The 56,739-nt window shown below is 61.6% G+C and carries 51 protein-coding genes, 2 tRNA genes and 1 pseudogene (2 of these 54 cut by a window edge); 28 read left to right on the top strand and 26 right to left on the bottom strand.

Features of this window, described 5'->3' with window-relative positions:
• Both WF331_RS09550 and WF331_RS09545 read right to left on the bottom strand, forming a co-directional pair.
• Nucleotides 1-13: the 5' end (the start) of a sarcosine oxidase subunit beta family protein gene (locus WF331_RS09550; RefSeq protein ID WP_016484536.1), read on the bottom strand. 1,238 nt of this gene lie to the left of the window's left edge; the window shows 13 of its 1,251 coding nt (coding positions 1-13); its start codon is at nt 11-13; the stop codon falls past the left edge of the window.
• A 15-nt stretch (nt 14-28) separates the two neighbouring features.
• Entirely contained in the window at nt 29-1,282 is a 1,254-nt protein-coding gene (locus tag WF331_RS09545) for a serine hydroxymethyltransferase (protein ID WP_016497629.1), read from the bottom strand.
• Nucleotides 1,283-1,605: 323 nt separating this feature from the next.
• On the opposite strand from WF331_RS09545, the gene WF331_RS09540 reads away from it, so the two are divergent.
• Nucleotides 1,606-2,646 (top strand): threonine aldolase family protein, encoded by a 1,041-nt coding sequence (locus WF331_RS09540; RefSeq protein ID WP_016497628.1) that lies wholly within the window; start codon nt 1,606-1,608, stop codon nt 2,644-2,646.
• A 105-nt stretch (nt 2,647-2,751) separates the two neighbouring features.
• Here WF331_RS09540 and mcpH read toward each other — a convergent pair whose 3' ends face one another.
• The 3 genes from mcpH to WF331_RS09525 form a co-directional block, all read right to left on the bottom strand.
• Nucleotides 2,752-4,689, bottom strand: a complete 1,938-nt coding sequence (gene mcpH / locus WF331_RS09535) for a methyl-accepting chemotaxis protein McpH (protein ID WP_016497627.1) — start codon at nt 4,687-4,689, stop codon at nt 2,752-2,754.
• Nucleotides 4,690-4,884: 195 nt separating this feature from the next.
• Nucleotides 4,885-5,187 carry a cell division protein ZapA gene (locus WF331_RS09530; RefSeq protein ID WP_286112029.1) on the bottom strand — a complete coding sequence of 101 codons (303 nt, stop codon included), beginning with the start codon at nt 5,185-5,187 and terminating at the stop codon, nt 4,885-4,887.
• On the bottom strand, nt 5,184-5,414 hold the full coding sequence (locus WF331_RS09525; protein WP_016497626.1) for a hypothetical protein: 231 nt from the start codon (nt 5,412-5,414) through the stop codon (nt 5,184-5,186). Before WF331_RS09525 ends, WF331_RS09530 begins: the two co-directional genes overlap by 4 nt.
• Before the next feature lie 276 nt (nt 5,415-5,690).
• Here WF331_RS09525 and WF331_RS29300 point away from each other — a divergent pair.
• Together WF331_RS29300 and WF331_RS29295 are read left to right on the top strand one after the other, a co-directional pair.
• Nucleotides 5,691-6,461, top strand: a pseudogene (locus WF331_RS29300) (MCP four helix bundle domain-containing protein); the annotation flags it as partial.
• Entirely contained in the window at nt 6,444-7,316 is an 873-nt protein-coding gene (locus WF331_RS29295; RefSeq protein WP_408002852.1) for a methyl-accepting chemotaxis protein, read from the top strand. The pseudogene WF331_RS29300 and the gene WF331_RS29295, both read left to right, overlap by 18 nt.
• 132 nt (nt 7,317-7,448) lie before the next feature.
• Here the strand turns inward: WF331_RS29295 and gbcB are convergent, their stop codons facing one another.
• Nucleotides 7,449-8,549 carry a glycine-betaine demethylase subunit GbcB gene (gene gbcB / locus WF331_RS09515; protein WP_340622843.1) on the bottom strand — a complete coding sequence of 367 codons (1,101 nt, stop codon included), beginning with the start codon at nt 8,547-8,549 and terminating at the stop codon, nt 7,449-7,451.
• A 308-nt stretch (nt 8,550-8,857) separates the two neighbouring features.
• On the opposite strand from gbcB, the gene gbcA reads away from it, so the two are divergent.
• Entirely contained in the window at nt 8,858-10,150 is a 1,293-nt protein-coding gene (gbcA, locus tag WF331_RS09510; protein ID WP_340622842.1) for a glycine-betaine demethylase subunit GbcA, read from the top strand.
• A gap of 82 nt (nt 10,151-10,232) precedes the next feature.
• Here gbcA and WF331_RS09505 read toward each other — a convergent pair whose 3' ends face one another.
• The 7 genes from WF331_RS09505 to WF331_RS09475 form a co-directional block, all read right to left on the bottom strand.
• Nucleotides 10,233-11,069: an RHS repeat-associated core domain-containing protein gene (locus WF331_RS09505; RefSeq protein ID WP_284361995.1), complete on the bottom strand. Its 837-nt coding sequence runs from the start codon at nt 11,067-11,069 to the stop codon at nt 10,233-10,235.
• 816 nt (nt 11,070-11,885) lie between these two features.
• Nucleotides 11,886-12,656, bottom strand: a complete 771-nt coding sequence (etfB, locus tag WF331_RS09500; RefSeq protein ID WP_284361997.1) for an electron transfer flavoprotein subunit beta — start codon at nt 12,654-12,656, stop codon at nt 11,886-11,888.
• A gap of 10 nt (nt 12,657-12,666) precedes the next feature.
• The gene (gene etfA, locus WF331_RS09495; RefSeq protein ID WP_016497622.1) at nt 12,667-13,899 is read right to left on the bottom strand and encodes an electron transfer flavoprotein subunit alpha; all 1,233 of its coding nucleotides are present in this window, start codon (nt 13,897-13,899) and stop codon (nt 12,667-12,669) included.
• On the bottom strand, nt 13,899-15,851 hold the full coding sequence (gene dgcB / locus WF331_RS09490) for a dimethylglycine demethylation protein DgcB (RefSeq protein ID WP_340622841.1): 1,953 nt from the start codon (nt 15,849-15,851) through the stop codon (nt 13,899-13,901). The genes etfA and dgcB overlap by 1 nt, the downstream gene beginning before the upstream one ends.
• A 176-nt stretch (nt 15,852-16,027) precedes the next feature.
• On the bottom strand, nt 16,028-18,088 hold the full coding sequence (gene dgcA, locus WF331_RS09485) for a dimethylglycine demethylation protein DgcA (protein ID WP_016497620.1): 2,061 nt from the start codon (nt 18,086-18,088) through the stop codon (nt 16,028-16,030).
• A gap of 15 nt (nt 18,089-18,103) precedes the next feature.
• Nucleotides 18,104-18,634 (bottom strand): DUF5943 domain-containing protein, encoded by a 531-nt coding sequence (locus tag WF331_RS09480; protein WP_340622840.1) that lies wholly within the window; start codon nt 18,632-18,634, stop codon nt 18,104-18,106.
• A 77-nt stretch (nt 18,635-18,711) separates the two neighbouring features.
• Nucleotides 18,712-19,689, bottom strand: coding sequence for a dipeptidase (locus tag WF331_RS09475; protein ID WP_016497618.1), 978 nt, complete (start codon nt 19,687-19,689; stop codon nt 18,712-18,714).
• 284 nt (nt 19,690-19,973) lie between these two features.
• Between WF331_RS09475 and WF331_RS09470 the strand changes: the two genes are divergently transcribed.
• Complete coding sequence (locus WF331_RS09470) at nt 19,974-20,375, top strand: lysozyme inhibitor LprI family protein (RefSeq protein ID WP_016497617.1); 402 nt, start codon at nt 19,974-19,976, stop codon at nt 20,373-20,375.
• Between the two features lie 127 nt (nt 20,376-20,502).
• Here WF331_RS09470 and WF331_RS09465 read toward each other — a convergent pair whose 3' ends face one another.
• The gene (locus WF331_RS09465) at nt 20,503-21,447 is read right to left on the bottom strand and encodes a GlxA family transcriptional regulator (RefSeq protein ID WP_016497616.1); all 945 of its coding nucleotides are present in this window, start codon (nt 21,445-21,447) and stop codon (nt 20,503-20,505) included.
• Between the two features lie 146 nt (nt 21,448-21,593).
• Between WF331_RS09465 and choX the strand changes: the two genes are divergently transcribed.
• The 4 genes from choX (at nt 21,594) to WF331_RS09445 (ending at nt 25,011) form a co-directional block, all read left to right on the top strand.
• Complete coding sequence (choX, locus tag WF331_RS09460; RefSeq protein ID WP_284362005.1) at nt 21,594-22,538, top strand: choline ABC transporter substrate-binding protein; 945 nt, start codon at nt 21,594-21,596, stop codon at nt 22,536-22,538.
• A gap of 123 nt (nt 22,539-22,661) precedes the next feature.
• Nucleotides 22,662-23,546, top strand: coding sequence for a BKACE family enzyme (locus WF331_RS09455; RefSeq protein ID WP_284362007.1), 885 nt, complete (start codon nt 22,662-22,664; stop codon nt 23,544-23,546).
• Between the two features lie 18 nt (nt 23,547-23,564).
• Entirely contained in the window at nt 23,565-24,530 is a 966-nt protein-coding gene (locus WF331_RS09450; RefSeq protein ID WP_340622839.1) for an L-carnitine dehydrogenase, read from the top strand.
• Nucleotides 24,531-24,540: 10 nt separating this feature from the next.
• A complete protein-coding gene (locus WF331_RS09445) occupies nt 24,541-25,011 on the top strand; it encodes a thioesterase family protein (RefSeq protein WP_016497612.1) in 471 nt (156 codons plus the stop codon).
• Between the two features lie 99 nt (nt 25,012-25,110).
• On the opposite strand, the gene WF331_RS09440 is transcribed toward WF331_RS09445, so the two are convergent.
• Nucleotides 25,111-26,691, bottom strand: coding sequence for a zinc-dependent metalloprotease family protein (locus tag WF331_RS09440; RefSeq protein ID WP_284362012.1), 1,581 nt, complete (start codon nt 26,689-26,691; stop codon nt 25,111-25,113).
• 339 nt (nt 26,692-27,030) lie between these two features.
• Here WF331_RS09440 and WF331_RS09435 point away from each other — a divergent pair, with 339 nt between their 5' ends.
• Nucleotides 27,031-27,288 carry a hypothetical protein gene (locus WF331_RS09435; protein WP_016497608.1) on the top strand — a complete coding sequence of 86 codons (258 nt, stop codon included), beginning with the start codon at nt 27,031-27,033 and terminating at the stop codon, nt 27,286-27,288.
• 119 nt (nt 27,289-27,407) lie between these two features.
• Here the strand turns inward: WF331_RS09435 and WF331_RS09430 are convergent, their stop codons facing one another.
• Nucleotides 27,408-28,514 (bottom strand): choline metabolism transcriptional regulator GbdR, encoded by a 1,107-nt coding sequence (locus tag WF331_RS09430; RefSeq protein ID WP_016497607.1) that lies wholly within the window; start codon nt 28,512-28,514, stop codon nt 27,408-27,410.
• 492 nt (nt 28,515-29,006) lie between these two features.
• Nucleotides 29,007-30,383, bottom strand: a complete 1,377-nt coding sequence (locus tag WF331_RS09425; protein ID WP_016497606.1) for an L-serine ammonia-lyase — start codon at nt 30,381-30,383, stop codon at nt 29,007-29,009.
• Between the two features lie 453 nt (nt 30,384-30,836).
• Here WF331_RS09425 and WF331_RS09420 point away from each other — a divergent pair, with 453 nt between their 5' ends.
• The 3 genes from WF331_RS09420 (at nt 30,837) to choV (ending at nt 33,889) form a co-directional block, all read left to right on the top strand.
• Nucleotides 30,837-31,784: a choline ABC transporter substrate-binding protein gene (locus WF331_RS09420; protein ID WP_016497605.1), complete on the top strand. Its 948-nt coding sequence runs from the start codon at nt 30,837-30,839 to the stop codon at nt 31,782-31,784.
• A gap of 81 nt (nt 31,785-31,865) precedes the next feature.
• Nucleotides 31,866-32,714 carry a choline ABC transporter permease subunit gene (choW, locus tag WF331_RS09415; RefSeq protein ID WP_169725175.1) on the top strand — a complete coding sequence of 283 codons (849 nt, stop codon included), beginning with the start codon at nt 31,866-31,868 and terminating at the stop codon, nt 32,712-32,714.
• Nucleotides 32,711-33,889 (top strand): choline ABC transporter ATP-binding protein, encoded by a 1,179-nt coding sequence (choV, locus tag WF331_RS09410; protein WP_012270095.1) that lies wholly within the window; start codon nt 32,711-32,713, stop codon nt 33,887-33,889. The genes choW and choV overlap by 4 nt, the downstream gene beginning before the upstream one ends.
• A 36-nt stretch (nt 33,890-33,925) precedes the next feature.
• On the opposite strand, the gene hisF is transcribed toward choV, so the two are convergent.
• From hisF to WF331_RS09380, 6 genes are all read right to left on the bottom strand, one after another.
• A complete protein-coding gene (hisF, locus tag WF331_RS09405; RefSeq protein WP_008091498.1) occupies nt 33,926-34,696 on the bottom strand; it encodes an imidazole glycerol phosphate synthase subunit HisF in 771 nt (256 codons plus the stop codon).
• 10 nt (nt 34,697-34,706) lie between these two features.
• A complete protein-coding gene (gene hisA, locus WF331_RS09400) occupies nt 34,707-35,444 on the bottom strand; it encodes a 1-(5-phosphoribosyl)-5-[(5-phosphoribosylamino)methylideneamino]imidazole-4-carboxamide isomerase (protein WP_016484508.1) in 738 nt (245 codons plus the stop codon).
• Between the two features lie 27 nt (nt 35,445-35,471).
• Nucleotides 35,472-35,732, bottom strand: a complete 261-nt coding sequence (locus WF331_RS09395) for a DUF2164 domain-containing protein (RefSeq protein WP_016497604.1) — start codon at nt 35,730-35,732, stop codon at nt 35,472-35,474.
• Entirely contained in the window at nt 35,733-36,371 is a 639-nt protein-coding gene (hisH, locus tag WF331_RS09390) for an imidazole glycerol phosphate synthase subunit HisH (protein WP_016497603.1), read from the bottom strand. It lies immediately after the preceding gene.
• Nucleotides 36,372-36,965, bottom strand: a complete 594-nt coding sequence (gene hisB, locus WF331_RS09385; protein ID WP_009682881.1) for an imidazoleglycerol-phosphate dehydratase HisB — start codon at nt 36,963-36,965, stop codon at nt 36,372-36,374. It abuts the gene before it with no gap.
• 271 nt (nt 36,966-37,236) lie between these two features.
• A complete protein-coding gene (locus WF331_RS09380) occupies nt 37,237-38,898 on the bottom strand; it encodes an OFA family MFS transporter (protein WP_016497601.1) in 1,662 nt (553 codons plus the stop codon).
• Nucleotides 38,899-39,266: 368 nt separating this feature from the next.
• Between WF331_RS09380 and WF331_RS09375 the strand changes: the two genes are divergently transcribed.
• The 6 genes from WF331_RS09375 (at nt 39,267) to WF331_RS09350 (ending at nt 44,818) form a co-directional block, all read left to right on the top strand.
• Nucleotides 39,267-41,525: an AsmA family protein gene (locus WF331_RS09375; RefSeq protein WP_241800391.1), complete on the top strand. Its 2,259-nt coding sequence runs from the start codon at nt 39,267-39,269 to the stop codon at nt 41,523-41,525.
• On the top strand, nt 41,522-42,589 hold the full coding sequence (gene mutY, locus WF331_RS09370) for an A/G-specific adenine glycosylase (RefSeq protein ID WP_016497599.1): 1,068 nt from the start codon (nt 41,522-41,524) through the stop codon (nt 42,587-42,589). The genes WF331_RS09375 and mutY overlap by 4 nt, the downstream gene beginning before the upstream one ends.
• Entirely contained in the window at nt 42,586-42,858 is a 273-nt protein-coding gene (locus WF331_RS09365; protein WP_016497598.1) for an oxidative damage protection protein, read from the top strand. Before mutY ends, WF331_RS09365 begins: the two co-directional genes overlap by 4 nt.
• Before the next feature lie 90 nt (nt 42,859-42,948).
• Nucleotides 42,949-43,024, top strand: a tRNA-Phe gene (locus WF331_RS09360).
• Nucleotides 43,025-43,193: 169 nt separating this feature from the next.
• The gene (ppk2, locus tag WF331_RS09355; protein ID WP_340622838.1) at nt 43,194-44,174 is read left to right on the top strand and encodes a polyphosphate kinase 2; all 981 of its coding nucleotides are present in this window, start codon (nt 43,194-43,196) and stop codon (nt 44,172-44,174) included.
• 200 nt (nt 44,175-44,374) lie between these two features.
• A complete protein-coding gene (locus tag WF331_RS09350; protein ID WP_016497596.1) occupies nt 44,375-44,818 on the top strand; it encodes a hypothetical protein in 444 nt (147 codons plus the stop codon).
• A gap of 181 nt (nt 44,819-44,999) precedes the next feature.
• On the opposite strand, the gene gabP is transcribed toward WF331_RS09350, so the two are convergent.
• Entirely contained in the window at nt 45,000-46,385 is a 1,386-nt protein-coding gene (gabP, locus tag WF331_RS09345) for a GABA permease (protein ID WP_016497595.1), read from the bottom strand.
• 641 nt (nt 46,386-47,026) lie between these two features.
• Here gabP and WF331_RS09340 point away from each other — a divergent pair.
• The 5 genes from WF331_RS09340 (at nt 47,027) to WF331_RS09320 (ending at nt 51,333) form a co-directional block, all read left to right on the top strand.
• Nucleotides 47,027-47,800: an ABC transporter ATP-binding protein gene (locus WF331_RS09340; protein ID WP_016484496.1), complete on the top strand. Its 774-nt coding sequence runs from the start codon at nt 47,027-47,029 to the stop codon at nt 47,798-47,800.
• An 11-nt stretch (nt 47,801-47,811) separates the two neighbouring features.
• Nucleotides 47,812-48,564 carry an ABC transporter substrate-binding protein gene (locus WF331_RS09335; RefSeq protein WP_016497594.1) on the top strand — a complete coding sequence of 251 codons (753 nt, stop codon included), beginning with the start codon at nt 47,812-47,814 and terminating at the stop codon, nt 48,562-48,564.
• A 54-nt stretch (nt 48,565-48,618) separates the two neighbouring features.
• Nucleotides 48,619-49,311 carry an ABC transporter permease gene (locus tag WF331_RS09330; RefSeq protein ID WP_016497593.1) on the top strand — a complete coding sequence of 231 codons (693 nt, stop codon included), beginning with the start codon at nt 48,619-48,621 and terminating at the stop codon, nt 49,309-49,311.
• A complete protein-coding gene (locus tag WF331_RS09325) occupies nt 49,311-50,000 on the top strand; it encodes an ABC transporter permease (RefSeq protein ID WP_016497592.1) in 690 nt (229 codons plus the stop codon). The genes WF331_RS09330 and WF331_RS09325 overlap by 1 nt, the downstream gene beginning before the upstream one ends.
• A 127-nt stretch (nt 50,001-50,127) precedes the next feature.
• A complete protein-coding gene (locus tag WF331_RS09320; protein ID WP_340622837.1) occupies nt 50,128-51,333 on the top strand; it encodes a methyltransferase in 1,206 nt (401 codons plus the stop codon).
• A gap of 237 nt (nt 51,334-51,570) precedes the next feature.
• Here the strand turns inward: WF331_RS09320 and WF331_RS09315 are convergent, their stop codons facing one another.
• Entirely contained in the window at nt 51,571-51,858 is a 288-nt protein-coding gene (locus WF331_RS09315; RefSeq protein ID WP_061204161.1) for a DUF3077 domain-containing protein, read from the bottom strand.
• Nucleotides 51,859-52,387: 529 nt separating this feature from the next.
• Here WF331_RS09315 and WF331_RS09310 point away from each other — a divergent pair.
• From WF331_RS09310 to WF331_RS09295, 4 genes are all read left to right on the top strand, one after another.
• Nucleotides 52,388-52,636 (top strand): hypothetical protein, encoded by a 249-nt coding sequence (locus WF331_RS09310; protein ID WP_016497589.1) that lies wholly within the window; start codon nt 52,388-52,390, stop codon nt 52,634-52,636.
• A 98-nt stretch (nt 52,637-52,734) separates the two neighbouring features.
• Nucleotides 52,735-52,810: transfer RNA gene (locus tag WF331_RS09305), tRNA-Thr, on the top strand.
• Between the two features lie 162 nt (nt 52,811-52,972).
• Nucleotides 52,973-54,292, top strand: a complete 1,320-nt coding sequence (locus tag WF331_RS09300) for a tyrosine-type recombinase/integrase (protein ID WP_340622836.1) — start codon at nt 52,973-52,975, stop codon at nt 54,290-54,292.
• A gap of 928 nt (nt 54,293-55,220) precedes the next feature.
• A complete protein-coding gene (locus tag WF331_RS09295; protein ID WP_340622835.1) occupies nt 55,221-56,201 on the top strand; it encodes an integrase domain-containing protein in 981 nt (326 codons plus the stop codon).
• Between the two features lie 376 nt (nt 56,202-56,577).
• Here WF331_RS09295 and WF331_RS09290 read toward each other — a convergent pair whose 3' ends face one another.
• Nucleotides 56,578-56,739, bottom strand: the 3' end of a protein-coding gene (locus WF331_RS09290; protein WP_340622834.1) for an ATP-binding protein. It continues 2,181 nt past the right edge of the window; the window shows 162 of its 2,343 coding nt (coding positions 2,182-2,343); its start codon lies off the right edge, out of view — the gene reads right to left on this strand; it ends in the stop codon at nt 56,578-56,580.

Genomic DNA, 56,739 nt, shown 5'->3' with positions numbered 1-56,739 from the left:
AGTAGCGTTGCATGGTCGTTTACTCCACTCAGCGGTAAACAGGGAAGTCTGCGCACAGCGCCGCGACGTTCTTCGCCACATCGGCTTCGACGTCTGCGTCACCGAGGTTGTCGAGGATGTCGCAGATCCAGCCGGCCAGGGCCACGCACTGCGCAACCTTGAAGCCGCGGGTGGTGACGGCCGGGGTGCCGATGCGCAGGCCCGAGGTGACGAACGGCGACTGCGGGTCGTTCGGCACGGCGTTCTTGTTGACGGTGATGTGCGCGCGGCCCAGGGCGGCGTCGGCATCTTTGCCGGTGAGGCCCTGGCGGATCAGGCTGACCAGGAACAGGTGGTTGTCGGTGCCACCGGACACCACGTCGTAGCCGCGGTCGATGAACACCTGGGCCATGGCCTGGGCGTTTTCGATCACTTGCTGCTGGTAGGCCTTGAAGCCAGGCTCCAGCGCTTCCTTGAAGCACACGGCCTTGGCGGCAATCACGTGCATCAGCGGGCCGCCTTGGGCGCCCGGGAATACAGCGGCGTTCAGCTTCTTCTCGATCTCTTCGTTCGACTTGGCCAGGATCAGGCCGCCACGAGGGCCGCGCAGGGTCTTGTGGGTGGTGGTGGTCACCACATCGGCGAACGGGATCGGGTTCGGGTACAGGCCAGCGGCAACCAGGCCGGCTACGTGGGCCATGTCGACGAACAGCAGCGCACCGACCTTGTCGGCAATGGCGCGGAAGCGTGGGAAGTCGAGGGTCTTGGAGTAGGCCGAGAAACCGGCAACGATCATTTTCGGCTTGTGCTCGACCGCCAGGCGCTCGACTTCGTCGTAGTCGATCAGGCCGGTGTCGGTGTTGATGCCGTACTGCACGGCGTTGTACAGCTTGCCCGAGGACGACACTTTTGCGCCGTGGGTCAGGTGACCGCCGTGGGCCAGGCTCATGCCGAGGATGGTGTCACCGGCTTGCAGCAGGGCCAGGTAGACGGCGCCATTGGCCGACGAGCCGGAGTGCGGCTGGACGTTGGCGTAGTCGGCACCGAACAGCTGCTTGGCGCGCTCGATGGCCAGGGCCTCTACTTTGTCCACGTGTTCGCAGCCACCGTAGTAGCGCTTGCCCGGGTAGCCTTCGGCGTATTTGTTGGTGAGGCCGCTGCCTTGGGCCTGCATGACGCGCTGGCTGGTGTAGTTCTCCGAGGCGATCAGCTCGATGTGATCTTCCTGGCGCTGTTCTTCGGCATTCATCGCCGCCAGCAGTGCGTCGTCGTAACCCTGGATCTGGTCTTGCTTGCTGAACATCGTGTATCTCCCGGCAGCGATCGTTTTTTGTCGTGGGGCACTGTGGCCCTTTGTGGCGATGGTATGACTGGCGGGGGCGGGTCAGATGCCTGCGCACGCCTTGCAATGGCGCGTTTACGACATTCTCTTTGTGCCGCCCATGCTGGCCCCTTCGCGGGCGCGCCCGCTCCCACAGTGATTGGGGTGTGCAGGACCATTGTGGGAGCGGGCGTGCCCGCGAATAGGCCGGCCCAGAATGAACAGAAATCGCTGTACCGGTTGTATAGGCAAGTGCTGAATCGATGGTTTAGAGTGCTGTTCTGCGTCGTTCACAGGACCGTGTCATGACAGATAAGAGCCAACAATTCGCCAGCGACAACTATTCCGGTATCTGCCCCGAAGCCTGGGCGGCGATGGAGAAGGCCAACCACGGCCACGACCGCGCCTATGGCGACGATCAGTGGACCGAGCGCGCCTCGGAATACTTCCGCAACCTGTTCGAAACCGACTGCGAGGTGTTTTTCGCCTTCAACGGTACCGCAGCCAACTCCCTGGCCCTGGCCTCGCTGTGCCAGAGCTACCACAGCGTGATCTGTTCCGAGACTGCCCACGTCGAAACCGACGAATGCGGCGCGCCGGAGTTTTTCTCCAACGGCTCCAAGCTGCTGACGGCGGCCAGCGTCAACGGCAAGCTGACCCCGCAGTCGATCCGCGAAGTGGCACTGAAGCGCCAGGACATCCACTACCCCAAGCCACGCGTGGTGACCATCACCCAGGCCACCGAAGTGGGCACCGTGTATCGCCCCGATGAGCTCAAGGCCATCAGCGCCACCTGCAAGGAGCTGGGCCTGAACCTGCACATGGACGGCGCGCGCTTTACCAATGCCTGCGCGTTCCTGGGCTGCAGCCCGGCTGAGCTGACCTGGAAGGCCGGCGTCGATGTGCTGTGCTTTGGCGGCACCAAGAACGGCATGGCGGTGGGCGAGGCGATCCTGTTCTTCAATCGCCAACTGGCCGAGGACTTCGACTACCGCTGCAAGCAGGCCGGGCAACTGGCGTCGAAAATGCGCTTCCTGTCCGCGCCGTGGGTGGGCCTGCTGGAAGATGGCGCGTGGTTGCGCCATGGCAACCACGCCAACCATTGCGCGCAGCTGCTGGCGTTGCTGGTGAGTGACTTGCCGGGGGTGGAACTGATGTTCCCGGTGGAGGCCAACGGGGTGTTCCTGCAAATGCCGGAGCACGCGATTGAAGCGCTGCGCGCCAAGGGCTGGCGGTTCTATACCTTTATCGGCAGCGGCGGGGCGCGGTTCATGTGTTCCTGGGATACCGAGGAAGAGCGGGTGCGCGAGCTGGCGGCGGATATCCGCAGCATCATCACCGCCTGACAGGCCCCAATCGCCGGCAAGCCAGCTCCCACATGGACCACACAAGGCTCAGGCCTGTGGTGATCCTGTAGGAGCTGGCTTGCCGGCGATGAAGCCCACACCGATCTAAAGCCTGAACCCGCCCATCTGCCGAGCCAGGTCATCAGCCAAGCCACGCAACGCCTGGCACTCCTCACGGCAGCCCTGCACCTCTGCCGCCGTCTCCCGCGCCAGGTCGGAAATGCCCTGCACCGTGCGGTTGATTTCCTCAGTCACCGCCGACTGCTCTTCGGTCGCCGTGGCCACCTGATGGTTCATGTCGCTGATGTGTTCCACCTGGTCGGTAATCGCCCCCAGCGACGCCCCGGTACGCTGGCTCGATTCCACCCCACTGCCGGTCGCCTGCTGCCCCGCCTGCATCGAGCTCACCGCCGAACCCGCGCCCTGCTTCAGGCGCTGGATCATCTGTTGCACTTCGTCGGTGGATAGCTGCGTGCGCCGCGCCAGCGTGCGCACTTCGTCGGCCACCACAGCAAATCCGCGGCCCATTTCCCCTGCCCGCGCAGCCTCGATAGCGGCGTTCAGCGCCAGCAAATTGGTTTGCTCGGAAATACTGCGGATAACCGCCAGCACTTCATCGATAGAGGCGACTTCGTTGGCCAACTGGCTGACTGCATCGGCTGCCTTGCCGATGTCGCCCGACATGCCCTCGATGCCCTGAATTGAACGCCGTACCACCTCGCGCGCCTGCAAGGCCTCATCCCGTGCCGACTGCGAGGCCTGCGCTGCATCACCGGCATTGCGGGCAATGTCCTGCACGGTCAGGCCCATTTCATGTACGGCAGTGGCAACCATTTCGGTCATTTCCTGCTGTCGCCCGGAGCGCTCGGCCGTGTTTTCCACCACCTGGGTCACCTGCTCAACCGCCCGATGCAGCCGTTCGGAAGTCTGCAACACCTCGCCAATCAGGCTGCGCTGGCTGTCGAGAAAGCGGTTGAAGCCCCGGGCCAGGTCACCCAGTTCGTCCTGGCGCGAATCATCCAGGCGGTGGCTAAGGTCGCCTGCGCCACTGCCAATCTGCACCAGCGCAGCGGTAACGCGGCGCACAGGGCGCACCAGGCCCCGCGCCAGCAGCACCACCAGCAGCAGCGACACAAGCGCCACGGCGCCACCGATCAGGCTGGTCAGCCATACCGCCTGATGCATTTGTGCGTAGATTTCCGACTCCGGCACCTCGGCCACCAGCGTCCAGTTGAGGTCACGCAGGGGCAGGCCCAGCGCCAGGTAGCGCTCGCCGTCACGGCTGAAACGGCTGTTGCGCAGGCCTTCGCCGCCGGTCATCACGGCCTTGGCAGCGTCCGTGCCGAGCTGCTCGGCGAGCTGGCGCTTGCCGCTGAAAGCAGCGTCCGGGTGCACCTGGATCAGGCCGTCGTTACGTACCAGGAAGACCTTGCCATGCTCGCCAAAGCTGAAGTCGTGAATCAGCTGCGACAGCTCGGTCATGCGCAGGCCCATGCCGGCCACGCCCACCAGCTTGCCAGCCTTTTCCACGCGATAGTCGATAAACAGCGCCAGCTCGCCAGTGGCACCGTCAATGTCGATATTGATAAACCGTTCGGCGCCGCTGTCGATGTAGCCGTAGAACCATTTGTCCTTGGGGTTGCTGCGGCTGAGGGTGCGGTCCAGGCCATTCTCGTTGTAGTAGTGGCCGGTTTCGGTCGAGGCAAACAAGGTGGTGAAGGCCCGGTTACGCTGTTTGGCGGCGCCCAGGTATTCGATGAATGCCGCAGCCTGGGCGGGGTCTTCGCCGGCCGCCAGCCAGTCGCGCAGCAGGGTGTTGCCGGCAATGTCCGCCGCAGCCACCAGTGGCTGGCCGAGCATGCGTTCGATGTCGTTGCGGATCGCCTCGACACTGGCGGGCAGGGCAGTGTCGACCAGGTAGCGGTCGGTGAGGCGGTTGAGCGCCACGGTGAAGATGATGACCACCACCAGGATGCTGGCCAGCAGGGCGGCGCCCATGCTGGTGATCAACTGCCACTGGATGCTTTTACGCCAGATACGCATGCCCCTACTCCCCCGCACATTATTGTTTTGCGAGAAGTGTATACACTTGCGTATCCAGTTAATCCAGTGACCTGGAACAATGAGTTGGGCTTTGGGGCTTTGGGGCTGCTGCGCAGCCCATTCGCAGCACAAGGCTGCTCCTACAGGGGAAGGCATAACCCATGGAGGAGCGGCCTTGGGCCTTTCAGCTATCGATCAGGACTCTGCAATAGTCCGCACGATGGCGTCCACCGTGGCGTCGATCTGCGCCTGGGTACGCGCAAGGGTCTGCTGGTGTTCTTTCTGCAGTTCAACCTGTTTGGAGCACAGGTTAAGGGCAGCCAGCACCAGCAATTTGTCACCGATCAGGGTCGGGTACTGACGCTTGGTTTCGTTCAGGGCGGTGTTGAGCATCCGCACCGCCTGGGCCAGGGTTTCTTCCTGGCCTTCGGGCGCCTTGATCGAATAGTCGATGCCGAGAATCGACACGACATTGACCGGCTGCTCATGCAATCTCATGCGCCAACAACGCCAGCGCTGGCGCGATCAACCAGGGCCTGCAGGCGAGCGGCGGTGCTGCCGTTCTTCTCTTCCTGCTCCATCAGCGACAGCTGCAGGGTTTCGTTCTCTTCCTTGGCCTGGGCCAGTTGCGTGCCCAGGGTGGTGTTCTGCTCGGTGAGTTGAGCGTTTTTCTGCATCAGGTCGCTGACCAGTTGCTCGATTTGATTCAGGGAAGCTTCCAGCATGGGTCTATCTCAGGTTGTTGCGAGGGGCGCACACGATAAAGAAAAGCGCGGCCCATCGCCATTAAAAATCGGATTCACAAGGTGTCTGGCCCGCAGATTGACAGGGTAATCACCCCCTTGTTCCGACCTGGGTCAACCGCCGGTCAGGAAAAGGTTAGCTACCTCACAATTTTTGCGGGTTGCACTCAAGACTGGCCAGTCACGACCGATAGCCCGGCAAGTCATGTTTTGTCGCACTTTGCGCACTCTTTATCCCTTGCCTGGATCCTCCTCTCCATGTCTCTACGTAACATGAATATCGCCCCGCGCGCGCTGCTCGGCTTTGCGCTTATCGGCCTGCTGATGCTTGGCCTCGGTGTCTTCTCGCTGGTGCAGATGGGCAACATCCGTCAGGCGGGCGTGGCCATCGAGCAAGTCAGTGTGCCCAGCATCAAGATCCTCGACGAAATCACCGCGCTTAACCTGCGCATGCGCACCCTCTCCTACCGCCTGCTGACCAACCGCGAGCCTGCAATCCAAAGCGATACCCTCAACCTGCTGGCCCAGCGCAACAGCCAGATCGACCGCGCACGCCAGGCCTACTTGCCAATGATCGGCGCCGCCGACGAACAGGCCGCGTTCGACCAGTACGGCCAGTTGCTTGAACAGTACCGCCAACTGGAATCGCGCATGCGCAGCCTGAGCCAGGCCGACCGCGTCGACGAACTGCGCGACCTGCTCAACCGCGACCTGTTGGCCAACTCCGAACAGATCAACAAGGTCATGGACACGCTGGTGCGCATCAACACCGACCAGACCCGCGCCACTAACGAGAAAGCCGCCAGCCAATACGCTGCGGCCTTTGCCTTGGTTATCGGCCTGCTGGTTGCCGCCACCGTGCTGACCTTCGCCTGCGCCTTCCTGCTGACCCGCAGCATCGTCAAGCCGATCGATGAGGCGCTCAAGTGCGCAGAGCAAGTCGCCGACGGTGACCTGACCCATGTCATCCGCGCCGAGGGTACCGATGAAGCCGCGCGTTTGCTGCGCGCCATGGCCCGCATGCAGGACAAACTGCGCGACACCCTGCAGCAGATCGCAGGCTCTGCCACCCAGCTGGCCTCAGCCGCCGAAGAGCTGAATGCCGTTACCGACGAAAGTGCCCGTGGCCTGCAACAGCAGAACAACGAGATTGAACAGGCCGCCACCGCCGTCACCGAAATGACCAGCGCTGTGGAAGAAGTGGCGCGCAACGCCGTGAGCACCTCGGAAGCGTCCAGTGAAGCCAGCCGCTCCACCGGTGACGGTCGCGACCTGGTGATGGAGACCGTGGGCGCCATCGAGCGCATGAGCGGTGATGTGCAGGCCACTGCCAAACTGATCACTCACCTGGCCGAACAGTCGCGCGACATTGGCAAGGTACTCGACGTGATCCGTGGCCTGGCCGACCAGACCAACCTGCTGGCGCTCAACGCTGCCATCGAGGCGGCGCGTGCCGGCGAAGCGGGCCGTGGTTTTGCCGTGGTTGCGGATGAGGTGCGCGCACTGGCGCACCGCACCCAGCAGTCGACAAGCGAAATCGAGCGGATGATCGGCAGCATTCAAGGCGGTACGGAAGAGGCGGTGGAATCGATGCGCACCAGCACCGAGCGCGCCGAGTCGACGCTGAACATCGCCAAAGGGGCCGGCATGGCGCTGGACACCATTGCCGGTGCGGTCGCGCAAATCAACGAACGTAACCTGGTAATCGCCAGCGCGGCGGAAGAGCAGGCGCAGGTGGCGCGGGAAGTGGACCGCAACCTGGTGAACATCAATGACCTGTCGGTGCAGAGCGCTACCGGTGCCCATCAGACCAGTGCGGCGAGTGCAGAGCTGTCGCGCCTGGCGGTTGACCTTAATGGTCTGGTAGCCCGTTTCCGCACCTGAAAAAGTCGGGGCCGCTTTGCGGCCCATCGCCGGCAAGCCAGCTCCCACATCGACCGCGTGTGCAGTACCTGTGGGAGCTGGCTTGCCGGCGATGGGCTGCGAAGCAGCCCCAGGCAATCTCGGATCAGTGGATCAGTAATCGATCCGCACATCCCCTTTCGGCACGCTGCAGCACGACAGGATGTAGCCCTCGGCTTCATCATCTTCGGTAATACCGCCGTTGTGCTCCATCTCTACTTCGCCGCCCAGTTTGAGCACCTTGCAGGTGCCGCAGATGCCCATGCCGCAAGCTTTCGGGATCATCAGGCCAACTTTGGCTGCCGCAGCATGCACGGTCTCGCCCGGGGCAACGCGGATGCTCTTGTCGCTGCCGATGAACTCCACCAGGTTGAGGTCGGAAATATCCAGCTCCGGTGCATCGGCCGCCTGCTCGGCGTGCTCCACTGCATCTGCCTTGGCCTCTGGTGGCGTCGCGCCGAACGACTCCTCGTGGTAGTTCTTCATGTCGAAGCCGACCGCTTCGAGCATGCGCTTTACTGCCGTCATGTAAGGCGTCGGGCCGCAGCAGAACACCACGCGCTCCATGTAGTCCGGCGCAATCAGCTCCATCAGCCGCTGGTTCAGGTAACCGCGGTACCCCGCCCATGGCTCGCCCAGGCCATGCTTTTCGCAAATGATATGCAGGCTGAAGTTGGGGATGCGCGAAGCCATCTGTTCCAGCTCGCGGTGGTAGATGATGTCTTTCGGCGAACGGGCGCTGTGCACGAACACCATGTCGACATTGGCGTTGGTGTCGTAGAACCAGCGCGCCATCGACATCACCGGGGTAATGCCCACACCGCCCGACAGGTACAGCGCCTTGCCCGCCGGGAAATCGATGGCGTTGAACAGCCCCACCGGGCCATGCACCGGCAGCTCGGCGCCTTCGTGCATGGTGTCGTGCAGGAAGTTTGACACCAGGCCGCCCGGCACGCGCTTGACGGTGATCGAGAAGCTGTACGGCACCGACGGCGAACTGGAGATGGTGTAGGAGCGCATCACCGGCTTGCCTTCGATCTCCAGCTCCAGGGTGACGAACTGCCCGGGCTTGAAGAAGAACATGATCGGCTGATCGGCCATGAAGCAGAAAGTGCGCACGTCCCAGGTCTCCTGGATGACCTTGACGCAGCGCACGATGTGGCGGCCGTTGGCCCAGGTCTGGGTGGTGACCGGATTGAGGAAGGTATCGGACATGTTCATCTCCAGCAGCCGACTATCGGGCTTTTTATGGCTTGGATAATGCGCAAGCTGAGAGCGACGTACATTCCTGCCAGCGACATCGGCGTGCTTATCGCGACCAGCCCCGCGCTACAAGGGCTGGCGCGTCGTAATTCAATTCGGCCATGTCGCCCATGGATACGGTTCGCGGCGTCTTCGGACGCACACTCCACGGCAAATAAACAAGCCTGCTGTTTAAACAAAAAGCCGCTGATAACCGCCTTGCGGCAACAACAACGATTAGCCACCTTTTGCCGGCCGCACACGGCCCCGAGGAATACACGATGGACGTCACCGCAACCCTGAGCCTGGGCGATCCACTTGAACCTGCACGCAAGGCTACCGCCGAGATGCTGCAGACCCGCGAGCGCACCTACTCGCTGCCCCAGCCTTTCTACACCGACGAGCGTCTGTTCCAGATCGACATGCAGGAGATCTTCCAGAAAGAATGGTTGATCGCTGGCATGACTTGCGAAATTCCGGCGAAAGGTAACTACATCACTTTGCAGATCGGCAAAAACCCGATCCTGGTGGTGCGTGGTGCCGAAGGCAAGGTGCACGCCTTCCATAACGTCTGCCGCCACCGTGGTTCGCGTTTGTGCGTCAGCGACAAAGGCAAGGTGGCCAAGCTGGTCTGCCATTACCACCAGTGGACCTACGAACTGGACGGCCGCCTGCTGTTCGCCGGCACCGAAATGGGCGCCGACTTCGACATGAAGGAGTACGGCCTGAAGCCGGTGCATGTGAAGGTGGCCGGTGGCTATATCTTCATCAGCCTGGCAGAAAACCCGCCTGCCATCGACGAGTTCCTGGCTACCCTGGAACACTACATGGAACCGTACGACATGGAGAACACCAAGGTGGCGGTGCACACCACCTTGATGGAAAAGGCCAACTGGAAGCTGGTGCTGGAGAACAACCGCGAGTGCTACCACTGCAGCGGTTCGCACCCGGAGCTGCTGCAAACCCTGCTGGAGTGGGACGACACCAACGACCCGCGCGCCAGCCAGGAATTCAAGGACCACGTGGCCGCCTCGGCCGCCGCCTGGGAAGCCGAAAAGATCCCGTACCTGCACAAGAGCCACGGCCTGCGTAACCGTATCGTGCGCATGCCGCTGCTCAAAGGCACGGTATCGATGACCATGGACGGCAAGCAGGCCTGCCAGAAGCTGATGGGCCGCATCAAGAACCCGGACCTGGGCTCGATGCGCATCCTCCACCTGCCGCACTCGTGGAACCACTGCATGGGCGACCACATGATCGTGTTCACCGTGTGGCCGATCAGCGCCCAGGAAACCATGGTCACCACCAAGTGGCTGGTGCACAAGGACGCCGTGGAAGCTGTGGACTACGACCCAGAGCGCATGCGCAAGGTGTGGGACGCCACCAACGACCAGGACCGCCGCCTGGCGGAAGAAAACCAGCGTGGCATCAACTCCACGGCGTACCAGCCGGGGCCTTACTCGAAGACTTACGAGTTTGGTGTGGTGAACTTCATTGACTGGTACAGCGACCGTGTATTGGCCAACTTGGGTGCAGAGCCTGCTCCATACCTGAAAGAGGTGAAGGCGCAGTGAGTATTTAGCGTTAGGCTGCCGCGCTCCACTTGCCTGGCGAGTTGGAGCGCGTCGGCCGACGTTTGGACACCCGCGCCTGACGCTACACGGTGACGTCGTGCGGGGTCGGGCGCGCTGACCTTATCCTTTCCGCTACTGCTGTAAACCCCCGGCCCACGTTAGCGAACACCTCGTCCACCATCGTCACATCCATGAAAGTCTCCAGAGCGACCACGGGAATTTCACGTGGGTTTGCCCATAAGTAACTCCCTACCTCACGTGCTGCAGCAAAGTTACCTATCGAACCGCCGCTCAGGTTGGTAACTGAATTCACCACGCCCAATACATCTGTTGCTGTCTGGAAGGCAGGCGTCACACCAGAGATCGCAGCAGCCAACTGCCCAGCTACCCCAGCGCTCCCGGTTATGAAAAACTGCTGATTCGAGACCCTGGATGCATGAGGCAGCTCCTGATGGCGCACGGAGGGCACAAGCCCGCCTCCCCCCGGAGGGTTATTGTTGGCCCAGAAAGCGGCCCTGCGCCCCACTACATTCTTGGCAGTACGTGCCAACGAGCCGAACAACGTAGCACCGCTGGACGCCACGCCAACGATTCTGAGCACGACGCCCCAGAACGCCCCGCTCGGGTCATGGCGATTCACGGGATCGCCGCCACAATAGGCGTATGCATGGATACCTCCCTTGCCGAACGGGCTTAGCGAGTCAGAGCTGATGAACCGCCTCAGGCTCGGACTGTAGAAGCGGCGACCATTGCCCAGCGGATAACAGCCTGTCAGCGGATCCGGATGCTGACCACAGAAAGCCAGCCCTGGTATCAGTGCCGTGCTCAAGGCACCGTAAGGCGAAAAAGCGCGCGCCTCGTGACGCCCCCTACCCAGTACAGAGTGCTGGCGGTCGATGCTTAGCAGGAATGTCGTCATGGTTATCCACAAGTCACGAAGCGTGTGGACAGGGTAATGAGGAAATTTGCGTTTGCGTACTGGCAAAAATAACAGGCCAGCAACTGGTCACTATTCAACCAATCACGTCAAGGCCTCATGCTTTCTGGGCTACAGCGATGTTCATACACCTTGTCCACAGAGACACCAACAGAGTTTGTGAGCAAAACGCGGCAATGCAGCCTCTGGTCTGTGGATAAACGACTCAAGGCCTTGATAATCATGGATCAGGAGGCATTCACCCCTATTTGATCATTTTCTGATCAACTCCTCACACGCCATGACCTGCGCGGCTTTCAGGCAGTGCCGAACAGATTATCCACAGACCCGCTCACAGCGATTGTGGGCAAAACCCGTTGGAGGCACGCATATCTGTGTCTGAGGAGCCGGCTCAGAGTTGATCAGTTTATGATCAAAACTCTGTAAGCCCCGTTATATGTGGCCCCCAGCCATGCACCAACACTTTATCCACACCTTGGCGAACAGATTCCGTGGGCAAAACACAGGCGTACCTGATAGTGCTGCCAGTTTCGTGAAATGCAGCGATGTGATGGGGTAATGGCGACTACTTTGGCATTACCCAGAAGTGACTTATACACAGCCGCCAGGATGGCATTGTGAAGTGGTTCGATGAAGGGCGGGGCATTGGGGTAGTGGGCGTTCAAAGTAGCCAGGGAACATCATTAGTCTGTCAGGGCCAATCGCCGGCAAACCAGCTCCCACAGGTATTTCACTGAACCCGTAGGCAGTGTTGATCCTGTGGCAGCTGGCTTGCCGGCGATGAGGCCAGTAAAGGTCTTAGCGCAGCACGCCTTCTTCCACCAGCAGCTTGAGGATGGCCTCAGCACCTTCCTGTGGCGAAACGTCCTTCAGCACCTTGCCACCGCCACCACTGGCCTTGGCTGTTGCTGCTTTCATGCGGTCTGCACCGCTCTTGGCCTTGATCACCTTCAGGCGCTTGGGCCGAGGGCGGGCCGGTTGCAGCTCGGCATCGGCCAGCAACCCATCTTCGACAATGGCCACATTACGCGCCGCCAGCACACCACGTCGCGCCGGCCCGAATGCGCTCTGGCGCGGCTTGGGCGCAGCGTTATCCACAGTCGCCAGCAACGGCAGGCGCACTTTCAGCCGGCGCCGCTGGCCCCGCGGCAAGGCCTGCAATACCTGAGCGGTGCCGTTCTCGATCGACTCCACCTCGGCCAACCCCACGATCAACGGCCAGCCAAGCTTTTCGGCCAGCAGAAATGGCAACATGCCCGACCCTTCACCCGTCTCGGCCTGGCTACCGGTCAGCACCAGCTGTGCTCCGGCGTCGCGCAGGTAATCCCCCAGCACGCCCAGCACATCGGCACCGGCCGGCTGCTCCAGCACGTCAAGATGGTCCAGGCCCATGCCCAGGTAAGCGCGCAAAGCCTCCTCCTGTGGATTGCCAGCATGTACCACCTGCAAGTTATCCCCAGCCAGCTGCAACCCCAGTTCCACGGCGCGGGCATCCTGCTCGGCGCGCCGGGCGCGCCCGGAGCTTGGGTGGGCACCGATGGAAACCAGGCTGATCACTTTCGTACTCATGGTCGTGCCCTTATGCCGCGTCGCGCTGGCCGCCGCTGCGGTAGTTGTCCACAGCCTCGATCAATGCCTTGAGAATCGCCGAACTGTCGCCAATCACCGACAGGTCCGCCCGTTTGATCATGTCGCAACCCGGGTCCATGTTGATCGCCACCACCTTGTCGCAGGCGCCGATGCCCTGAAGGTGCTGGATGGCACCCGAGATACCCACAGCCACGTACACGCGCGCGGTAACCCAGGTGCCGGTAGCACCCACCTGGCGGTTGCGCGGCATGAAGCCGTCGTCCACCGCCACCCGCGAGGCGCCTTCGGTGGCGCCAAGGGCTGCGGTGGCCTGGTGGTACAGGTCCCAGTCCTTGACCCCGTTGCCGCCCGAGATGATGAACTCGGCCTCGGCCATGGCAATGGTGGCCGGGTCCACGGCCACCGAGCCCAGGTCTTCGATGCGCGACAGGCTGCGCGCCACGCTTGTGGACAACTCCACCGGCAAGGCTTCGTGACGGGTTTCGCTGACCGGCTCGGCGCACTCCGCCGCCGCCAGTATCAGCCGTGGCACCGCACGTTGCAGGTCTTGCTGGCCAGCACCGGCGCGGCCGATGCACTGGCCGTCCTTGACCTGCCATACGCGCGTGGCCGGGCGCTCGCCCAGCGCCGCGCCCAGGCGTCGGCCCAGTTCGCCGCCACCGGTGCGGCTGTCAGGCAGCAGCCAGTGGCGCGGGGTGAACTGGTTATCCACAGCCCGCAGGCCCTGCACCAGTTGCTCCGGTGCATAACCCTCGAAGGCCTCGCCCTCGACGACCAGCAGGCGGTCGACGCCAGCGGTGGAAAAGTTGCTTTCCTTGTGCTCGTTAAAGACCACCGCCAGCACTGCGCCGTCACTGCCGGCCAGGCTGTGGGCCAGGCCGAGCAGGTCGCGGTCGTGGCTGCTCAGGCGGCCACCGACCATGTCCGGCACCACCGCGATGTAGAACGCCGGCGCCGGTACCTGGTGCAGCGGCAGCTTGACCTCTGCCGCCGCCGTGCGCCGCCCGCCCACACCGGTACCCTGCTGGGCGCCGCTGCGGTCGATGCGCTTGATGCCGGCCGGGCCGATGAAGCCTGCGGCAATCGCATGGGGGTTCTTGCGGATGAGGCCATTGGGCCCCATCCAGCTGGTTTGTTGCGTCTGCATGGCCGCGTGCAGCGGGTGCAGGCGGTTACGGGCGATCCACTCGGCGCGTGGGTCGCGGCGGATAATGTCGCTCATCAGTGCACCTCCGCAGGTTCACGTTTGGCCGTTTGCGGCTTTGCGGCAGACGGCGCGTCCTCTTCGATCAGCACGTCGGCCACCAGCTCCGCCAGGTCCTTGATCTGTGGGCGCGGCTCGACCACGCCTTCGAGCATGGCGGTGCACTGTGGGCAACCCACGGCCACCAACTCGGCCTCGGTTTCGCGAATGTCGTCCATGCGCATGTCGGGGATACGCTGCTTGCCCGGGATGTCGGTGATCGGTGCACCGCCGCCACCGCCGCAGCAACGGGAACGGAAGCCCGAGCGCTGCATCTCGCGCACTTCGATACCCAGCGCCTTGAGCACTTCACGCGGCGCTTCGTACTCACCGTTGTAGCGGCCCAGATAGCACGGGTCGTGGTAGGTGACGCTGCCGCCCTTGTGCTGGGCCAGGTTGAGCTTGTTGGCCGCGATCAGTTCGGCCATGTAGGTACTGTGGTGCTGCACCTGGTACTCGCCGCCCAATGCGCCGTACTCGTTCTTCAGCACATGGAAGCTGTGCGGGTCGCAGGTGACGATGCGCTGGAACTTGTATTTGGCCAAGGTCTGGATGTTGCGTTTGGCCAGTTGCTGGAAGGTCGCTTCGTCGCCCAGGCGGCGGGCCACGTCGCCACTGTCGCGTTCTTCCAGCCCGAGCACGGCAAAGTCCACGCCCGAGGCCTTCAGTACTTTGACAAACGAACGCAGGGTGCGCTGGTTGCGCATGTCGAAGGCACCGTCGCCAACCCAGAACAGCACTTCGGTGGTTTTCACCTCCGACAGCAGTTTCAGGTTGAGGTCGGCAGCCCAGTTCATGCGACCGCCTGGGACGAAGCCGCCGGGATTGTCGGTGGCGATCAGGTTGTCCAGCACCTCGGCGCCCTTGTTCGGGGTGGCGCCCTTTTCCAGGGTGAGGTGGCGGCGCATGTCGACGATGGCATCGACGTGCTCGATCATCATCGGGCATTCCTCGACGCAGGCACGGCAGGTGGTGCACGACCACAGCGTTTCAGCGTCGACCAGGCCATTGACGATAGGCTGGTGCGGATGGCCGCCGTGCTCACCGATCGGCTTGCCGGGGTAAGGGCTACCGGCGAACTTGGCGTCCGTGCCACCGGCCAGGCCGATGACCATGTCCTGGATGAGCTTTTTCGGGTTCAGCGGCTGGCCAGCAGCAAAAGCCGGGCACATGGCTTCACATTTACCGCACTGCACGCAGGCATCGAAGCCCAGCAGCTGGTTCCAGGTGAAGTCAGCCGGTTTTTCCACGCCCAGCGGCGCGTTGGGGTCTTCCAGGTCCAGCGGCTTGAGGCCGGTGGAGCGTCCGCCGCCAAAGCGCTCGGCGCGGCGGTGCCAGGCCAGGTGCAGCGCACCGGCGAAGGCGTGCTTCATCGGGCCGCCCCAGGTCATGCCGAAGAACAGCTCCGACACGCCCCACAGCACGCCCAGGCCGAGCACTGCGACCATCACCCAGCCACCCGTGTTGGCAGGCAGGATGCCGGCGACCGGCAGGGTGGCAATGAAGAAGCTTGCGGCAAACACCAGCAGGCTCTTCGGCAAGCGCATCCACGGGCCTTTGGACAGGCGCGCAGGCGGGTTGAGGCGGCGCTTGAAGACAAAGATGGCGCCAGTGAACATGATCACCGTGGCCACCAGCAGCGCGTAGCCGAGGATTTTGCTCTGCAGGCCAAAGCCATGCACCAGGATCGCCAGCGCGGCCGACAGCACGAAGCCGCCAGCAGTGGCCACGTGGGTCTTGGACATGTACTTGTCGCGCTCGACGACGTGGTGCAGGTCCACCAGGTAACGGCGCGGCATGGCCAGCAGGCCGCCGATCAGGTCGACCTTGGAGGCCCGGCCACGCCGCCACATGCGCACCCGGCGCAGGGCGCCGAGCACCGCCAGGCCAAGGGCAGCGAACAGCAGGATGGGTAGAAGGGTGTTCAACATGGGAGGCTCCCACAACAGCTGGATTCTTGCGCCACTCTGAAGCTGGGATTGGCCCCTGTGGGAGCGGGTTTACCCGCGAATGCGTCCGATCAGACAACGCTGTTGCTTGTGCTGACGCATTCGCGGGTGAACCCGCTCCCACAGGGACCATGCCCTGTGGCGAAAATTTGGATCGATCAGAAATCCTTGCACAGGCGCAAGGCGTCGTAGATCGCCGCATGCACGTTGCGCTGGGCCACGCAGTCGCCGATGCGGTACAGCAGGTAACCTTCGCCCGGCTGGCTGAGGATCGGCTGTGGCTTGATGGCAAACAGCGCCTCCACATCGATCTGGCCCTTGTTGCGCGAGCCCTCTTTCAGCGCGTAGTACAGCTGTTCATCAGGCCGCACGCCGTTCTCGATCACCACCTGGTCGACCACGCGTTCTTCCTTGGCGCCGGTGTACTCGTTCTCCAGCACCGCCACCAGCTTGTCGCCTTCGCGGTAGACCTTTTCCAGCATCATGTCGCCGGTCATGATCACTTCTTTCGGGTACATGCTGCGGTAGTAGGTCGGGAAGGTCGTGCCGCCCATGGCCACGCCCGGCTTGATGTCGTCGGTGACGATTTCAACCTGGCTGCCTTTGTCGGCAATGTAGTCTGCTGCCGACATGCCGGTGAATTCACAAATGGTGTCGTACACCAGCACGTTCTTGCCCGGCGCAACCTTGCCGTCGAGCACGTCCCAGCTGCTGACCACCAGCCCTTCGGCAGCGCCCCAGTGCTCGTTCTGCTCGACAAACGGATGGCCGCCCACCGCCAGCACGATCACGTCCGGGCGCAGGTCCTGGATGGCGTCCACGCTGGCAGCGGTGCCCAGGCGCAGGTCCACTTTCAGGCGCGCCAGCTCCAGCTGGTACCAGCGGGTGATGCCGGCGATCTGGTCACGCTGCGGTGCCTTGGCGGCAATGGTGATCTGCCCGCCGATCTGGTCTTTCTTCTCGAACAGGGTCACATCGTGCCCACGTTCGGCAGCCACGCGGGCTGCTTCCATACCGGCAGGGCCGGCGCCAACCACCACCACCTTGCGTTTGACGCCGGTGGTTTTTTCGATGATGTGCGGCACACCCATGTATTCACGGGAGGTCGCGGCGTTCTGGATGCACAGCACATCCAGGCCCTGATACTGGCGGTCGATGCAGTAGTTGGCACCGACGCACTGCTTGATCTGGTCAATCTGGCCCATCTTGATCTTGGCGATCAGGTGCGGGTCGGCCATGTGCGCACGGGTCATGCCGACCATGTCCACGTAGCCGCCTTCAAGAATGCGCGTGGCCTGGTTCGGGTCCTTGATGTTCTGCGCGTGCAGCACCGGGACCTTGACCACTTCCTTGATGCCGGCTGCCAGGTGCAGGAACGGCTCTGGCGGGTAGCTCATGTTGGGGATGACGTTGGCCAGGGTGTTGTGGGTGTCGCAGCCCGAGCCGACCACGCCGATGAAGTCGAGCATGCCGGTGCCGTCGTAGTAGGCGGCAATCTGCTTCATGTCTTCGTGGCTGAGGCCATCGGGGTGGAACTCGTCACCACAGATGCGCATGCCCACGCAGAAGTCGTCGCCCACTTCGGCGCGCACGGCTTTGAGTACTTCCAGGCCGAACTTCATGCGGCCTTCAAACGTGCCGCCCCATTCGTCGGTACGCTTGTTGACCCGCGGGCTCCAGAACTGGTCGATCATGTGCTGGTGCACGGCCGACAGTTCCACGCCGTCCAGCCCGCCCTCTTTGGCACGCCGCGCAGCCTGCGCGTAGTTGCCGATGACACGCCAGATCTCTTCCACCTCGATGGTCTTGCAGGTGGCGCGGTGCACCGGTTCGCGGATGCCCGACGGCGACATCAGGGTCGGCCAGTTGAAGCCGTCCCAGCGCGAGCGACGGCCCATGTGGGTAATCTGGATCATGATCTTGGCGCCATGCTTGTGCATGGCGTCGGCCAGGTTCTGGAAGTGCGGGATGATGCGGTCGGTCGACAGGTTGACCGACGCCCACCATTCCTGCGGGCTGTCGATGGCGACCACGGACGAGCCGCCGCAGATCGCCAGGCCGATACCGCCCTTGGCCTTCTCTTCGTAGTACTTCACGTAGCGGTCGGTCGTCATGCCGCCGTCAGTGGCGTAGACCTCGGCGTGCGCGGTGCTGAGCACACGGTTGCGGATGGTCAGTTTGCCGATCTGGATCGGCTGGAACATTGCTTCGAATGCCATGACGCTATCTCCGGCTTACAACGGCTTTGTAACGAACAGGCCATCTTCGTGGCCTTCTTCCGAACCGCCGTAGACCTGTTCGGCCACGGTGCGGATCGAGCTGCCGCGGGCAGCGAGAATCTGGTCCATTGCGCCGGCGAACCAGCCGGTGAACATGTAGTCGACCTTGCGGCCAACCTTGCCGTAAACGTACACGAACGCCGAATGCTTGAGCTTGACGCTGCAGTTGCCTTTGTCCAGGTCGATGTCCTGGATCTCGAACAGGCCCCAGCCACGCTGGCTCAGGCGCTTCATGTAGTGCTCGAACACCGCCACGCCTTCCAGGCCATGGCACTCGGCTTCCTTTTCACACCAGTGCCAGGCGGACTTGTAGCCGGCCTTGTAGAGGATCTCGGCATAGGCGTCGGCGCCCAGCACTTCCTCGATACCGATGTGGTTGTTGACGAAGAAATGGCGCGGCACGTACAGCATCGGCAAGGCGTCGCTGGTCCAGACACCGGTCTCGCTGTCGACTTCGATTGGCAATTGCGGGGCGATCTTGGCCATGGAAACTCAACTCCATACAAATTTTTATGTGGGTGCCCCGGCGTTGCTGGCAGGGGCTATCAGGCTTGGAGAGCGGCTTACTCGCCCCAGACGTCCTTGAGGACGTTGACCCAGTTCTCGCCCATGATCTTGCGCACCACACGCTCGGAGTGGCCGCGCTTGAGCAAGGTTTCGGTGAGGTTGGGGAATTCGCCCACGGTGCGGATGCCCAGCGGGTTGATGATCTTGCCGAAGTTGGTCAGACGACGGGCGTAGCCCTTGTCGTGGGTCAGGTACTCGAAGAAGTCCTGCCCATGGCCCTGGGTGAAGTCGGTGCCGATACCGATGGCGTCTTCACCGACGATGTTCATGGTGTACTCGATGGCTTCGGCGTAGTCGTCGATGGTCGAGTCGATGCCTTTGGCCAGGAACGGCGCGAACATGGTCACGCCGACGAAGCCGCCGTGGTCGGCGATGAATTTCAGCTCTTCGTCCGACTTGTTGCGCGGGTGCTCTTTAAGGCCCGACGGCAGGCAGTGGGAGTAGCAGACCGGTTTCTTCGATTCGAGGATGACCTCTTCGGAGGTCTTGGAGCCGACGTGGGACAGGTCGCACATGATGCCGACGCGGTTCATTTCCGCCACGATCTCGCGGCCGAAGCCCGACAGCCCGCCGTCACGCTCGTAGCAGCCGGTGCCCACCAGGTTCTGGGTGTTGTAGCACATCTGCACGATGCCCACGCCCAGCTGCTTGAACACGTCCACATAGGCGATCTGGTCTTCGAACGCATGGGCGTTCTGGAAGCCGAAGAGGATGCCGGTCTTGCCCAGTTCCTTGGCCTTGCGGATGTCGGCGGTGGTACGCACCGGCATCACCAGGTCGCTGTTGTCGCGGATGAGCTTCTGGCTGGCGGCGATCTGGTCGACGGTTGCCTTGAAGCCTTCCCAGACCGACACCGTGCAGTTGGCCGCAGTCAGCCCGCCTTTGCGCATGTCCTCGAACAGCTCGCGGTTCCATTTGGCAATGATCAGGCCGTCGATGACGATGCTGTCGGCGTGAAGTTCGGCTGGGCTCATCAGGCTGTCCCCTTTTATTGAATGGTTGGCGCCAAACCTTGTGCCGGCGCTTTGGGGCCAGCATATGCCTGTGCCCAAAGGCGCCCCGATGCAAAAACGACAGGGGGTTTGCCGAAAGCGTCAATGCGCGACAACACGCCCTCTGGCACGCCGTCTGGCGATGAGAGGCAGTCGCGTTAACGACCTTTCGGGCTGCTTTATGAACATTTGGACAGGTGGCTACCCACGCGCCCTCGTCTGAGCGAGAATCCCTGCGATTCGTCAGCCTGTTGAGGAGAAAAGGGATGAAATCATTGGCATGGCTGGCGCTGCTGGCCGTCGTATCGGGCGCCCAGGCCGGCGAGGAAGAAAGCACCCCGTGCGACAACGTCGACACCGATCAGCAGACCTACGCCTGCGCTGCATTCAACAAGCAGACGGCCGAGCGGGAGCTGAAATCGGCTTACGACGACTTGATCCAGCGCATTCGCGATCAATATGCCGACGAAAGCGACCAGGCCACTGCCCTGATCGGGCGCATGGACGCGGCAGAGAAGCTGTGGATGCAACTGCGCGATGCTGATTGCAAGGTTGAGACCTATGCCGAGAAGCAGGGGAGCAAGGCATTCCAGGCGGCCTGGGATACCTGCGTGGCCCAGCGCAGTGATGACCGGTCGGAGTATTTGCAGTCCATCGGCCAGCAGTGAAATCCCTGTTTCCTGCGCAGGCCCTATCGCCGGCAAGCCAGCTCCCACAGGTACCCCACGGCATTCAAAGGCTGTGCAATACCTGTGGGAGCTGGCTTGCCGGTGATAGGGCCAGTGCAGGAGGAAATCAAACTGCCCTGGCCAACCTGTCCTCCCGCGGGCAACGCTGGTACCGCGCCCGGTAACAACGGGTAAAGTACGAAGCCGACTCGAACCCGCAAGCCACCCCCACCTCCAGCACACTCATGTCGGTCTGGCGCAACAACTGCCGCGCCTTGTCCAGCCGCAGTCGCAGATAGAAACCACTGGGCGTGTCGTCCAAGTGCACACGAAACAGCCGTTCCAGCTGGCGCCGGGTCACCTGCACCGCTTCAGCCAGCACCTGGGTATTGAGCGGCTGTTCGGTGTTGCGCTCCATTTCGCCAATCACCTTCACCAGCTTCTTGTTGCTGATGCCATAGCGGCTGGCGATCTGCATGCGCTGGTGGTCCTGTCGCTGGCGGATACGCCCGAGCACGAATTGCTCCGACACCTGCACCGCCAGTTCACTGCCGTGGGCCTGTGCAATCAGGTCGAGCATCAGGTCAATGGACGCCGTGCCGCCAGCGCAAGTGATGCGCCGCCGGTCGATCTCGAACAGCTCCTGGGTCGCCTGCAGGCTCGGGTAGTTTTCCTTGAACGCTTCCAGCGCCTCCCAGTGCACGGTGGCGCGGTGGCCGTCGAGCAGGCCGGCCTCGGCCAGTACCACTGCACCCGTGTCGATGCCGCCGAGTATCACCCCTTCATGATCCAGGCGGCGTAGCACCTGTTGCAGCGCCTGGCCATAACAGGCCAGGGGATCGAAACCGGCCACGATCAGCAGGATGCCGGCAGGCTCGCCCGCGGCCAGCGCCGCATCGGCGTTTACCGACATGCCGTTGCTGGCCTGCACCGCACCGCCATCCAGGCTCAATACCTGCCAACGGTAGGACGGCCCCTTGAACCGGTTGGCTACCCGCAGCGGCTCCAGGGCACTGATGAAGCCCATGGCCGAGAACCCGGGCAACAGCAGAAATTGAATGTTTTGCAGCATTGCATGCTCCACGGCAAAGGTGGTCGCCTCCGTGCAAGTGTTGGTCGCCAGGGTGCGATTTTTCACCCTGCGTGCAGCGTAGCGTGTTCACACGGCCCAGAGAGACCGAACCCCATAACAATATGCACTGCCGATGGAGAGCCACCATGCACAGCTTGATCCGCCGCAGCCTGTTGACCCTTGCCCTGAGCAGCATCGCCACTTCCCCGCTTTACGCCGCCGAACCTGCGGCCTGCAAGAATGTCCGCCTGGGCGTGGTCAACTGGACCGACGTCATCGCCACCAGCGCCATGGCGCAGGTGCTGCTCGACGGCCTGGGCTACCAGACCAAACAGACCAGCGCCTCGCAGCAGATCATCTTCGCCGGCATCCGCGACAAGCGCCTGGATATGTTCCTGGGTTACTGGAACCCGATCATGACCCAGACCATCACCCCGTTCATCGATGCCCAGCAGGTGAAGGTGCTGGAAAAGCCCAGCCTGGAAGATGCCCGGGCGACCCTGGCAGTGCCGAAGTACCTGTATGACAAAGGCCTGAAGACCTTCGCCGACATCCACAAGTTCGAGAAGGAGCTGGGCGGCAAGATCTACGGCATCGAGCCCGGTTCCGGCGCCAACACCCAGATCAAGGCGATGATCACCAAGAACCAGTTCGGCCTGGGCAAGTTCCAGCTGGTCGAGTCCAGCGAGGCCGGCATGCTTGCTGCCGTCGACCGCGCCGTGCGGCGCAAGGAGGCCGTGGTGTTCTTCGGCTGGGCGCCGCACCCGATGAACGTGAACATCGACATGGCCTACCTGGGCGAGAGCCAGGACGCCCTGGGCCCGGACGAAGGCCGCGCAACGGTGTGGACAGTGACTGCCCCGGACTACGCCGAACGCTGCCCCAACGCCCACCGCCTGCTGGCCAACCTGAACTTCAGCGCCGAGGACGAGAGCCGCATGATGCAGCCGCTGCTCGACCACAAGGATGCGCTGCAATCGGCCCGCCAGTGGCTCAAGGACCACCCCGATGACAAAGCCCGCTGGCTTGAGGGCGTGACCACCTTCGATGGCAAGCCGGCCGCGGACAACCTCAAGCTTACTGCCAACTGATCCGGCCCTTTCGCGGGCACGCCCGCTCCCACAGGTTCTGCCTACGCCCAGGGTTCACGCGAACCCTGTGGGAGCTGGCTTGCCGGCGATAGGGCCAGCACAGACAACACAAGGAACCCCGCCATGAACCACGACGTCATCATCACCTGCGCCCTCACCGGCGCCGGCGACACCGCCTCGAAAAGCCACCTGGTCCCGGTCACCCCCAAACAGATCGCCGAATCCGCCGTCGAGGCCGCCAAGGCCGGCGCCACCGTGGTCCACTGCCACGTCCGCGACCCGCAGACCGGCCGCTTCAGCCGCGATGTGGCGCTGTACCGCGAAGTCATGGAACGCATCCGTGAAGCTGACGTGGACATCATCGTCAATCTCACTGCCGGCATGGGCGGCGACCTGGAAATCGGCCCGGGTGAAACGCCGCTGGAGTTCGGCCCGGGCACCGACCTGATCGGCCCGCTGGAGCGCCTGGCCCATGTCGAAGCGCTGCTGCCGGAAATCTGCACCCTCGACTGCGGCACCCTCAACTTCGGCGACGGCAACTCGATCTACGTGTCCACCCCGGCCCAACTGCGCGCCGGCGCCAAACGCATCACCGAACTGGGCGTGAAAGCCGAACTGGAAATCTTCGACACCGGCCACCTGTGGTTCGCCAAGCAAATGATGAAGGAAGGCCTGCTCGTAGACCCGCTGTTCCAGCTGTGCCTGGGCATCCCGTGGGGCGCACCGGCCGACACCACCACCATGAAGGCGATGGTGGACAACCTGCCTGCCAACGTCACTTGGGCCGGCTTCGGCATCGGCCGCATGCAGATGCCCATGGCCGCCCAGGCCGTTTTGCTCGGCGGCAATGTGCGGGTGGGCCTGGAAGACAACTTGTATCTGGACCGTGGGGTGCTGGCCAGCAATGGCCAACTGGTGGAACGCGCAAGCGAGATCATCACCCGCATGGGTGGCCGCGTGCTCAGCCCGGCAGAAGGCCGGGAAAAAATGAACCTCAAGCGCCGCTGATCCATTCAGGAGACCGATATGCCCTTCATCACCGAAATAAAGACCTTTGCCGCCCTGGGTAGCGGCGTGATCGGCAGCGGCTGGGTCGCCCGCGCTCTCGCCCACGGCCTGGATGTGGTCGCCTGGGACCCGGCGCCCGGTGCCGAACAGGCGCTGCGCAAACGTATCGCCAACGCCTGGCCGGCGCTTGAAAAACAAGGCCTGGCCCAAAGTGCCTCCCAGGACCGGCTGAAGTTCGTCAGCACCATCGAAGAATGCGTGCGCGACGCCGACTTCATCCAGGAAAGCGCGCCAGAGCGCCTGGACCTCAAGCTCGACCTGCACGCGAAAATAAGCGCCGCCGCCAAGCCTGACGCGATCATCGGTTCAAGCACTTCGGGCCTGTTGCCCAGCGAATTCTACGAATCGTCGACTCACCCTGAACGCTGTGTTGTCGGCCACCCCTTCAACCCAGTGTACCTGCTGCCGCTGGTGGAGATCGTTGGCGGTAGCCGCACCTCACCCCAGGCCATTGAAGCTGCCAAAACCATCTACACCGCACTCGGCATGCGCCCGCTGCATGTGCGCAAGGAGGTGCCAGGCTTCATCGCCGACCGCCTGCTCGAAGCCCTCTGGCGCGAGGCCTTGCACCTGGTCAACGACGGCGTTGCCACCACGGGCGAAATCGACGACGCGATTCGCTTCGGCGCAGGCTTGCGCTGGTCGTTCATGGGCACGTTCCTTACCTACACCCTGGCCGGTGGCGATGCCGGCATGCGCCACTTCATGTCACAGTTCGGCCCCGCCCTGAAGCTGCCCTGGACCTACCTGCCAGCACCGGAACTGACCGACAAGCTGATCGACGATGTGGTGAACGGTACCTCTGAGCAACAGGGCGAGCGCAGTATCGCTGCACTGGAGCGCTACCGTGACGACACCCTGCTGGCGGTACTGGAAGCGGTGAAAACCAGCAAGGCCAGCCATGGCATGTCGTTTAGCGATTAAGGAGACCAAGATGCCCGCTCTGATCACTTACCGCACCACGGTCCAGGAGGACTGGGTCGATTACAACGGCCACCTGCGGGATGCCTTCTACCTGCTGATCTTCAGCTACGCGACCGATGCCCTGATGGAGCGCATTGGCCTGGACGCCGACAGCCGCGGGCAAAGTGGTAATTCACTGTTCACGCTGGAGGCGCATATCAATTATCTGCACGAGGTGAAGCTGGGCACCGAGGTGTGGGTGCAGACGCAGATCATCGGCTTTGATCGCAAGCGTCTTCACGTGTATCACAGCCTGCACCGGGCAGGGTTCGACGAGGCGCTGGCGGCGAGCGAGCAGATGTTACTGCACGTGGACCTAGCGGGGCCGAAGTCAGCGCCTTTTGGGCACACGACTGTTTGCCGATTGAATCACTTGGTAGAGCAACAGGAGGGGGCGCAGGCGCCGCAATATATGGGGCGTACGATAAAACTTCCTTCTTGAATAACCAGAGAACCGGCGCCAGGGTCTCCATATATACGAAGCACCTAGGCGCCTTCACTCGCAACAATCAGACAGAGTATAAGCGGATAATCAAAACGATCACTCGTATGACACCCTATAGACTGGCCCTATCAGTCTTCTTGTAAATTTGAACCCCTCTGGTTTACCACCGCCAGAATGAACGCTCGTGATAACAAAATCCCCAGAAAAGTTACTGCCCGTATAGCAGCTCCTTACTGTGTAAAAAATGTTGGAGAAGCATAATTTTCTGGGAGTCGAACCGCTGTAGAAATCTTTTACCTCTACCCGTACGGGATCGACATCATTATCCTTGCATTCCGTATACCAAGAGAGCAGCGCTTGTTCACCCGGTTTTAAATCAATGAAACAACCCCGGTTCGCCCCATACAGCCACAAACGAACGCGATGAGCAGGGTCCGGATAAAAATTGGCAACAGTGTCCCGATTTTCGTTGAAAGTCCGCGCCACATCATTTTTATCTACCGTACCTATAGAAACCCCTTGATACTGCAATCGCGGGTTTGAATGATAGGGAATGGCGCCATGCGACGTTCGCATCTGCGTATGAAAATTTGGCGCTGTATGCTTGTAGCCATAAGCGTAAGGGGGTAGGGACTCACCTGGATCCTCATCGTTATGAGAGGCCCCCATGTTATGTCCTAATTCGTGGCCTAACGCACCAAAGCAACTAAAGGACGAGAAAGCGGTCTCCTTGGACGCTGGCGTTTTCGCTATACCACAGTAAATACTAAATGTCGAAAGCATTGATACCAGATCGGCGCGCCATTTTTCACGTTCAATGTGGATTTTAGCCCCTAACGGTCTATCAGCTATCATATCGTTGAGCTGAGTCTGTGGAGACTTGCCTGTCTCATCGTAGTCAGAATCGTAAATTCCAGACAGCTCGTACACGGCATCCACTTTGCTATTGATCAAGTATTGGTTGGCGTTCTGTAAAGCTTGAACCAATTCGATCTTGTAACTCGGAAACATGGCCCTCGACTGCTGCGTTGTAACGAATAGCACCCTAATAGTGCTTTTTGGCGACTGAAACGTACTGAGTGACTTGGTTTTTGCCTGCGCTTGCACAGGAGCAGCTATCGGCGCTGCTTCTGGTGGTAGTTTTGATTCATCAACCTTGACCAAGACTTGCTGGCCTTTGCCAACCGCCGTTAACCGGTAGAGCTGCCCCTCCACTCGGATATCCCCAACGACCAGATTACCGTCGCTCACCAATGAAACCCAGTTGAGCGGATCCATTTCGATTTCCGCAGGTGAGGGGTAGAGTTGTCTACGGTTGGAGGGTATATCGCCAACCCACCCTACCATTCCCGAAGCAACATTATCGCTTCTTGACAACTTGAAACTCACCGTTCGGCCGTCAGTCAGAGGCATTGATAGCATCGCCGTATCTTTCGATACAAGCCCAGGCTTGACCTGCACTTCTTTAACTTCAGCGCCTTCTGCCACATTCAACAAAAGTTTCAAATACTGGTCAGTACCCGATTGCCTCTCAAGGGCGGCGCGGTTCTGGTCTGGCTTGATCTGAAACAGCGTATCCGCCGAACTGTCGAGATAGTTTGTAGGGTCCGAAGCTGTGCATCCTGCAAAAAGAAACACAGCACCAAGCAAGCAGAATTTCAATTGTTTCCGGTTCATGTCCATGCTCCAGCTATCGGAGCCTTACTTGACCACGGGCATCGACCCCCAACAACTGACATAAATAACAGTTGCAAAAAAATAACCCCGGAAAGCCGTGAGCTACCGGGGCCAAGAGCGAGCAACATCCACTGTGCGTGAGCGAGGGTGACCAAACCCTCGGGTACCGTGAATGGCTTCAGTGTGCGTGCTTGCCGGGCGGGGGATTTAGCCGTAAACGACCTGTTCTTAGCCAAAGCAGCCATGGCGACATTCTGTCCTTGCGAGGCTGTTGCGCACGTCACAGAATCGGTCCTGGATCACAGCAGCACTCTCTTCGCGATAAAAGGGACAACAGCCATGATGCATGCGGATTTGATTGACCAGGACGACCTCGCCGGCCACCTGCGCGCCCGCGGTTTCGATATTCCAGCCGGGGCCAGTGCCGAACAGGCGTGTGAAGCGGTGGTGCGTGGGCTGACCGAGCCCAATGCGCGGGCGCTGAAGGGGATGGTGGAGCAGATGTACACCGGTAGTGCGACGATCCTGCCTGCTGTACGCCAGGCCATCGACAAGCAGCTGCTGCCAGCGCTGGCGAGTTTCAACAAGCGGGCCTGATTCTTTTTCCTGTACTGGCCCTATCGCCTGCAAGCCAGCTCCCACAGTGACTACACACAGATCGAGGCCTGTGCAGTACCTGTGGGAGCGGGCGTGCCCGCGAAAAGCCCGGCGCGGTGTCAGAGCCTTACGCTGGCAAAGGTCGACTCGTTGCGCGCCTGGCTAAGCGCGGCCATCGGCCCACTGTGCGGCGACAGGGTCATGGCCTGCGGAATCGGCATCATCGCTACTTGCTGCGCGGTGTTGGAACCCACACGCTCGTCACGCGGCGGTATGCCGAAGTACTCGCGGTAGCACTTGGAGAAGTGCGGCGTGGACACAAAACCACACACCGACGCCACTTCGATGATCGACATCGGTGTCTGCTTGAGCAGCTGCCGCGCACGGATCAGGCGCAGTTTCAGGTAGTAGCGCGATGGCGAGCAGTGCAGGTACTTCTGGAACAGCCGCTCAAGCTGGCGTCGCGACACCGCCACGTACACCGCCAGTTCGTCCAGGTCGATCGGCTCTTCGAGGTTGGCCTCCATCAGCGCGACGATCTCCTGCAACTTCGGCTGGTTGGTACCGAGCATGTGCTTGAGCGGCACGCGCTGGTGGTCCTGCTCGTTGCGGATGCGCTCATAGACGAACATCTCGGAGATGGCCGCCGACAGCTCGCGGCCATGATCGCGGCTGATCAGGTGCAACATCATGTCCAGCGGCGCAGTGCCGCCGGAGCTGGTGAAGCGGTTACGGTCGAGGGTGAACAGCCGGGTGCTCATGTTCACCCGCGGGTAGGCCTCCTGCATGGCCGCCAGGCACTCCCAGTGCACACTGCAATCGAAACCGTCGAGCAGCCCGGCACAGGCCAGGGCCCAGCTGCCGGTGCACACCGCGCCAAGGCGGCGCGACTGACGGGCCTGGGCCTGCAGCCAGGTGACATGCTCACGGGTAACAGTGCGCTGGATGCCCACGCCGCCGCAGACGATCACGGTATCGATGGGCGGGGCGCTGTGCATGGCGGCATCGGGGGTGATCTGCAGGCCGTCGCTGGCCCAGACCTGGCCGCCGTCGACAGTCAGGGTGTGCCAGCGGTACAGCTCGCGGCCGGACAGCTGGTTGGCCATGCGCAGCGGCTCGACGGCCGATGCCAGGGAAATCAGGGTGAAATTGTCCAGTAGAAGAAACCCGATGGACTGGGGTGCTGTGCGGTTCTGGGTTGGGGTCCCGGAGGTGTACGACGTCATCGCGATTTCTCCTCACACAAATGCAGGGTGTGCCTCAGGCGGGCACTGATTTCTTGTTATGACCCCTCGGTCATTTTCCGGGGGTAGGTTGCCAATCTCAACGCAAACGCCGTGCCTGAAATTGAACGGCTATCCAAAAAAACCTGAAAACGACACCTGCATCAGGCAAATCAGGGGCTTCGGCCGAGTTGGCAGATAGTCGCAAAACAGGCGTGCTAGGCGCCGTGCGTGTAACGGCTGAGCAATTTGGTGACACGTGCAGCGTAAGTTGCCCAGAAACGACACTCTTGAGTGTCACCGACAATGCCGACACTGATCGCGACACCCGACGATCGGTAGGCGGCGGGCGCACCATAAGGAGGCATAGGTAGTTATGTTGCACCTGCATCAACCTTCAAAGGCCTCTTCGCGGGTGAACCCGCTCCCACACGTACTGCGCAATGCCTGTGGGAGCGGGTTCACCCGCGAAGAGGCCAGCAAACCTGGTAACGATCAGCACTCGATAGCGCTGACCGCCAGGCCACCGCGCGAGGTCTCTTTGTATTTGTCGTGCATGTCGGCCCCGGTATCGCGCATGGTGCGGATCACCTGGTCGAGGGAAATGAAGTGCTCGCCGTCACCGCGCAGCGCCATTTGCACCGCGTTGATGGCTTTTACCGCAGCAATCGCGTTGCGCTCGATGCACGGCACCTGCACCAACCCGCCGACCGGGTCGCAGGTCAGGCCGAGGTTGTGTTCCAAGGCAATTTCGGCCGCGTTCTCCACCTGTGGCGGGGTGGCACCCAACACTTCGGCAAGCCCTGCCGCCGCCATGGCGCAGGCTGAGCCGACTTCACCCTGGCAGCCCACTTCGGCACCGGAAATCGACGCGTTCTTCTTGCACAGGATGCCCACGGCAGCCGCAGCCAGGAAGTAATCGACAATGCTGGACTCATTCACCTCATCGCTGAAGCGCATGTAGTAGTGCAGCACCGCCGGGATGATGCCGGCCGCGCCATTGGTGGGTGCGGTAACCATGCGCCCACCGGCGGCGTTCTCTTCGTTGACGGCCAGGGCGAACAGGTTGACCCATTCCATGGCGCTCATGGTCGAGCCGATCACGTTGGGCTTGCCGATCTCCTGCAGGCTGCGGTGCAGCTTGGCAGCGCGGCGGCGCACGTTCAGCCCGCCGGGCAGCGTGCCTTCGTATTTAAGCCCGTTGTTGACGCATTCCTGCATGGCTTCCCAGAGCTTGTGCAGGCCGGCGCGGATCTCTTCTTCGCTGCGCCAGACCTTCTCGTTGGCCATCATCAATTGCGACACGCTGAGGTCGTTTTGCTTGCACAGCCGCAGCAGTTCGGCGGCGCTGTTGAAGTCGTACGGCAGCACCGTCTGGTCGGCATCCAGCACACCGCTGGCGGCCTGGGCGGCATCGACCACAAAGCCGCCACCCACCGAGTAGTAGGTGTCGCGGTGCAACTCGCCCTGCTCGCCTTCGGCAATCAGGGTCATGGCGTTGGGGTGATACGGCAGGTTCTCGTCCAGCAGCAGCATGTCGCGGGCCCAGACAAACTCTATCGGCAAGCGGCTATCAAGCTGCAGCGTGTTGGTTTCGCGCAGGTCGGCGATGCGCGGCACGATCTGGGTCGGGTCAATGGCGTCAGGCCATTCGCCCATCAGGCCCATGACCGTGGCGTTGTCGGTGCCGTGACCGATGCCGGTGGCCGACAGCGAGCCATACAGGCGCACTTCGATCCGTTTTACACGCTCCAGCTCGCCGCGTTCGCGAAGGCCCTGAACAAACAGGGCGCCAGCACGCATGGGGCCGACGGTGTGGGAGCTAGAAGGCCCGACACCGATCTTGAACAGGTCGAACACGCTGATGGCCATTGTCGAATCACCTCTTGCTGGGCTTGTCTCTGCGCGCCATGCGCAGGGCGGGGCAACTGCTAGGCTCAAACAGCGGGCCGCCTTGAATGCCAGCATCATCGGGCTTTTACCGCACCCCTCGCCGTCTGCAACCGACGTACTTTTGTCCAGCCGCGCCGCGCTGTTTTTGCTCAAGGAGCGGCCCTCACCGCGCCGCTTTCCGGCGGCCTGGTGACGCAAAAATGCGGCCGAGGGGGTGGATAAACCCATAAGCGACATCGCCCTTACTGGATACGACCCGTTCCGTACTGGATACGACCCTACCAGTAGGCGATTGCCCGGCGCTGGAGGATTATCGAAAGCGACTCGTAAAGCACGGCCACGCATCCTGCCCTCTGCAGGCCTGGTCGACCGGACCCTCAGAAAGCCCGGCGACCCACGCGAACCCGAAGACAATATCTCAGGAGTCCATCCATGAAAGGTTCACCCTCGCTGTTGCTGGTTGCGTTGCTGTCCACGCCCTTGCTGGCCCAGGCCGCCGAACCCGAGCAGTGTCAGACGGTACGTTTCTCCGACGTCGGCTGGACCGACATCACAGTCACGACCGCGACCACCAGCGTTGTGCTCGAAGCCCTGGGTTACAAAACCCACACCACCATGATCTCGGTACCCGTGACCTACAAGTCGCTGGCCACCGGCAAGGACCTGGACGTGTTTCTCGGCAACTGGATGCCGACCATGGAGAACGACATCAAGCAGTACCGCGACGCTGGCACCGTGGAAACGGTGCGCGCCAACCTGGAAAACGCCAAGTACACCTTGGCCGTGCCTCAGGCGCTGTACGACAAGGGCCTGAAAGATTTCGCCGACATTCCCAAGTTCAAGAAGGAACTGGACGGCAAGATCTACGGCATCGAGCCCGGCAACGATGGCAACCGCACCATCCAGAGCATGATCGACAAGAACGCCTTCGGCCTGAAGGACGCCGGTTTCAAGATTGTGCAATCGAGCGAGGCCGGCATGCTGTCGCAGGTCGACCGCGCGCAAAAACGCGGCGAGGCCCTGGTGTTCCTGGGCTGGGAACCGCACCCGATGAACACCCGCTTCAAGATGCAGTACCTGACCGGCGGGGACGATTTCTTCGGGCCCGATTTCGGCAAGGCGACCGTATTGACCAATACCCGCAAGGGCTACGCGCAGGAATGCAGCAACGTTGGCCAACTGCTCAAGAACCTGTCGTTCGAGCTCAAGGATGAAAGCACCATGATGGGCTATGTCCTGGACGACAAGATGAAACCCGAAGCAGCCGCCAAGAAGTGGCTTAAAGACAACCCCGGCAAGCTGGACACCTGGCTTGCCGGCGTTACCACTGTTGATGGCAAACCCGGCCTTGAGGCGGCCAAGGCCAAGCTGGCGCAATAACGCAGCACGCAATAGCGCTACCTCGGGGCAGGACCGTGCCTGCTCCGGGTTGATTTCAATCTATGCAGGTGGAAGCTCGCTATCATGCTTATCGATCAGAAAATACCCCTGGGCCAGTACATCGCGTCGTTCGTCGAGTGGCTGACCCAGAACGGCGCAAATTACTTCGACGCCATCGCGCAAGGCCTGGAATTCATGATCCATGGGGTCACCAGTGCCCTGACCTGGTTCAACCCGTTCGTCCTCATCGCCCTGTTCGCCGGACTGGCACACCTGATCCAGCGCAAGTGGGGGCTGACCGCGTTCGTTGCCCTGTCATTCCTGCTGATCTTCAACCTGGGTTACTGGCAGGAAACCATGGAAACCCTGGCGCAGGTGACCTTCGCCACGGTGGTGTGCGTGGTGATTGGCGTGCCGCTGGGCATCCTGGCTGCGCACAAACCAATGTTCTATACCGCCATGCGCCCGGTACTCGACCTGATGCAGACGGTGCCCACCTTCGTGTACCTGATCCCTACCCTGACCCTGTTCGGCCTGGGAGTGGTACCGGGGCTGATCTCTACCGTGGTCTTCGCCATTGCGGCGCCAATCCGCCTCACCTACCTGGGCATCTGCGACGTCCCGCAGGAGCTGATGGACGCTGGCAAGGCCTTTGGCTGCTCGCGTCGCCAATTGCTTACCCGTATCGAACTGCCGCACGCGATGCCCAGCATCGCCGCCGGCGTCACCCAGTGCATCATGCTGTCGCTGTCGATGGTGGTGATCGCCGCCCTGGTGGGCGCTGACGGCCTGGGCAAACCTGTGGTCAACGCACTGAACACCGCCGATATTTCCCTGGGCTTCGAAGCGGGCCTGGCGATCGTGCTGCTGGCAATCATGCTCGACCGTATCTGCAAGCAACCGGAACTGCCGGTAAGGGGTGAGGCATGAGCATCATTCGTTTCGAAGACGTCGACGTCATTTTCTCCAATAAGCCGCGCGAGGCGCTGTCGCTGCTGGACCAGGGCAAGACCCGCGAACAGATCCTCAAGCAGACTGGCCTGGTGGTCGGCGTCGAAAAGGCCAACCTTGATATCAACAAGGGTGAGATCTGCGTGCTGATGGGCTTGTCCGGCTCGGGCAAATCGAGCCTGCTGCGCTGCATCAACGGCCTGAACACCGTCAGCCGCGGCAAGCTGTTTGTCGAGCACGAAGGCAAGCACATCGACATTGCCCACTGCAGCCCGGCCGAGCTGAAAATGATGCGCACCAAGCGCATTGCCATGGTGTTCCAGAAGTTCGCCCTGATGCCTTGGCTGACGGTGCGCGAGAACATCAGCTTTGGCCTGGAAATGCAGGGCCGCCCTGAAAAGGAACGGCGCAAGCTGGTGGACGAGAAGCTCGAGCTGGTGGGCCTGACCCAGTGGCGCAACAAGAAGCCGGACGAGCTGTCTGGCGGCATGCAGCAGCGCGTGGGCCTGGCCCGGGCGCTGGCGATGGATGCCGACATCCTGCTGATGGACGAACCGTTCTCGGCACTGGACCCGCTGATCCGCCAAGGCCTGCAAGACGAGCTGCTGGGCCTGCAGGCCAAGCTGAGCAAGACCATCGTGTTCGTCAGCCACGACCTGGACGAGGCACTGAAGCTGGGTACCCGCATTGCGATCATGAAGGACGGGCGGATCATCCAGTACAGCAAGCCGGAGGAGATCGTGCTCAACCCGGCCGACGAGTATGTGCGTACCTTCGTCGCCCACACCAACCCGCTGAACGTGCTGTGCGGCCGCAGCCTGATGCGCAGCCTGGACAACTGCAAGCGGGTCAATGGCTCGGTGTGCCTGGACCCGGGTATCGATTCGTGGCTGGACCTGGGCGAAGGTGGCGCGCTCAAGCGTGCACGCCAGGGCCAGAACGGGCTGGACATGCAGAACTGGGCACCGGGGCAGGATGTGGAGCTGCTGGAGCGCAGGCCGACCGTGGTGCACGCCGACATCGGCATGCGCGAGGCGCTGCAGATTCGTTATCAGACCGGCAACAAGCTGGTGTTGCAGGATAACGACAGGGTGGTGGGGATTCTTGGGGATACCGAGCTTTATCACGCGTTGCTCGGCAAGAACCACGGTTGAGGCAATTGGGGCCGCGTTGCGGCCCCAATCAATGGATCAGCGAACGACGATACCGCGCGAAGCCATGTAGGCCTTGGCCTCCGGCACCGTGTACTCGCCAAAGTGGAAGATACTGGCCGCCAGCACCGCGCTGGCATGCCCTTCCAGAATGCCGTCAGCCAGGTGCTGCAGGTTACCCACACCCCCCGAGGCAATCACCGGAATGCCCAGCGCATCACTGATGGCGCGGGTAACACCCAGGTCGAAGCCGTTCTTCATGCCGTCCTGGTCCATGCTGGTCAGCAGGATCTCGCCAGCACCCAGGCCTTCCATCTTCTTCGCCCACTCGACTGCATCCAGCCCGGTCGGCTTGCGCCCGCCGTGGGTGAAGATTTCCCAGCGTGGCGTTTCACCTGGCCCGGACACCTTCTTGGCATCGATGGCGACAACGATGCACTGCGAACCGAAACGGTCCGCCGCCTCGCCCACAAACTCCGGGTTGAACACCGCAGCCGTGTTGATCGAAACCTTGTCGGCACCGGCATTGAGCAGGTTGCGGATGTCCTGCACGGTGCGCACCCCACCGCCCACGGTTAGCGGGATGAACACCTGGCTGGCCATGCGCTCGACGGTATGCAGGGTGGTGTCGCGGCCATCGACGCTGGCGGTGATGTCGAGGAAGGTGATTTCGTCGGCACCCTGCTCGTTGTAGCGACGGGCGATTTCCACCGGGTCGCCGGCATCACGAATGTTCTCGAACTTGACGCCCTTGACCACCCGGCCGTTGTCCACGTCCAGGCAAGGGATGATGCGCTTGGCCAGTGCCATGGTTCAGTCCTCAGCCTTGGTAGTTGTCGCAGAAGGCCTGGGCCTCGGCGACATCGAGGGTGCCTTCGTAGATGGCACGGCCGGTGATGGCGCCAATGATGCCGGGGGCCTTGGCGTCCAGCAGGGCCTTGATGTCGCCCAGGTTGTGGATGCCGCCCGAGGCGATCACCGGAATGCGGGTGGCTTCAGCCAGTGCCTTGGTGAAAGGCACGTTGCAGCCCTGCATCATGCCGTCCTTGGCGATGTCGGTGTAGACGATCGCCGAGACGCCATCGGCCTCGAAACGCTTGGCCAGATCGATGACCTGCACGGTGCTCACTTCGGCCCAGCCGTCGGTGGCGACGAAGCCGTCCTTGGCATCCAGGCCAACGATGACCTTGCCGGGGAAGGCCTTGCACGCTTCGGCGACGAACTCTGGCTGCTTCACCGCCTTGGTGCCGATGATCACGTAGCTGACGCCAGCCTTGACGTAATGCTCGATGGTTTCCAGCGAACGGATGCCACCGCCGATCTGGATCGGCAGGGTCGGGTAGCGCTTGGCAATGGCGGTAACCACCTCACCGTTGACCGGCTGGCCTTCGAAGGCGCCGTTGAGGTCGACCAGGTGCAGGCGGCGGCAGCCACCCTCGACCCACTTGGCGGCCATGCTCACCGGGTCGTCGGAAAATACCGTGGAGTCTTCCATGCGGCCCTGGCGCAGGCGCACGCAAGCACCGTCCTTCAGATCGATAGCGGGGATAATCAGCATCTTGGGAACCTGTCTGTTCTTAGGGTTTCAGGGCTTTTCGAGCGCCCACAGATCGCTTTCGATGCTCTCGAACCGCTCCTTGAGGTGCAGCTGAACATCGGCAATCGCCCTGTTGTAGTAAAGGGGTGCAATTTCTTTGCTGAACAGCTCAAGCACCTCGGCCACCTCGAACGACCCCAGCTCCAGCTCGAAACGGTCTTCGAGGAAGCGCTTGAGCGTGTCGAGCGCATCGCGCTCCTGCTCGGGGGCCAGCGTGATGACCGGGGTCTTGGCTTTCGACCTGCTCATTTACCAGCGCCCGTCCCAGGCGACGAAGTTCTGCAGCAACTGCAGGCCATGGGTATGGCTCTTCTCCGGGTGGAACTGCACGGCAAAGCGCGAGCCATCTGCCAGCGCGGCGGCAAAATCGACGCCGTAGTGGCCGCGGCCGACTACCTGGCCCGGCTTGCCGGCATTGATGTAATAGCTGTGCACGAAGTAGAAACGCGCTTGGTCGGGGATGTCGTGCCACAGCGGGTGGTGGATGGTCTGGCTGACTTCGTTCCAGCCCATGTGCGGCACCTTCAGGTGCTCGCCGTCTTCTTGCAGGTCTTTGCCGAAGAAGCGCACCTGGCCCGGGAACATGCCGATGCAGTCGACACCGGCGTTTTCCTCGCTGTGTTCAAGCAGCGCCTGCATGCCCACGCAAATACCGAGGAACGGGCGGTCCTGGCTGACTTCGCGCACCAGGCTGTCGAAGCCCAGGCGGCGGATTTCGGCCATGCAATCGCGGATCGCACCTACGCCCGGAAATACCACGCGGTCGGCTTCACGTATGACTGCGGCATCGCTGGTGACCAGCACTTTACCGGCACCAACGTGCTCAAGCGCCTTGGCCACCGAGTGCAGGTTGCCCATGCCATAGTCGATTACGGCTACCGTCTGCATTTACAGGCACCCTTTGGTCGACGGCATCTGCCCGGCCATGCGCTCGTCGAGGGTGACAGCCATGCGCAGCGCGCGGCCGAATGCCTTGAACACGGTTTCGATCTGGTGGTGGGTGTTGTGGCCACGCAGGTTGTCGATGTGCAGGGTTACCAGCGCGTGGTTGACGAAGCCCTGGAAGAATTCCTGGAACAGGTCGACATCGAAGCCGCCAACACTGGCACGGGTATACGGCACATGCATTTGCAGGCCAGGGCGACCGGAGAAGTCGATGACCACACGCGACAGCGCTTCATCCAGCGGCACGTAGGCGTGGCCGTAGCGGAAGATACCTTTCTTGTCACCGATGGCCTGGGCGAAAGCCATGCCCAGGGTGATACCGACGTCCTCGACGGTATGGTGATCGTCGATATGCGTGTCACCCTTGCACTCGATATCCAGATCGATCAGGCCATGGCGGGCGATCTGGTCCAGCATGTGTTCAAGAAAAGGCACGCCGATATCGAATCGGGCCTTGCCACTGCCATCGAGGTTGATCGAGCACTTGACCTGGGTTTCCAGGGTATTGCGCTCGACGGAAGCCTTACGTTCGACCATCACCAGCTCCGCAAAATCATTGGGCGAAAAGGGCTCCATTATAGGCCCAGAACGCGCCAGCTTGAAACGCGGATGACATATGGCAAAGCGAGGAATTACGGGGGCTGGATGCTGCTACAGGTCTATACAACTGCGTAATGGGGGCTGCTTTGCAGCCCATCGCGACACAAGGCCGCTCCCACAGGGACCGCGCAACCCTGAAGCTTACGCGGTCCCTGTGGGAGCGGCCTTGCGTCGCGAAAGGGGCGCAAAGCGCCCCCATGCAGTTACATCAATGGAACAGGACAGCAGTCTTCTGCAGTGTCACCCACACACCCCAGGCCAGCGGCACGACCACCACCGCCCAGGCCAGCAGCACCAACGGCAGGCTCCCCGGCGCCGCCTTCCACTCCAGCGACCGCGCCCCATCGGCACCCTTGTCATGGCTCAGCGCGCGCTCGGCCGCCAGTTCGGCATCGCTCATGAAGTGCTTGTCGGCCACCGGGCGCACCAGCATGTTGCAGATAAAGCCCAGCACCAGCAGGCCGGCGAGGATATACAAGGTCATGTCGTAAGCCGCTGCGCGCTCTACACCCGCTGCCAGCTGAGACTCGCGCAGGTAAGTGATCAACACCGGCCCCAGCACGCCCGCCGCAGCCCAGGCAGTCAGCAGGCGACCATGAATGGCGCCGACCATCTGCGTGCCGAACAGGTCAGCCAGGTACGCCGGCACGGTCGCGAAACCGCCGCCATACATCGACAGGATGATGCAGAACGCGGCCACGAACAGCGCCACGTTACCCAGGTGCCCCATGTTCGGCACCAGGCTGTAAAGGCCAACGCCCAGGGCGAAGAAGGCAAAGTAGGTGTTCTTGCGCCCGATATAGTCGGAGAACGATGCCCAGAAGAACCGCCCGCCGATGTTGAACAGGCTCAGCAGGCCGGTGAAGCCGGCGGCGATCGCGGCAATCTGTGCCAACTGGGCCGCATTCAGCTGGCTGAAGGTCAGTTCGTTGCCCAGCAATTTGCCGGCGAACACTTCCTGCAGCAGGGGCGACGCCATGCCGAGAATACCGATGCCCGCCGACACGTTCAGGCACAGCACCAGCCAGATCAGCGCGAATTGGGGGGTTTTCCACGCCACACTGACATGTACATGGCGGTCGGTGACCATGGTGTTACCGGCTTTTTTCGCCGGGGCGCTCCAGCCTTCGGGCTTCCAGCCGGTCGGCGGCACTCGGTAAGCCAGCGCGCCGGCAGTCATGAAGACGAAGTAGATCGCCGCCATGGCGACGAAGCTCTGCCATACGCCCACTTCGTGCTCGTTGCCAAAATGCCCCATCAGCGCAGTGGCCAGCGGTGCACCCACCATGGCCCCGCCACCGAAGCCCATGATCGCCATGCCGGTGGCCATGCCGCGTTTGTCCGGGAACCACTTGATCAACGTGGACACAGGGGAGATATAGCCCAGGCCCAGGCCGATGCCGCCGATCACGCCGGAGCCCAGCCACATCAGCCACAGTTGGTGGGTTTTTACGCCAATGGCCGAGATCAGCATGCCGCCACACCAGCACAGTGCCGACACCAGGCCCGCCTTTCGCGGCCCGGCGTGCTCCAGCCAACCACCCAGTACTGCCGCGGAGCAGCCGAGGAAGACGAAGAACAGGGTGTAGATCCAGCTCAGCATCGAGATCGGCCAGTCGCATTCGGCGCTGAACAGGCGGGCAATGAAGCCCATGTCTGGCGCACAGGCGACGGGCGCGGTGATGCCGAGGGCTTGCGACAACGGCAGCCAGAACACCGAAAAACCGTAGGCCATGCCGATGCACAGGTGGATGGCCAGGGCGGCTGGCGGGACCAGCCAGCGGTTGAAGCCCGGGCGGGCGATGATGCGCTCCTTCGACAGGAAGCCTGGCGCACTGGCCGAGGCTCCCGCCGCGACGGTACTGGTCATGGATCTGATCCTTCTTATAGGGTGGGTGCTCGCAAAGCGGCGCAAGATTAGCAGAGCCAAGTGGCGTGAAAGCAATCTGATATCGTGATTTTTCGCGTTGCTGAAACGGTCCTCTCTCCTGTGCCGGCCTCTTCGCGGGCTCGCCCGCTCCCACAGGATTTTCAACACCCTTCAGGCCTGTGCTGTACCTGTGGGAGCGGGCATGCCCGCGAAGAGGCCAGCACAGGCAAACATTTGCCCACCGAAAGCCGTACCATCTGCTTCAACCGTAGGAAAAGCCCTGTATCTCTAGTCGAATAAGCAGGGACAACCACCGCGGCGTTATACTCTGTCGCCTGAATTCACTAACGGACTACAAGGACTCGCCCATGAAAGCGTTCGGCAAAATCCTGGGACTGGGGCTTCTCGGGTTGCTGCTGATCATCGTGGCGCTGGGCTTCGCCCTGACCCACCTCTTTGATCCCAACGACTACAAAGACGAGATTCGCCAGTTGGCACGGGACAAGGCTCACGTCGAGCTGACCCTCAACGGCGACATCGGCTGGAGCCTGTTCCCGTGGCTGGGCCTGGAGTTGCACGAAGCAAGCATCGCCACCTTGGCCAAACCCAAGGAGCCGTTCGCCGACCTGCAAATGCTCGGCCTGTCCGTGCGTGTGCTGCCGTTGTTGCGCCGCGAAGTGCAGATGAGCGACGTGCGCGTCGAAGGCTTGAACCTGACCCTGGCCCGCGACGAGCAAGGTCATGGCAACTGGGAAGACATCGGCAAGCCGCTGCCCGCGCCGAACGGCACCCCTGCCGATGCGCAGGCCAATGCCCCCGCCCAGGCAACTGCCGAACAGAAGCCGGCGCCTGCGAACGGCAACGAGCGGGCCGTCAAGCTGGACATCGACAGCCTGACCGTGAACAACGCCCGCGTGCAGTACACCGATGCCAAGACCGGCCAGAGCTACAGCGCCGAGAGCATCCAGCTGAGCACGGGGCCGGTCCACGAAGGCGCCAACATTCCGCTCAAGGCCAGTGCCTTCATCAGCGCCAGCGAGCCGAATATCAAGGCCCGCACCGAACTGGCCGGCGAGCTGCGTTTTGACCGCAAGCTCAAGCGCTACAACTTCGAAGACATGCGCCTGTCGGGCGAAACCTCGGGTGAGCCAACCGGCGGCAAGACCGTGACCTTCGCCGCCCAGGGCCAGCTGCTGGTCGACCTGGCAGCCAATGTCGCCTCGTGGAACGGCCTGAAAGTCTCGGCCAACCAGCTGCGCGCCCTGGGCGAGCTGAATGTGCGCGACCTGGACAAGGCACCACAGCTGAGCGGTGGCCTGTCCATCGCCCAGTTCAACCTGCGCACCTTCCTCGACAGCATCGGCCGCACGCTGCCAGCCACCAACGACCCGGCAGCCTTCGCCAAGCTGGAGCTGGTGACCCGTCTGCAGGGCACGGCAAACAGCCTGGCCCTGGAAGACCTGGCCGTGAAGCTGGACGACAGTACCTTCAGTGGCCGTGTGGCCGTGGAAGACTTCGCCAAGCAGGCCCTGCGCCTGCAACTGAAGGGCGATACCTTCGACGCTGACCGCTACCTGCCAGCCAAGAGCGAAGAGGCCAAGGGCGCCACTGCCGCGCGCCAGGCCGAGGTCAAGCAGCAAGAAGCCAGCGCCGTGGCCGGTGCCGGCACCACACCACTGCCCAACGCCCCGACCCAGGTGGCCTGGAGCGACGACAAACTGCTGCCGGTCGACCGCCTGCGCGCCCTCGACCTGCAAGCAGACCTGGCCTTTGGCTCGCTGACCGTGGACAAGCTGCCGATCGAAGACGCCCAGCTCAAGGCCATTGGCCAAGGCGGCCTGCTGACCCTGCAAACCCTGCGCGGCGAGCTGTACAACGGCACCTTCGAAGCCAAGGGCACGGTCGACGTGCGCCCTGCCGTACCGCAACTGGGTGTGAACACCAACATCCAGCGGGTGCCGGTAGAGCACTTCATCAAGACCGAAGGCAAGGACCAGGTACCACCCGTCAAAGGCCTGCTGACCCTGACCAGCGACCTGACCGCCAGCGGCAACAGCCAGAAAGCCCTGGTCGACACCCTGAACGGCAGCGCCAACTTCACCATCAATGATGGCGTGCTGGTCAATGCCAACCTGGAACAGCAGCTGTGCCAGGCCATCGCCACCCTCAACCGCAAGACCCTGAGCGGCGAGCCTCGCGGCAAGGACACCCCGTTCCAGGAACTGCGCGGCAGCCTGGTGGTGCGCAATGGCGTTGCCAGCAACCCGGACCTCAAGGCGCGCATCCCGGGCCTGACCGTCAACGGCCATGGCGACCTCGACCTGCGTGTGCTGGGCATGGACTACAACGTTGGCGTGATTGTCGAAGGCGACCAGCGCGCCATGCCGGACCCGGCCTGCCAGGTCAACGAACGCTACGTGGGCGTTGAAGTGCCGCTGCGCTGCCGTGGCCCGCTGGAGCTGGGCGCCAAGGCCTGCCGCCTGGACCAGGGCGGCATGGGCAAAGTTGCCGCCAAGCTGGCCGGCAACCGCCTGAAAGACAAGATTGATGAAAAGCTCGAAGAAAAACTCGGAGACAAAGTGAGCCCGGAAGTAAAAGACGCACTCAAGGGGCTGTTCAAGCGATGAGCCCCGAGCAGTTCTCCAGCGCTGTGCTGGACTGGTACGACGAGCACGGCCGGCACGACCTGCCCTGGCAACAGGGCATCACCCCGTACCGGGTGTGGGTGTCGGAAATCATGTTGCAGCAGACCCAGGTCAGCACCGTGCTCAACTACTTCGACCGGTTCATGCAGGCCCTGCCGACCGTGCAGGCCCTGGCCGAGGCGCCGGAGGATGAAGTGCTGCACCTGTGGACGGGGCTGGGCTACTACACCCGCGCACGCAACCTGCAAAAGGCGGCAAAGATCGTCGTCGCGCAACATGGCGGCGAGTTCCCGCGCAGTGTCGAGCAGCTCACCGAGCTGCCCGGCATCGGCCGCTCCACCGCCGGCGCCATCGCCAGCATCAGCATGGGCATTCGCGCGCCGATCCTGGACGGTAACGTCAAGCGCGTGCTGGCCCGCTACACCGCCCAGGCCGGCTACCCTGGCGAGCCCAAGGTGGCCAACCAGCTGTGGGCCACGGCCGAGCGTTTTACCCCGCTGGAGCGCGCCAACCATTACACCCAGGCCATGATGGACATGGGTGCCACGCTGTGCACCCGCAGCAAGCCCAGTTGCCTGATCTGCCCGTTGCAGCGCGGCTGCGAGGCGCACCTGCACGGTGAAGAAACCCGATACCCGGAGCCCAAGCCGCGCAAGGCGTTGCCACAACGGCGCACGCTGATGCCACTGCTGGCCAACCACGAAGGCGCCATCCTGCTTTATCGCCGCCCCTCCAGCGGCCTTTGGGGTGGCTTGTGGAGCCTGCCGGAGCTGGACGACCTCGCACAGCTCGACGACCTGGCCTATCAGCACGGCTTGCGCCTGGCAGGCAGCCGGGCCATGGCAGGCCTGACCCATACCTTCAGCCACTTCCAGCTGGCAATCGAGCCCTGGCTGGTGCGCGTCGACCTGGTCGGCGAGCACGTGGCCGAGGCCGACTGGCTCTGGTATAACCTCGCCACCCCGCCGCGCCTGGGCCTCGCCGCCCCGGTCAAAAAGCTGCTTGAACGCGCAGCCGACGAACTGATTGCAGGAGATGCCCGATGACCCGCACCGTGATGTGCCGCAAGTACAAAGAAGAACTGCCAGGCCTGGAGCGCCCGCCCTACCCCGGCGCCAAGGGCCAGGACATCTTCGAACACATCTCGCAGAAAGCCTGGGCAGACTGGCAGAAGCACCAGACCATGCTGATCAACGAAAAACGCCTGAACATGATGAATGCCGAGGACCGCAAATTCCTCCAGGCAGAGATGGACAAGTTTTTCGCCGGCGAAGAATACGCCCAGGCGGAAGGCTACGTTCCACCGGCCGAATGACCCCAAAAATCGTAAGCGACGGAATTAATTTAAAATTTTTTCAAAAAGTCGTTGACGAGCGGTCCGGAAATCTATTTAATTCACCTCGTCGCCCAGATAGCTCAGTCGGTAGAGCAGAGGATTGAAAATCCTCGTGTCGGCGGTTCGACTCCGTCTCTGGGCACCACCTTCAGCTTCTGGTGGTTGCAAAGTTACCCGAAGCGACAACAAAAAACCCGCCTAGTGCGGGTTTTTTGTTGTCTGTAATTTTTGCTCATTGACCAGCATCAAATAGCCATCACTCGCTCACCTTCATAATCGAAGACGGACACCCGTATCGACCAGCAAGGACCTCCATGAGCGAAGAATCCCCCCTCCTGCTCCCCGCCCCCAGCGAACCCGCCATCACTCCAGTCCGCACGCGCCGCCCACGCCAGCGCAAGCCGGAGCCGACGATCGCCAGCATCAGCCAGCAACCCGCTGCGCTGGAAGTTGCCACCGCCCCCAAGGGCAGCAACGAAGACAGCACCTCGGCGCGCCTGCCGGCCAGCTACCCCTACCGTACCCGTCTGCGACGCCAGGACTACGAAAAGGCCAAGCATGCGCTGCAGATCGAGCTGTTGAAGGTACAAAGCTGGGTGAAGGAAACCGGCCAGCGTGTGGTGATCCTGTTCGAGGGGCGCGATGCCGCAGGCAAGGGCGGCACGATCAAGCGTTTCATGGAGCACCTCAACCCACGTGGCGCACGCATCGTCGCACTGGAGAAGCCTTCCGAGCAGGAACAGGGCCAGTGGTATTTCCAGCGCTACATCCAGCACCTGCCTACAGCGGGTGAAATGGTGTTCTTCGACCGCTCCTGGTACAACCGCGCCGGGGTCGAGAAGGTAATGGGCTTCTGCACGCCGCTGCAGTACCTGGAGTTCATGCGCCAGGCGCCAGACCTGGAACGCATGCTGTGCAACAGCGGCATCCTGCTGTTCAAGTACTGGTTTTCGGTGAACCGCGAAGAGCAACTGCGCCGCTTCATCTCGCGCCGGGACGACCCGCTCAAGCACTGGAAGCTCTCGCCCATCGACATCAAGTCGCTGGACAAATGGGAAGACTACACCGGTGCCAAGGAAGCGATGTTCTTCCACACCGACACCGCCGATGCGCCGTGGACAGTGATCAAGTCCGATGACAAGAAGCGCGCGCGGATCAACTGCATCCGCCACTTCCTGCACTCGCTGGACTACCCAGGCAAGGACCACAGCGTGGCCCATGCCCCGGATGCGCTGCTGGTGGGTCGGGCATCGCTGGGATTCGAGGAGGATGAACCGATAGGGGTAGCCAGTTAGATTGCCGGGGCTGCCTTGCAGCCCATCGCCGGCAAGCCAGCTCCCACAGGGTTTGCACCGACCTGGAATGTTGCGCAGTACCTTTGGGAGCTGGCTTGCCGGCGATGGGCCGCGCAGCGGCACATTTGCACAACACTTGGGTTTCCCCTGCAACTGCGCTTCAATACGCGCACTTTTCAGACACCCCAAGGATTCACCCCATGGCCACCCCTACCAAGCAACAGAAACGCGCCAAGCGCGCCGCCAGCAAGGCCAAGCAGAACCGCATGGTGCGCAGCGGCCAGGCGGTCAAGCCCAGTGCCGGCGACAGCGCCAGCGTCGAGCAGGTGTTCAACAAGGCGATGGAGTCGGGCAGCTACGACGCGATGTTCGAGAAGATGAAGGAAGCCCAGGCAGGCGGCCTGGTGCCGATGATCTCGGTATTCCTGGTGGACCCGCTGCTGGCCCTGGTGCTCAAGGGGCACAAGGAAGAGCACGCTACCGACTACATCGTGCTGGTGTTCAACGCCTACCGCAAATGGCTGGACGGCGCTGACGAAGAGGCCACCATGGCCTGGCTGGAAAGCGATGAGTTCCAGGATGCCTACATCGCCGCATCCGAACTGGTGGCCAAGCAGCAGCAACAGCAGAAGCAGTTTGGCTGACAGGGCCATTTAACCTGCAAGGGCCCTATCGCCGGCAAGCCAGCTCCCGCAGGTTGATGACAGGCCTGAGTGCAGCAACATTCCTGTGGGAGCTGGCTTGCCGGCGATAGGGCCGGTGCAGGCTACAAAAAAAGGCCGCACCCTTCACAGGGCGCGGCCTTTTCATTTCAGCCAGCGCGGATCAGTTATCCAGCGCCACCCGCCCGGCAGCTTCGCGCTTGCGGTGCACCAGCAAGCCAGCCGCTACTACACCAATGCTCAGCAACGCAGTCGCGATGATCTCCGCACGGTGATCCTCACGCAGCGCCATCACCACAAGAATGGCAACGATAAAGGCAATGGTCGCCCAGGTCAGGCCCGGGAACAGCCACATCTTGAAGGCAATCTTCTCGCCACTGGCTTCACGCTTGGCACGCATGCGCAGCTGCGAAATGGCAATCACCAGGTACACCAGCAACGCAATGGCACCAGAACTGGCCAGCAGGAATTCGAACACCTGGGCCGGGGCCACGAAGTTGGCGAACACGCAGAGGAATGCCGCTGCAGTGGACAGCAATACCGCCACGTACGGGGTCGCCGCCTTGGTGGTGCGCTGGGCGATGGCCGGGGCGTCGCCACGCTTGCTCAGCGAAAACAGCATGCGCGAAGAGGTGTACAGAGCCGAGTTCAGGCAGCTGGTCACGGCAATCAGCACGACGATGTCGACAATCAGCTTGGCATTCGGCACGCCGATACGGCTCAGCACGGTCTGGTAGGAACCGGTTTCGGCCAGGGCCGGGTCGTTCCACGGCACCAGGGCAACGACCAGGAAGATCGACACCAGGTAGAACAGGCAGATACGCCAGATGACCGAGTTGGTGGCGCGGCTGATCTGCTTGCCCGGGTCCTTCGACTCGGCAGCGGCGATGGTGACAATTTCGGTACCCATGAACGAGAACATGGTGGTCAGCATGGCTGCCAGCACTGCGCCCAGGCCGTTAGGCATGAAGCCTTGGGTGTCGAACAGGTGGCTGGCACCGCTCACCTGGCTGCTCGGCACAAAGCCGAACAAGGCCGCACAGCCCACGGCGATGAAGCCGACGATCGCCAGCACCTTGAGCAGGGCGAACCAGAACTCGAACTCACCGTAGTTCTTCACGCTGCACAGGTTGGTCAGGGTAAGCGCCAGGGTAATGATGAGGGAGAAGGCCCACAGGTCAACTGCAGGGAACCAGGCATGCAGAATGGCCGCGGCGGCGTTGGCTTCCAGCGGAATCACCAGCACCCAGAACCACCAGTACAGCCAGCCAATGGTAAAACCGGCCCAACGCCCGATGGCGCGGTCGGCATAGGTTGAGAACGAACCGGTGTCTGGCGAGGCGACGGCCATTTCACCCAGCATGCGCATGACCAGCACGACCAGCGTACCGGCAGCGGCGTAAGCCAGCAGCACGGCCGGGCCGGCAGCTGCGATGGCGTGGCCGGAGCCTACGAACAGGCCGGCACCGATGACGCCAGCGATGGACAGCATGGTCACATGCCGTTGTTTGAGCCCCTGAGCGAGGTCATTGGAATTGTTACCGCTCATTAAAACTACCTTTGTAAGGAGTGGACCACTCCGACTGCGGAAACGGAGCGCGCCAGGGGTTGGTCTAGGCATCGCTGCAATCGGCGGTTTCCTACTGGCAATAAGCGCGCCACCAGCTGAATGCATTCGTCAGAAATTTCTGCGGGCCTTTTAGGACGCGGTTTGGAGGGCTTTCGGCCAGACCTTGACCGAAAGGACGCCAAATCGTCGGATTACTGAAATACCCACTTACAAACGCACCAAAGGTGCTCCCCGGTAACACCTGTGCACCACCGCAATGCCAAAAAGTGCAACCTTGAGGTACAACCTTTTAGCCTGCCTGCGTATTCGCGGGTAACCCCGCTCACACTGGACTGGCCTGACCTAAAGGTCGGGTTTACCCCTCGAATGGGCCAAAACCGCTTCCATGAGCAGGCTAAAGCTGGCACCATCGCGCCTTTTTTCATCAAGGCTCCGGTGCTGGGCGACACCTTCGCGGACATCTGCGCGACGTTGCGCTGCAGCGATGCGACAAACTGCCCCACCAGTGCCCCGAGTCCCTGGCAACCCTGTTGGCCGCCATAATGCCGCTATGCTAGCTTGGCGCACGCCAGGAAGGCCGCCAATAGCTGGGAACGCACCCGAACACATGAGGACCGCACATGGCTCAGGCCACGCCCGCGCTGGAAATCCGCAATCTGCACAAACGCTACGGCGAGCAGGAAATTCTCAAGGGCATTTCGCTGACCGCACGCGACGGTGACGTGATCTCCATCCTGGGGTCGTCCGGCTCCGGCAAGTCCACCCTGCTGCGTTGCATCAACTTGCTCGAGAACCCGCACCAGGGCGAAATCCTGGTGGCCGGCGAAGCCCTCAAGCTCAAGGCTGCCAAAAACGGCGACCTGGTCGCCGCCGACAACCGCCAGATCAACCGCCTGCGCAGCGAAATCGGCTTTGTCTTCCAGAACTTCAACCTGTGGCCGCACATGTCGATCCTCGACAACATCATCGAGGCGCCACGCCGCGTGCTCGGCCAGAGCAAGGCCGAGGCCATCGAAGCCGCCGAAGCGCTGCTGAACAAGGTTGGCATCTACGACAAGCGCCACAGCTACCCCGCCCAGCTTTCCGGTGGCCAGCAACAGCGTGCCGCCATTGCCCGTACCCTGGCCATGAAGCCTAAAGTCATCCTGTTCGACGAGCCCACTTCGGCCCTCGATCCGGAAATGGTCCAGGAAGTGCTAAACGTTATCCGCGCATTGGCCGAAGAAGGCCGTACCATGCTGTTGGTAACGCACGAGATGAGCTTTGCCCGCCATGTGTCCAGTGAAGTCGTCTTCCTGCACCAGGGCCTGGTCGAAGAGCAGGGATCGCCGCAGCAGGTCTTCGAGAACCCGAACTCGGCGCGTTGCAAGCAATTCATGTCAAGCCACCGCTAACGGAGCAATACATGCACACTTACAAGAAGTTTCTCCTGGCAGCTGCTGCCACGCTGGTGATGTCGGCAAACGCCATGGCCGCAGAAAAACTGCGCATGGGTATCGAAGCCGCCTACCCACCGTTCAACAACAAGGATGCCAGCGGTAACGTGGTTGGTTTCGACAAAGACATCGGCGACGCCCTGTGCGCCAAGATGAAAGTCGAATGCTCGGTCGTCACCTCCGACTGGGACGGCATCATCCCGGCCCTGAACGCCAAGAAGTTCGACTTCCTGGTGTCTTCGCTGTCGATCACCGACGAGCGCAAGCAGGCCGTGGACTTCACCGAGCCGTACTACTCCAACAAGCTGCAGTTCATCGCGCCGAAAAATGTCGACTTCAAGACTGACGCAGCGTCGCTGAAAGGCAAGTCCATCGGCACCCAGCGCGCCACCCTGGCCGGCACCTACCTTGAAGACAACTTCAAGGGCGTCGACGTCAAGCTGTACGACACCCAGGAAAACGCCTACCTGGACCTGGTGTCCGGCCGCATCGACGGCATCCTGGCCGACAAGTACGTGCAGTACGAGTGGCTGAAGAGCAAAGACGGCTCGAACTTCGAGTTCAAGGGCGAGCCGGTGATGGACAGCGACAAGATTGGTATTGCCGTGCGCAAAGGTGACACCAAGCTGCGCGACGAGCTGAACAAAGCCCTGGCCGAGATCAAGGCCGACGGCACGTACAAGAAAATCAACGACAAGTACTTCCCGTTCAGCATCGAATGACCCGCCCTGACCGGCGCGCCCCCGTGGCGCGCCAGTCCCTAAAATGACCTGCCCATGAATATCGACCTGCACGGATTCGGTCCGGCCATGATGGCCGGCACCCTGATGACCGTAAAACTGGCGCTTTGCGCCTTGCTGCTGGGGCTGGTGCTGGGCCTGCTCGGCGCCCTGGCCAAGACCTCCCCGCTCAAGCCCCTGCAATGGCTTGGCGGCTTCTACTCGACCCTGGTTCGCGGCGTGCCCGAACTGCTGTGGGTGCTGCTTATCTATTTCGGCACCGTCGGGCTGATGAACAGCCTCGGCGAAGCCCTGAACATGCCGGGCCTGGAGCTTAGCGCCTTCGCGGCGGGTGTAATCGCCCTGGGCCTGTGCTTTGGCGCCTACGCCACCGAAGTGTTCCGTGGGGCCATTCTGGCGATCCCCAAGGGCCATCGTGAAGCTGGCCTGGCGCTGGGCTTGTCCAAGGGCCGCATCCTTTCGCGGATCATCCTGCCGCAGATGTGGCGCATCGCCCTGCCCGGCCTTGGCAACCTGTTCATGATCCTGATGAAGGACACCGCCCTGGTGTCGGTGATCGGCCTGGAAGAAATCATGCGTCACTCGCAAATTGGCGTGACCGTGACCAAGGAGCCCTTCACCTTCTACATGGTCGCGGCCTGCATCTACCTGGGCCTGACCGTCATTGCCATGACCGGCATGTACTTCATGGAAAAACGCGCCGCTCGCGGCTTTGCGAGGGCTGAATAATGAATTGGGAAGTCATCTTCAAATGGCTGCCACGCCTGGCCGAGGGTGCGGTCCTGACCCTGGAGCTGGTAGCCATTGCCGTGGTTGCCGGTTTGATCCTGGCCATCCCGCTGGGCATCGCCCGCTCCTCGCGCCACTGGTACGTGCGCGCCGTGCCGTTCAGCTACATCTTCTTCTTCCGCGGCACGCCGCTGCTGGTGCAGCTGTTTCTGGTCTACTACGGCCTGGCGCAGTTCGATGCGGTGCGTTCCAGCTCGCTGTGGCCGTACCTGCGCGATCCGTTCTGGTGCACGGTGCTGACCATGACCCTGCACACCGCTGCCTACATCGCCGAGATCCTGCGTGGCGCGCTTCAGTCGATCCCCAAAGGTGAGATCGAAGCGGCGCGGGCGCTGGGCATGTCGCGTGGCAAGGCGCTGTTCTACATCATGCTGCCCCGTGCTGCGCGCATCGGCCTGCCGGCGTACAGCAACGAAGTGATCCTGATGCTCAAGGCCAGTGCGCTGGCCAGTACCGTGACCCTGCTGGAACTGACCGGCATGGCCCGTACCATCATTGCCCGCACCTACCTGCCGGTGGAAATCTTCTTTGCCGCAGGCGTGTTCTACCTGGTGATCTCGTTCCTGCTGGTGCAGGGCTTCAAGCTGCTGGAGCGCTGGCTGCGCGTGGATGCCTGCCAGGGTCGTTGAGACCTTACTGGCCATTTCGCGGGTAAACCCGCTCCCACAGGTACATCACAGGCCTTGAAACCTGTGCTAATCCTGTGGGAGCGGGTTCACCCGCGAAGAGGCCCTCAAACCCAACACACTTCTTCCCATGCCCAACCACCTCCACAGCCACCACCTAAGCACCCGCTTCAAGGCCCTCGACCAATTCCTGGTCGAGCACCAACAGCTGTGGAAACCCCGCCCCTTCACCACCCTGCAACTGGCCTGGGAAACCACCCACCCCGAACTCGCCACCCACCTGCGCCAATGTTCCCTGGCAGACGCCGAAGCCGACAGCGCCGCTGACCGCTTGCCCGCGCCCTTCCCGCAACTGGCCGAACAAGCCCAGAAGCTCGCCGCCCTCGGCAGCCTCCCTCAGACCGACCTGCCACCCGCCGCCCACCGCCTGGACGTCGCCGTCCCCGGCCGCAAATGGCAGCAGATCGAAGCCTTCGCCAGCCACCTGGCCTTCCGCGACCCGCCCCGCCACTGGCTGGACTGGTGCTCCGGCAAAGGCCACCTCGGCCGTCGCCTGCTGCAACCCGGCCAACAGCTGACCTGCCTGGAGTACGACGCCGAACTGGTCGCCGCCGGCCAGGCCCTGAGCGCCCACCATCACTTGCCAGCACAGCACGTACACCAGGATGTGATGGCCAGCGACAGCGCCCGGCACCTGGCCGGCGACAAAAGCGTGGTTGCCCTGCATGCCTGTGGCGACCTGCATGTACGCCTGATGCAACTGGCCAGCCAGCAAGGTTGCCGGCAACTCGCCGTAGCCCCCTGCTGCTACAACCGCATCGCGGCGCCGCAGTACCAAGCGTTATCCACAGCCGCGCAGGCATCAAGCCTGCAGCTGTCGCTGGACGACCTGGGCCTGCCCCTGAGCGAAACCGTCACCGCCGGCGCCCGCGTGCGGCGCCAGCGCGACACCTCGATGGCCCGTCGCCTGGGCTTTGATCTGCTGCAACGCCAGCAGCGCCAGAGCGGCGAGTACCTGCCAACGCCGTCGCTGCCGGTAGCCTGGCTGGAAAAGCCCTTCGAGCAGTACTGCCGCGACCTGGCCGATCTCAAACAAATGCCCTTGACCGGCAACCCGGACTGGACCGCCCTGGAAGCCGCCGGCTGGCAGCGCCTGGCCGAGGTACGCAACCTGGAGCGCGTACGCAACCTGTTCCGCCGGCCGCTGGAGTTGTGGTTGGTACTCGATCGCGCCCTGTTCCTCGAAGAACAAGGCTACGCCGTTCGCCTGGGCCTGTTTTGCGACTATCCACTGACCCCACGCAACTTGCTTATCCTCGCGGAACGCGACCGTTAGCCGCAGCACAACCTGTGGATAAGTCTGTGTACAAGCTTTTGATTACCTGTTGGATCCAAGCGCTATTTCAAGCGTTTGGCTTATTCCGGGTTGCAGCTCAACGCCAGTAAAAACAGGCGTTTGCGCAAAGACCAGCGGCGCAGCGATCCGGCATGCCTTTCGCGCAAGTCCCAAATGCCACTTGTGCATAAACATTTCTTGTGGTTGGCGCAAGCGGCTTTTGTGGTAGCAAAAATTTCAGTGCGCCTTACCTTTGGCGATCTCGATATCGTTCATCAGCGCCTTGGCCATGTCGCACAGGTAATCGGCAGCACCCAGGAATTTATGGTCGTCTTCCATATCTCCCTCACGCACCAGGTGCTTGATGTAGCCCATCAGGATCGAGACATGCTCGTAGGCAGCATCCACAGGGACACCGGGCTCCACGCGTAGCAGATTGAGGGATGGGTTACCGGCTGCGAGGAAGGTTTCCACGCCTGCGGTGGTGATTGGTTTGGGGGTGTTGTCTGGTGGAAGGGTTTTCAATTTTTCGAACTCCTATATTCCTCAAGGAGTTGCAGCATTCATTCTTTCTCACCGGAACAAATGGCGGCAACCGTGCACGGGGTGAGAAACCGAGTGAATATAGGAAGCCTCGGCCAGACCGAAATCTGCCCGCGCACGGTCGCCATTACGCAGCCGCTAAATTCGTAGTCGGGTTCTCACACCCGGTCGCCAGAGCGACCCGAGAACGGTATCCGTGAGCCACTTCCCCGACAACAGCGACACTTCGGCGGCGCGCGTAGGATACTTCCGAAGCATCCAAACCCAGAAGCTTTTGGCCCCATGGTTCAGAATTTCCTTACGCAAATTGCCGCACTCACACGATCCCTGTGGGAGCGGGTTCACCCGCGAAGAGGCCCTATCAGGCAACACAAGGCTAATGCCCCACCGCCGTAACGGTGTATCATCCGCCCCCCAAATCATTAAAAAGTGACGTCGCGCGCTGCCCGCCAGCCCCGCGGCCTTCTGGCGTTGCGCCAGAACCGACAATGGACCAACGGACCTGACCATCGTGACCCAAGCCAAGCCCCTCGCCCTGTTGACCCTCGCCCTGGCCCTGACCGGCTGCGCCAGCGGCACCTCGCCGCACCCAAACAGCAACCTGGGCTGGAACCACCCCGGCATGCAACTGGGCGGCGACAACGGCCTGCCCCTGCGCACCGAAAGCCCCTGCCGCAAGCGCGGCTGCGACAACGACAAGTTGTTCTTCAACCCGGGCAAAAGCGAGCCAAGCGTCAACACTATCCACCGCGGCTGGTAGGAAAATTCTCCTTTTGGGCCGGTGACTTAGGTCTTTTGCGAACATTCGCAAGGAAGTGGTTTACAGGCGCCAAACGATCGTTATAATGACGCCCCATTGCCGGTATAGCTCAGATGGTAGAGCAACTGACTTGTAATCAGTAGGTCCCGGGTTCGATTCCTGGTGCCGGCACCATTCAAGGTTCCATAGAAAGCTTTCAAAATCTCTGGAACCCCCGAAAAACCCGCCTTCTGGCGGGTTTTTTCGTTTTGGCGTTCCGTCGGATTCCGAGGGTAGCCAGCGCTAATAAGGGTACTTTTAAGGATACCTACCAATTCGACATTGGAAAGTACCCTTATGGCTCGCACAACGGCTCCCCTTACCGACAACGCCTGCCGCACTGCAAAGGCTCGCGAACGTGAGTACAAGCTTTTTGACGGCGATGGCCTTTACCTGCTCGTGAAGCCCAATGGTCGTAAAGGCTGGCGGCTCAGGTACGTGAAACCCGATGGCCGCGAGGGCCTGACCTCACTTGGCAACTATCCAGTGGTCGGGCTGGCTGACGCTCGCCACAAGCGCTTCGAGCTCAAACAGCAGCTCGCCAACGGCATTGACCCTATCCAGTCCAAGCAGCAAGCCAAGGTGCAAGCCGTGATCAATGGCCGAACCTTCGAAAGCGTTGCGCTCGATTGGTATGCCGGGATGGTGCCGAAGTGGGCGCCGGGCCACGCTAAGACTGTGCTCAGCCGGTTGAAGACTCACGTATTCCCTTTGTTAGGTGCCAGGGCAATCGTTGAGTTGGACACCCACGACCTCATGCAGCCACTGGATGCTGTGACGAAGCGCGGCACCATCGACGTGGCGCTCAGGATCAAGAACTACCTGCAAAGCATCATGCGCGAAGCCAAACGGCTGCGACTGATCACGGCGAACCCGGCTCACGATCTCGATGGCTCGATAAAAACGCCACGGGTTACACATCGACCCGCACTACCCTTATCGCGGTTGCCTGAGCTACAGGCGCGTATCGACGGCTACAAAGGTCGTCCGCTCACGCGCCTCACAGTGATGCTATCGCTGCACGTGTTCGTGCGCTCCAGTGAACTGCGCTTCGCCCGCTGGAACGAGTTCGACCTCAAGCGCGGCATCTGGGAAATCCCCGATACCCGCCCGGCGCTGGATGGTGTGCCGTTTTCCACAAGGGGTACAAAGATGGCCGGGGACATCCACGTTGTACCCTTATCGCCGCAGGCAGTGGCTTTGCTTGAGCAGATCCACGCGATCACCGGCAAGTTCGAGCTGGTGTTCGCGGGGGATGCCAAACCGTGGAAGCCGATGTCCGAGAACACGGTGAATGCCGCGCTCAGGACGATGGGCTACGACACCAAGGTGGATATCTGCGGTCATGGGTTCCGGGCTATGGCGTGCAGTGCGCTGGTCGAGTCCGGGCTGTGGTCAGAGATAGCGATCGAGCGGCAGATGAGCCACAAGGAACGCAACAACGTTCGGGCCGCTTATACCCACAAGGCCGAGTTCCTCGAAGAGCGCCGGATGATAATGACCTGGTGGAGCCGGTTTCTGGAGGCGAATCGCGAGGACCATGTGACGCCGCATGAGTTTGCCAAGCAGACGGGCGAGAACGTCACGCGCCTTCGCAGTGCCAAGAGGACCGAGTAACCCGCCGCACCACCACCTCAACTAGCTGTGAAGTTACCCACAGCACCGCATGAAGCTCCTCCGCGCGGGTCCTTTCAAACGGGGCTGCAAAGCCGCCCCGTTTGAAAGGACCATACCTAAAAAAAACCGCTGGCACAGCGTACGTCTGTGGAAAACCACAGATGTCCACCGGGGGATAGTTTTATCCACAGATGCTAAATCCATGAAATCGCTTTGCTTGACGAACATTGTCCACAGGCGTAGACCGGGAGTTGCAAGCGCTGTCGATGACAGCACCCCAGGTGACCCGAACCTTGAAGGTCACGCCGCTCCCGCGGTGGTTCTCCCCAAGGGCGATTCGCATCCGGCAGCTCGCCCGGTCACCTCCCCGGTGATGGATGCTCTTACACATATAGCGCTCGTGGGCCAGATACACCGTACCTCGCTGCCCTGCAGCAACCTATCCGCTTGGCCGAATATTGCGCCAACCTGTGCCCGTCTCTTTCTTCTGGAAAGAGACGGGCACTTCTACCACTGCTGCAGCCCTGATCGCACAAGGCTTAGCGGCATTCCCCCCTCGTGACAATCGGCGTGACAAACGCCGATGTCACCAGCAACAGCGCTGCAGATGATGGTGCCGCAGACCAGGGAATGGACTGCACCTGACTGACAGTCGGGCATGCCCCGGTCATCGCATTGCTGCTTGCACTTGGCTCAGGATCTCGCGGCACTGGTCTCGTCAGCCAATGCAGCCTCCACCCGCCCACCGGTAACGGTGCTCAGGGGGCCAGATCATGAGATGCCCTTGCTCCTGGTCGTAAGGAGCCGCCAGTCCCGCGTTAGAGGACATCCCCACAGGTCGCAGGGGCCTTGATCCCTGATAACACTCAACATTCTTGGCGGGATGACGTGGGGCGAGGATCAGAGAACGGTAGATTAGGTGACTGACATGGCATTGGTGGGTAGACGCGATGGTCGTAATTTCGGCTACGGCAGGCAATTGAGCTATGCAGGGCCGCAGGCGCTGAAAGACATGTTTGGCGGTGGCCATTACGGCACGGTCAAGGCGCACAGTGATCGATGGTTGGCATTCGTGAGGTGGTGCCGTTCCGAACAGGGGCCCGGAATCAATGATGCGCGGCAGATTGACCGCAAAGTGTTGACCGACTATGCAGCCTATCTGCGTGACGTGGTTAGGCGCGGTGACCTCGCCGTCAGCACCGCACAAAACCGGCTATCCAGCGTTAACAGGACCATGGCGGCGCTGCGCGGTGATCAGTGTGTGAAATTGTCCAGTCCGAGCAAGGCACTGGGTATGCAGCGCACCGGGGTTCGACAGTCGATACCGCAAGGCCAAGACCGCGAACAGGTTAAACAGATAGTCGATGTGCTTTGCCGCCAGCAGCAACTACGGGCCGCTGCGATCATTCTGCTGGCGCGAGCCACCGGCATGCGCTTGCGAGAGGCCATTTTGGCTGATCTTCCTCGACTGCAAAGAGAGGCCAACCGATACGGCAGAATTAACATTCAAGATGGCACCAAAGGTGGCCGCTCGGGTGCGTCGGCGCATCGTTGGATCTGGATGAATGATTATATTCGTGAAGCGCTCACGTACGCCGAGCAGGCCTCTCCCTTAGGAAGCGGCAACTTGCTTGCACTGAACGAAAGCTACCTAGACTTTCAACATCGGATTGTCCGCCCTGCACGGGACATCCTTCACGCGCACCGCCTCAAGGGATTTCACGAATTGCGGGCGGCCTACGCATGCGAGCGGTATGAGCAGATTGCAAACCAGCTTTCGCCAATCAAAGGAGGAAGCTGCTACCAGCTCGACCAACCCCTCGATCAGGAGGCACGCGCACAAATCAGCTATGAGCTGGGTCACGGTCGTATCGACATAGTTTCTGCATACATCGGTGGCCGAGCATGAGCGAACCGTTCGATATGGAGGTATTCCTAGGGGGTGTCATGAGCGGATCGCAGACAACACGTCAGCGCCATCTACATCAAGCAAAAGCTATCCAAGCAGCTATCGCTGTGCGCTGGCACCGAGATAACCCCTGGACTTGGCGGCGAAAACATCTTGTCTGGTTCTTGAGTCAGTACGTAAACCAGCGCGCAGAATCAACGCGCTATTACTATATTTTGACCATAACCTTAATCACGCTTCGCCTAGGGAAGTCTTGGAAATTCAAAAACATCAGCAAAGCCAACCACTCACACTAGCACTTAACTTTCAACATGTGGAGACCATCTAGGATGGTCTCCACAACAACAGAGTGACGCACAAATAAAAACCAGGACCATCAATTAACCGAAAAGACTTGTTTAAAATCTAAACCCTCAGCATCTAAATTATATTTTTTGAATTTATATTGCATATAAGCCGACATTTCATCTTCATGCGTGGAAAGAATTATTTGTCTATCGGAAAACTCAGCCCTTAACAAATCAACAAACCCAGCAAC

Source organism: Pseudomonas sp. YNh, from assembly GCF_037993085.1.
GTDB lineage: Bacteria > Pseudomonadota > Gammaproteobacteria > Pseudomonadales > Pseudomonadaceae > Aquipseudomonas > Aquipseudomonas putida.
This window is presented reverse-complemented; position numbering and strand designations above follow the sequence as displayed.

What these genes read in the sequence shown, in the direction of transcription:
- WF331_RS09545 (WP_016497629.1), bottom strand. Translation starts at nt 1,282, where the DNA reads ATGTTCAGCAAGCAAGACCAGATCCAGGGTTACGACGACGCACTGCTG.
- WF331_RS09540 (WP_016497628.1), top strand. Translation starts at nt 1,606, where the DNA reads ATGACAGATAAGAGCCAACAATTCGCCAGCGACAACTATTCCGGTATC.
- mcpH (WP_016497627.1), bottom strand. Translation starts at nt 4,689, where the DNA reads ATGCGTATCTGGCGTAAAAGCATCCAGTGGCAGTTGATCACCAGCATG.
- WF331_RS09530 (WP_286112029.1), bottom strand. Translation starts at nt 5,187, where the DNA reads ATGAGATTGCATGAGCAGCCGGTCAATGTCGTGTCGATTCTCGGCATC.
- WF331_RS09525 (WP_016497626.1), bottom strand. Translation starts at nt 5,414, where the DNA reads ATGCTGGAAGCTTCCCTGAATCAAATCGAGCAACTGGTCAGCGACCTG.
- WF331_RS29295 (WP_408002852.1), top strand. Translation starts at nt 6,444, where the DNA reads ATGGCCCGCATGCAGGACAAACTGCGCGACACCCTGCAGCAGATCGCA.
- gbcB (WP_340622843.1), bottom strand. Translation starts at nt 8,549, where the DNA reads ATGTCCGATACCTTCCTCAATCCGGTCACCACCCAGACCTGGGCCAAC.
- gbcA (WP_340622842.1), top strand. Translation starts at nt 8,858, where the DNA reads ATGGACGTCACCGCAACCCTGAGCCTGGGCGATCCACTTGAACCTGCA.
- WF331_RS09505 (WP_284361995.1), bottom strand. Translation starts at nt 11,069, where the DNA reads ATGACGACATTCCTGCTAAGCATCGACCGCCAGCACTCTGTACTGGGT.
- etfB (WP_284361997.1), bottom strand. Translation starts at nt 12,656, where the DNA reads ATGAGTACGAAAGTGATCAGCCTGGTTTCCATCGGTGCCCACCCAAGC.
- etfA (WP_016497622.1), bottom strand. Translation starts at nt 13,899, where the DNA reads ATGAGCGACATTATCCGCCGCGACCCACGCGCCGAGTGGATCGCCCGT.
- dgcB (WP_340622841.1), bottom strand. Translation starts at nt 15,851, where the DNA reads ATGTTGAACACCCTTCTACCCATCCTGCTGTTCGCTGCCCTTGGCCTG.
- dgcA (WP_016497620.1), bottom strand. Translation starts at nt 18,088, where the DNA reads ATGGCATTCGAAGCAATGTTCCAGCCGATCCAGATCGGCAAACTGACC.
- WF331_RS09480 (WP_340622840.1), bottom strand. Translation starts at nt 18,634, where the DNA reads ATGGCCAAGATCGCCCCGCAATTGCCAATCGAAGTCGACAGCGAGACC.
- WF331_RS09475 (WP_016497618.1), bottom strand. Translation starts at nt 19,689, where the DNA reads ATGAGCCCAGCCGAACTTCACGCCGACAGCATCGTCATCGACGGCCTG.
- WF331_RS09470 (WP_016497617.1), top strand. Translation starts at nt 19,974, where the DNA reads ATGAAATCATTGGCATGGCTGGCGCTGCTGGCCGTCGTATCGGGCGCC.
- WF331_RS09465 (WP_016497616.1), bottom strand. Translation starts at nt 21,447, where the DNA reads ATGCTGCAAAACATTCAATTTCTGCTGTTGCCCGGGTTCTCGGCCATG.
- choX (WP_284362005.1), top strand. Translation starts at nt 21,594, where the DNA reads ATGCACAGCTTGATCCGCCGCAGCCTGTTGACCCTTGCCCTGAGCAGC.
- WF331_RS09455 (WP_284362007.1), top strand. Translation starts at nt 22,662, where the DNA reads ATGAACCACGACGTCATCATCACCTGCGCCCTCACCGGCGCCGGCGAC.
- WF331_RS09450 (WP_340622839.1), top strand. Translation starts at nt 23,565, where the DNA reads ATGCCCTTCATCACCGAAATAAAGACCTTTGCCGCCCTGGGTAGCGGC.
- WF331_RS09445 (WP_016497612.1), top strand. Translation starts at nt 24,541, where the DNA reads ATGCCCGCTCTGATCACTTACCGCACCACGGTCCAGGAGGACTGGGTC.
- WF331_RS09440 (WP_284362012.1), bottom strand. Translation starts at nt 26,691, where the DNA reads ATGAACCGGAAACAATTGAAATTCTGCTTGCTTGGTGCTGTGTTTCTT.
- WF331_RS09435 (WP_016497608.1), top strand. Translation starts at nt 27,031, where the DNA reads ATGATGCATGCGGATTTGATTGACCAGGACGACCTCGCCGGCCACCTG.
- WF331_RS09430 (WP_016497607.1), bottom strand. Translation starts at nt 28,514, where the DNA reads ATGACGTCGTACACCTCCGGGACCCCAACCCAGAACCGCACAGCACCC.
- WF331_RS09425 (WP_016497606.1), bottom strand. Translation starts at nt 30,383, where the DNA reads ATGGCCATCAGCGTGTTCGACCTGTTCAAGATCGGTGTCGGGCCTTCT.
- WF331_RS09420 (WP_016497605.1), top strand. Translation starts at nt 30,837, where the DNA reads ATGAAAGGTTCACCCTCGCTGTTGCTGGTTGCGTTGCTGTCCACGCCC.
- choV (WP_012270095.1), top strand. Translation starts at nt 32,711, where the DNA reads ATGAGCATCATTCGTTTCGAAGACGTCGACGTCATTTTCTCCAATAAG.
- hisF (WP_008091498.1), bottom strand. Translation starts at nt 34,696, where the DNA reads ATGGCACTGGCCAAGCGCATCATCCCTTGCCTGGACGTGGACAACGGC.
- hisA (WP_016484508.1), bottom strand. Translation starts at nt 35,444, where the DNA reads ATGCTGATTATCCCCGCTATCGATCTGAAGGACGGTGCTTGCGTGCGC.
- WF331_RS09395 (WP_016497604.1), bottom strand. Translation starts at nt 35,732, where the DNA reads ATGAGCAGGTCGAAAGCCAAGACCCCGGTCATCACGCTGGCCCCCGAG.
- hisH (WP_016497603.1), bottom strand. Translation starts at nt 36,371, where the DNA reads ATGCAGACGGTAGCCGTAATCGACTATGGCATGGGCAACCTGCACTCG.
- hisB (WP_009682881.1), bottom strand. Translation starts at nt 36,965, where the DNA reads ATGGTCGAACGTAAGGCTTCCGTCGAGCGCAATACCCTGGAAACCCAG.
- WF331_RS09380 (WP_016497601.1), bottom strand. Translation starts at nt 38,898, where the DNA reads ATGACCAGTACCGTCGCGGCGGGAGCCTCGGCCAGTGCGCCAGGCTTC.
- WF331_RS09375 (WP_241800391.1), top strand. Translation starts at nt 39,267, where the DNA reads ATGAAAGCGTTCGGCAAAATCCTGGGACTGGGGCTTCTCGGGTTGCTG.
- mutY (WP_016497599.1), top strand. Translation starts at nt 41,522, where the DNA reads ATGAGCCCCGAGCAGTTCTCCAGCGCTGTGCTGGACTGGTACGACGAG.
- WF331_RS09365 (WP_016497598.1), top strand. Translation starts at nt 42,586, where the DNA reads ATGACCCGCACCGTGATGTGCCGCAAGTACAAAGAAGAACTGCCAGGC.
- ppk2 (WP_340622838.1), top strand. Translation starts at nt 43,194, where the DNA reads ATGAGCGAAGAATCCCCCCTCCTGCTCCCCGCCCCCAGCGAACCCGCC.
- WF331_RS09350 (WP_016497596.1), top strand. Translation starts at nt 44,375, where the DNA reads ATGGCCACCCCTACCAAGCAACAGAAACGCGCCAAGCGCGCCGCCAGC.
- gabP (WP_016497595.1), bottom strand. Translation starts at nt 46,385, where the DNA reads ATGAGCGGTAACAATTCCAATGACCTCGCTCAGGGGCTCAAACAACGG.
- WF331_RS09340 (WP_016484496.1), top strand. Translation starts at nt 47,027, where the DNA reads ATGGCTCAGGCCACGCCCGCGCTGGAAATCCGCAATCTGCACAAACGC.
- WF331_RS09335 (WP_016497594.1), top strand. Translation starts at nt 47,812, where the DNA reads ATGCACACTTACAAGAAGTTTCTCCTGGCAGCTGCTGCCACGCTGGTG.
- WF331_RS09330 (WP_016497593.1), top strand. Translation starts at nt 48,619, where the DNA reads ATGAATATCGACCTGCACGGATTCGGTCCGGCCATGATGGCCGGCACC.
- WF331_RS09325 (WP_016497592.1), top strand. Translation starts at nt 49,311, where the DNA reads ATGAATTGGGAAGTCATCTTCAAATGGCTGCCACGCCTGGCCGAGGGT.
- WF331_RS09320 (WP_340622837.1), top strand. Translation starts at nt 50,128, where the DNA reads ATGCCCAACCACCTCCACAGCCACCACCTAAGCACCCGCTTCAAGGCC.
- WF331_RS09300 (WP_340622836.1), top strand. Translation starts at nt 52,973, where the DNA reads ATGGCTCGCACAACGGCTCCCCTTACCGACAACGCCTGCCGCACTGCA.
- WF331_RS09295 (WP_340622835.1), top strand. Translation starts at nt 55,221, where the DNA reads ATGGCATTGGTGGGTAGACGCGATGGTCGTAATTTCGGCTACGGCAGG.